This is a genomic window from Streptomyces sp. NPDC001880 (assembly GCF_053594575.1).
The window spans coordinates 1-57,671 of sequence record NZ_JBSFET010000017.1; the positions used below are offsets into that span (position 1 = coordinate 1).

The window sequence follows — 57,671 nt, forward strand, 5'->3', positions numbered from 1 at the left end:
CACGCCGGGCGGTTACCTCTGGGGGGTGGTTGTGGTTTTGCAGAAGGGGGCAAAGGTCGCCCTAGTCCCCGTCGCGTCGGGCAGGCCCCGGGGCCTGCCCGACGGATCAGGGAGAGCCCTAGACGAGGCCCAGCTTCTGGGCGGCGGTGGCCGCGTCGACGGGGACCGTGACCGGCTGCGGGGCACCCGCGACGGCCCAGTCGGGGTCCTTGAGGCCGTTTCCGGTGACCGTGCAGACGATCTTCTGGCCGGGGTCGACCTTGCCCTCTTCGGCGGCCTTCAGCAGGCCTGCGACCGAGGCGGCCGAGGCGGGCTCGACGAAGACACCCTCCTGGGAGGCCAACAGCCGGTAAGCGGCCAGGATCTGGCGGTCCGTCACCTCATCGATGAAACCGCCCGATTCGTCCCGGGCGTCCAGCGCGTACTGCCAGGAGGCCGGGTTGCCGATCCGGATCGCGGTGGCGATCGTCGAGGGGTCCTTGACGATCTCGCCGCGCACGATGGGCGCGGAGCCGGAGGCCTGGAAGCCCCACATGCGCGGGGTGTGCGTGGAGACGGCATCCCCCGCGTACTCCTTGTAACCCTTCCAGTACGCGGTGATGTTACCCGCGTTGCCGACCGGGAGGACGTGGATGTCCGGGGCGTCGCCGAGCGCGTCGACGATCTCGAACGCGGCGGTCTTCTGGCCCTCGATACGGACCGGGTTGACCGAATTGACCAGTGCCACCGGGTAGTTGTCCGAGAGCGAGCGGGCCAGCGTCAGGCAGTCGTCGAAGTTGCCGTCGACCTGGAGGATCTTGGCGCCGTGCACCAGCGCCTGGCCCATCTTGCCGAGCGCGATCTTGCCCTGCGGCACGAGGACGGCGCAGACCATGCCGGCCCGCACCGCGTACGCGGCGGCGGAGGCGGAGGTGTTGCCGGTGGAGGCGCAGATGACGGCCTTCGCACCCTCCTCCTTGGCCCGGGTGATGGCCATCGTCATGCCGCGGTCCTTGAAGGAACCGGTGGGGTTGGCGCCCTCGACCTTGAGGTGCACCTCGCAGCCCGTGCGCTCCGAGAGGACCTGAGCGGGGACGAGCGGCGTACCGCCCTCACGAAGCGTGACGACCGGCGTCGTGCTCGTGACCGGAAGGCGGTCCCGGTACTCCTCGATGATGCCGCGCCACTGGTGGGTGCCCTTGCTGGTCATGGGTCCTTACTCCCCTTCAACACGCATGATGCTGGCGACACCGCGCACGGTGTCGAGCTTGCGCAGCGCCTCGACGGTCGCCGAGAGGTCGGCGTCGGACGCGCGGTGGGTGACGACGACGAGAGATGCCTCGCCGCCTCCGTCCGGTCGGCCTTGCTGGCGGACCGTATCGATGGATACGCCTTTCTCGGCGAAGACCGTCGCGACCTGGGCGAGCACGCCGGGCTTGTCGGCCACGTCGAGACTGATGTGATACCGCGTGACCACGTCGCCCATGGGGCTGACCGGCAGGCGCGTGTACGCGGACTCACCCGGGCCGGTGGCCTCGTTGAGCTTGTTGCGGCAGACCGCGACCAGGTCGCCCAGGACCGCGGACGCGGTCGGCGAGCCACCGGCGCCGGGGCCGTAGAACATGAGCTGCCCGGCCGCCTCCGCCTCGACGAAGACCGCGTTGTACGCCTCGCGGACGGAGGCCAGCGGATGGCTCAGCGGGATCATCGCCGGGTGCACCCGTGCGGTGACCGACTGCCCGTCGGCGGCGCGCTCGCAGATGGCGAGGAGCTTGACGGTGCAGCCCATGCGGCGGGCGGAGGCGATGTCGGCGGCGGTGACCTCGGTGATGCCCTCGCGGTGCACGTCGCCGATCCTCACCCGGGTGTGGAAGGCGATGCCGGCGAGGATCGCGGCCTTGGCGGCGGCGTCGAAGCCCTCGACGTCGGCGGTCGGGTCGGCCTCGGCGTATCCGAGTGCGGTGGCCTCGTCGAGCGCCTCGGAGTACCCGGCTCCGCTGGTGTCCATCCTGTCGAGGATGAAGTTGGTCGTGCCGTTCACGATGCCGAGGACCCGGTTGACCTTGTCGCCGGCGAGCGACTCGCGCAGCGGCCGTACGAGCGGGATGGCACCGGCCACCGCGGCCTCGTAGTAGAGGTCCCGGCCGTGCTGCTCGGCGGTGGCGTGCAACGCGGCGCCGTCCTCGGCCAGCAGCGCCTTGTTGGCGGAGACGACGCTCGCGCCGTGCTCGAAGGCGGTGGTGATCAGCTTGCGGGCGGGCTCGATGCCCCCGATGACCTCGATGACGACGTCGATGTCGCCCCGTTTGACCAGGGCCGTCGCGTCGGTGGTGATCAGCGCGGGGTCGATGCCCTCGCGCACCTTGGAGGGCCGGCGCACGGCGACACCGGCGAGCTCGACCGGCGCGCCGATGCGCGCGGCGAGGTCGTCGGCGTGCGTCGTCATGATGCGCGCCACCTCTGAGCCGACCACTCCACAGCCCAGCAGCGCCACCTTCAGCGGACGCGTACGCATCATCCGACCTCGTTTCCTTTACATCTGATGTGTGGACCAGTCTCACTCACCGGACGGGAGTTTCTGTCACTCGTCCGGATCCTGAGACATCTATTTCATCAACCGACATCGAGACGCAGGAGATCTTCCTCCGTCTCGCGCCTGACGATGACACGTGCCCGACCGTCGCGCACGGCGACGACCGGCGGACGCAGGGCGTGGTTGTAGTTGCTCGCCATGGAACGGCAGTACGCGCCGGTGGCGGGCACGGCGATCAGGTCGCCGGGGGCGAGGTCGGACGGCAGGAACGCGTCCTTGACCACGATGTCGCCGCTCTCGCAGTGCTTGCCGACGACCCGGGCGAGCATCGGCTCGGCGTCGGAGGTGCGCGAGGCGAGCGCGACGGTGTACTCGGCGTCGTACAGCGCGGTGCGGATGTTGTCCGACATGCCGCCGTCGACGCTGACGTAGGTACGCAGCCCTTCCAGGGGCTTGATGGTGCCGACCTCGTACAGCGTGAAGGCGGTCGGGCCGACAACGGCGCGCCCCGGCTCGACGGAGATCCGCGGGGTGGCGAGCCCGGCCGCCTCGCACTCGCGGGTCACGATGTCGCCGAGTGCCTTGGCGATCTCGTGCGGCTCGCGCGGGTCGTCCTCGGAGGTGTACGCGATACCGAGCCCGCCGCCGAGGTCGATCTCGGGCAGCTCCACCCCGTGCTCGTCGCGCACCTCGGCGAGCAGCTGCACCACGCGCCGGGCGGAGACCTCGAAGCCGGCCATGTCGAAGATCTGCGAGCCGATGTGCGAGTGGATGCCGATGAGCTCCAGACCGTCGAGGGTGAGCGCCCGGCGCACCGCTTCGGCGGCCTGTCCCCCGGCCAGCGCGATTCCGAACTTCTGGTCCTCGTGCGCGGTGGCGATGAACTCGTGGGTGTGCGCCTCGACGCCGACGGTCACCCGGATCTGTACGCGCTGCCGCTTGCCGAGCCGCTGCGCGATGTGCGCGACGCGGGCGATCTCCTGGAAGGAGTCGAGCACGATGCGCCCGACGCCGACCTCGACGGCCCGCTCGATCTCCGCGACGGTCTTGTTGTTGCCGTGGAAGGCGATGCGCTCGGCGGGCATCCCGGCGTCCAGCGCGCAGGTCAGCTCGCCGCCGGAGCAGACGTCGAGGTTGAGCCCTTCCTCCTGGAGCCAGCGCACGACGGCGCGCGAAAGGAAGGCCTTTCCGGCGTAGAACACGTCGGCGCCCGGTCCGAAGGCGTCGGCCCAGGCACGGCAGCGGGCCCGGAAGTCGCTCTCGTCGAGGAAGTAGGCGGGGGTGCCGAACTCCTCGGCCAGCCGTGCCACTCCGATCCCGCCGACGGTGATCGCCCCGTCCTCGTCGCGGGTGACGGTACGGGCCCAGACCTTCTCGTCCAGGGCGTTGAGATCGGCGGGCGGGGCGGTGTAGTGCCCCTCGGTCATGACATCGGCGTGACGGGGCCCGGCGGGGTGTGCGGATCGGCTCATGGTGTTGCTCTGCTCTCTCGGATCTCTCAGAGGACTTCGGGTGCGCTGATGCCGAGCAGGGACAGGCCGCCTGCCAGCACCGTCCCGGTGGCTTCGGCAAGAGCCAGCCGGGAGCGGTGGGCGGCCGAGGGTTTCTCGTCACCGACGGGGAGCGGCGAAGCGCTGTCGTGGAGGTCGAAGAAGGCCAGCGCGAGGGCTTCCAGCTGCCGGGCGATCCGGTCCGGCTCGCGGTGCCGGGCGGCGGCGGCGAGCACTCCGGGGTGATCGGCGAGCAGCGCGCCGAGCGCGGGCGCGTCCACGCTCTCCTCGTACACCGCGCCGAACCCGAGCTGCCGGGCGCCACGGCCCAGCGCCCGGATCCGGGCGTGTGCGTACCGCACCCGGAACAACGGATTGCTCTCCTGCTGCACGAGGAGCTCGCCGCTCCCCGTGCTCCGGGGCCGGTCGTGCGGGGCGGCCCGCAGCAGGGCCCAGCGCGCGGCGTCGCTCCCGAGCCGCTCGAAGAGATCCCGGTCGGCGGCCGGCACCGGCATCACGTGCAGCGCCTCCCTGCCCGCCGTCCGCTCTCCGACCTCGGCGCCCTGGGCCCGGAGCAGCCGCTCGACGGTCTCGGTGACGACCCGGGCGCGCAGCTCCCCGACGGGCGCGAACGAGACCGCCGCCCCGGCGAGGGCGTCGCCGTGTCCGTACGCCGTGCCCTGCTCGGCGACGGTCCGCACCAGCGTGTCGAGGCCGCGCGCTCCGGCCTGCAGCGTGAAGTTCAGAAATCCCGGCCCGGTGACCTCGACGTCCTCGATGCCCGGCGCGCCCAGCATCCGTGCCCGGAGGATCTGCGCCACGTCCCTGGCGGGCAGCGCGGCGGGCCCGGCCAGCTGGAGGGCGACGGCGCAGGCGTACTCCCCGCGCCCGCCGGGGCGCGTCCGCTCCACCCGCACGCGTGCGGGCACGGGCGCGCGCAGGGCGTCCTCGTCGACCGCGCGGCGCACGGCGTGCAGCACGGTCCTGGAGAGATCGGCGGGGGTCACAGGACAAGCGTATGGGAGGAAAGGGGGCACCCCGCGACCCGGTTTCGCCATGCGGTCACCCCGCAGCACGCTCCGCAGTCCCGGCTCCCTGCCTGCCGTCGAGCGACGGCGGGTCGTCCCGTTCCATCAACTGCCGTACGAGCCGCACCATCTCGGTCGGCTCGAAGGGCTTCGCGAGGAAGGCGTCGACCCCTGCGGCCAGCCCGCTCTCCACCTCGTACGCCGTGCAGGCGCTGATGATCGCCACGGGCAGATGTCTGGTCCGTGGATCGGAGCGCAGTCTGGCGGCGGTCTGCAGACCGTCCAGCCTGGGCATGACGACATCGAGCGTGATCACATCGGGACGGACCCGATGCACCAGATCCAGACACTCGACACCATCGGCCGCGGTCACGACCTCGAAGCCCTCAAGCTCGAGGTTGACCCTGATCAACTGCCGGATGACCTTGTTGTCGTCGACAACAAGCACGCGGCCACACGCCCCTGACACACTCCGAGGGTAGGACTGACTCCGTGGCTGCGTCCGGGTTTTACCCACTTCCGCCCCCGGACGAGTGGCGCGAGGGGTGGCCGAATGCATCCGGAACGCACCGCACGCCCCCTCCACCCGGCCCGCGCAGCCGCTCCGCCCGACCCGGAAATACCTGTTCACGGACACCCCTCGGAAGCTGGTAGTGTTTCACCCGTCGCCGAGCAACACAGCGATACGCCCTCGTAGCTCAGGGGATAGAGCATCGGCCTCCGGAGCCGTGTGCGCAGGTTCGAATCCTGCCGAGGGCACTTCCGAGAGATTCTCCGAACAGCGGAAACGCTGATCGGAGGGTCTCTTTCGTCATGGGCGCGGGCACGGCCGGTCTGCGGCGGTCCGTACTGGCTACGGCCCCACGTCGTCCGGCCCGTCGGAGCCGATCTGTTCGGCCCGCAGTGCCAGGTCCTGGAGCACATCGGCGGAGGAGACATCCGTCTGCCCGGAGTCGTGCACCTGGGCCAGCATCGCGAAGGCCAGGGTGAACGCACCGACGAGCTGCTCCACCGCTCCGCCGACCTCCCGGCCGACGAGCGTCGCGACCTCTTCGATCGAGGCGTCCTCGGGGATGGAGATCCGGGGCATCGTCTCGTTGAGGAGTACGGTCACCACGCTGGAATCGGTGTCCAGATCGTCGCGGTCCACGTTCTCTTCGAGCAGCCGACGGATCTCGCCCGCCTCCGTGAGGATGCCCACCACCCGCTTCACCACTTCGCTCTGCTCCATCCAGCGAGCATAGGCGCGCAGCGGTGCGGGTGGTGATCAATCGGCGTCCCTGCCGCCGTCGTGATGTGCCGGCATCGGCCTCTCGACCGGTTCGGGCCCGCCATGTACTCAGCACGGGAACGCCTGCCCCTGGTGCGTCGTCGCCCCGGCGGGCCGGGGCACAGGGGCGGCTCCCGGGGCCGACAGCTCCGCCCAGACCGTCTTTCCGATGCCGGCCTGCCGCCCGTCCACGCCCCACTGGTCGGCCAGCGCGTCGACGGGCTGGAGACCGCGGCCGGTCGCTTCGAACGCGCCGGGGCGCTGCATCCGTGGGCGCCCCGCCTCACGGCCTCAGGGCGTCAGGCCGAAGCGCGCTTGCGGGAGGCCGTCTTCTTCGCCGTCGGCTTCGGGTCCGAGGCCGCTGCGGCCTTCTTCGCCGATGTCCCCGCACCGGTCCTGGCCGCCTGCTTCTTCGTCGACCGTGCGGAGGTCTTCTTGGCGGGCGCCCGGCTCGACGCAGACTTCTTCGTGGCCGCGGCCGTCTTCTTGGCGGCCGTGGCGGCCTTCTTCTTCGCCCCGGTTCCGCCGGACTTCTTGCGGCCGGTGAGGGAGGTGACCTCGGCCACCGGGGCATTCGCCGACTCCTCCCCGGCCTCAGGCTCCTCGCCCCGTGCCTCCTTCGCCGCCCGGACGCTGCTCTCCAGGGCCGCGATCAGGTCGATGACCTTGCCGCCGGAGTCGGCCGGGCCGGCCGGCTCCGGCGTCCGGCCCTCCGCCTTCGCGGCGATGAGCTCCTCGACCGCCTCGCGGTAGTCGTCGTGGAGCGAATCCATGTCGACCTCGCCGAGGGTGTCCATCAGCGCGTCGGCCAGGTCGAGTTCGGCGTCGCGGACCTTGACCTCGGCCTGAGGGGCGACGCCCTCGGGGCTGCGGATCTCGTCCGGCCAGAGCAGTCCGTGCATGGCGATCACGTCGTCGACCACCCGCAGCATGCCGAGCCGTTCGCGGCCGCGCAGCGCGTACTTCGCCACGGCGACCTTCTGGCTCCGCTTCAGCGCCTCACGGAGCAGGGTGTACGGCTTGGCCGCCGGGACCCCGTCGGCGGAGAGGTAGTACGCCGCATCCATCTGGAGCGGGTCGATCGAGGCGGCCGGCACGAAGGCCACGATCTCGATCGTCTTGGCCGTGGGCAGTGGAAGCGAGCCGAGGTCCTCGTCGGTGATCGGGATCATCGAGCCGTCGGGCTCCTCGTACGCCTTCCCGATCTCGGCGGCGGTGACCTCCTGCTCGTCGATCTCGCAGACCTTGCGGTAGCGGATCCGTCCGCCGTCGGCGAGGTGGATCTGGCGGAAGGAGACCGAGTGGTTCTCGGTGGCGTTGACCAGCTTGATCGGGATGCTGACCAGCCCGAAGGAGATGGCGCCGTTCCATATGGACCTCACCGTTCACCCCTTGTGTCCGTGTGGATACCTATAGGTCCGTGAATCGTGTGATTCTTATCGTATGACGCCGATCACAGAGGTGGAGGGGCGGCGGCTGGCGCTCAGCAATCTCGACAAGGTGCTGTATCCGGCCACCGGAACCACCAAGGGCGAGGTGCTGCACTACTACGCGGCCACCGCCGCGGGGCCTCTGCTCACCCATCTCGACGACCGGCCCGTCTCCTTCCTGCGCTATCCGGACGGGCCCGACGGACAGCGCTTCTTCACCAAGAATCCTCCGCCGGGTACGCCGTCCTGGGTACGGACCACCCCGGTGCCGCACCACGAGGACAAGAAGGCCAGGCAGGTGGTCGTGGCGGATCTGGCCTCGCTGATGTGGGCGGCCAATCTGGTGGTGGAGTTCCACACCCCGCAGTGGCGGGCCGGTGCTCCCGGGCTCGCCGACCGGATGGTCTTCGACCTGGACCCGGGCGCGCCCGCGACCGTGGTGGAGTGCTGCGCGGTGGCGCTGTGGCTGCGCGAGCGGCTGGCGGCGGACGGGCTGCGCGCGTACGGGAAGACGTCCGGGTCGAAGGGGCTGCATCTGCTCGTACCGCTGGAGCCGACCCCCGCCGATCGGGTGTCGGCCTATGCGAAGGGACTGGCCGTCCAGGCGGAGCACGAGCTCGGGGACCTGGTCGTGCACCGGATGAAGCGGGCGCTGCGGCCGGGGAAGGTGTTCGTCGATTTCAGCCAGAACGCGGCGTCGAAGACCACCGCCACCCCGTACACGCTGCGGGCCCGGCCCGAACCGACCGTCTCCGCGCCCGTCACCTGGGCGGAGATCGAGGGGTGCCGGACGCCCGGGGAGCTGGTCTTCCTGGCGGGCGGGATGGGGGCGCGGCTGGAGCGGTACGGGGATCTGCTCGGGCCGCTGGCCGATCCGGACGGGGCCGGACGCCTGCCGGACGCGCGGTAGTACCCCAAAGTCCGCCAACGGGGCATCGGCCGACCATTTCTGACGCCTTGACACCCAAAGGGGACCGTTTCGCGTCGGTCCACCGATAGCGCATGGCATGGGCGTTTGTCATGCTCGCCAGGAAAAGACCGCACGTGGAGGGCGGATCGTCCGACCCTGGTGCACACTCCTCGCAGACACTGCTTCGTTGAAATGCGTGGGGAGGCGATGGGGTGTTCGCTGGGATCGACGAGGTCGACTGGGCCTCGATGGAGCATGCCTACGGACCGGCCGGTGATGTGCCCGCGATGCTGCGGGGGCTGGCGTCCGCCGATCCGGCGGAACGCGAGCAGGCACTGGACGGGATGTACGGGGCGGTTCACCACCAGGGTGATGTGTACGCCTGCACGCTGGCCAGCATTCCTTTCCTCTTCGAGCTCGTCGTGAATCCGGGGATCCAGGACCGGGGCAGCATCGTCGAGCTGCTCACCAGCATCGGCGGCATCGATCTGGACGAGGACGACGAGGACGAGATCGACGAGGACGAGATCGAGGGTGCGGCCAACTACGCGATGGCGGCGACCGCCGTCACCGCGGGCGCCGGGGTGTTCTTCGAGCTGATGGCCGACGAGGACCCGGGGGTACGGCTCTGCGCGCCACTGGCGCTCGCCGCGCTCCACGGCCATCCGGACAGGGTTCTCGCACTGCTGCGCGAGCGGCTGCCGATCGAGCCGGACGAGGAGGTGCGGCTCGCCCTGGTCGAGGCCGCGGGGCGGGTCGCCCTGCGCCACCGGCTGCTGGCCGGGGAGGCGGCGGCCTGGCTGAGCCGGCTGGGCGGCGAGGGCTTCCCGCCGGGGCTGCGGCTGGCCGCGCTGGCCCAGCTGGCGCGGTGCGCGCCGGACGCGCTGCCCGGCGATGTGGTGCGGGTGGTGACGGGCCTGCTGCGGCAACTGCGCTCGGCGCCCGCGCGCCGGTCCGGGACGGCCCCGGCGGTGGACGCCCAGGCCGAGGCGGTCGCGGCTGTCGAGGCGTGCCCGGACGCGGCCGCGGAGCCGTCGGCCGAGGAGCGGGTCGCGCCTGTGACCCGGGTGGGCCAGTTGCGGGCGCCGGCCGGCGAGGAGGCCCCGGCGTCCGCCGCCCCCTGGACGGCGGATCTGCTGCGCACGCTGCACGTCGGGCTCGACGACCGGGTCGCCGAGCGGACGGCGCTGCTGACGGACCAGCTGCGCAGCCCGGACCGCCGGCAGCGGATCGACGCGCTCCGGATGAGCGGCGGGCTCATACGTGCCTGGCGGGGCTCGTACGAGGAGCTCGTCCGACTGGTCGGCGAGCAGCTCGCCACCCCCGATCCGCTGCCGGCCGAGGCGGCCTCGCACGTCCTGGAGGAGCTCTTCGGGCTGGCCGCGCCCGCCGCCGACGCGCTGGCGGCGCGGGTGGCGGCGGATCCCGGGGCCTGGGTGCGGGACTGGCCGAGCGGGCCGCCGGCGCTGGGCAGTGCGGTGAAGGCGCTGGCCAGGCTGGGCGACGCCCGTGCCGTGCCCGCGCTGGCCGCCGCGCTGGAGCGGCCCGAGGTGCCGCACGACGTGGGGTTCGCCATCGACTGCCTCGGGGCGGCGGCGGCCCCGCTGGCCGAGGCGCTGCGCCGCAGGCTCGGCGAGGTCCCGCTCGACGAGCGGGCGCACGACCGGGCGGGCCCGCTGCTCACCGGCCTGGCCGCGCTGCGGGCCGACGAGGCGATGCCGGAGGTGCTGCGGGTGCTGCGCGGTGTTCCGGAGTACCGGGGCGAGTGGGTGCGTACCGCGGCGCTGCGGGCGCTCGGTGCGTTCGGGCCCGCCGCGCGCGGTGCCGTGCCGGAGCTGCGGGCGCTGCTGCAAAGGCCCGGGGCCACTCCGGCGACCGAGGCCGCGAAGGCCCTGTGGGCGGTCGAGGGGGATGCCGGCGCGGTGCTGCCGGTGCTGATAGAGGGTCTGGGGGCGGAGCGCGTCCATGAGGTGCGGTGCGCGGTGAACGCGCTGGGCGGGCTCGGGCCACGGGCCGAGGTGGTCGCGCCGAGGCTGCGGGCGCTGCTGGGGCACGAGGAGCTGTGGCTGCGGGTGGACGCGGCGGTCGCGCTGTGGGAGGTGTCCGGGCGGTCCGACGAGTCCGTGCCGGTGCTGCTGGCGGCCTGGGAGGAGAATCGTCATGCGCGCGTCCGGGTGGCGGAAGGCCTGGCGCGGATGGGTGCCGCTGGTGCAGGGTCGGATGCGGCACGCGTGCTGCGCGCCGAACTCGCCTCCGTACGCCGTCACAACGCGATGGACGGCGGGTACGGCAGCCACGACACCTACGAGGACGAAAAGCTGCTGGCGCTCTGCCGGCAGGCGCTTTTGCGGAATACGGGGAAGGGGCCCACAACATGATCATTTTCGGTACGCGAGGTTATCTGTACCAACTGGCCGTACTCACGCTGGTCTGCGGCTGGTGCGGCAACCCGGCCGCGCACACGCTGCGCAAGAGGGTCACGAAGTTCACGCTGTTCTTCGTGCCGCTCTTCCCCTTCTCGACGAAGTTCGCGACCCAGTGCACCTTCTGCGGCGGGGAGCAGCAGATCCCGAAGGAGCAGGCCGAGCAGCTGCTGGCACAGCACACGGCTCCGCAGCAGGGCAATCCGTACGGGCAGCCGCAGGGTCAGCCGGGGTACGCGCCGAACGCGCAGGGCCAGAATCCCTACCAGAGCTGATACGCAGCTGCGTCATTACCGGAATGAACGCTCACGCTCGCACTGAACCGGAATGAACGCTCACGTTCGTACTGAATAGGCGTTACAAGCTTCCTTCCGAACAGGGTCATGAGATCTGGACCCCGGGAAGGGAGAGAGCCATGCGTCCGCTCAGCCGGGTGCGGTGCCGTACGGCGGCGGCCCTCGGGAGGCGCCGTCGGCATGGCGCCGCTGACCGGCCGCTGCCACGGTCCCGGGCTGACCATCGCCGCCGGGCAGGCCGCGATGACCGGCACCGGCCCGGTCTTCCGCAACGCCCCGGACGGCGGGGCGGTGACCCGGGTGACGCTGCCCGAGTACTCGGCACCGGACGGCGGGCCACCGGAGCCCATGGCGAACCGAAGTCCGCCCCTCATCACGGGGAGCAACGGAGCAGCGAGTGGCGGGCAGACGCTCACCGCCATGCCGTCGGAACCATGCCGTCGGACATACTTGCTACGACATAAGGGAAATACACACCCGCTCTTGCTACGTTGCCTGGCATGACCGCAACGACGGCGGACGCACCCCCGCCCGATCTACGGCTGCCCAAGCGGCGCGGAGTCGAGCTGCTGCTCCTCGTCGGAGCCGTCCTCATCCCCGTCTACGGCTACGCCGCCGTCGGTCTGGCCAAGAACGACGCGGTCCCGCCCGATGTGGCCGGCTACGGCGCGGGCCTGGGGCTGCTCGCCCTCCTCGCCCATCTCGCGGTCCGCTTCCGCGCCCCGTACGCCGATCCGCTGCTGCTGCCCATCGCCGTACTGCTCAACGGGCTCGGCCTGGTGCTGATCTACCGGCTCGACCTGGAGACGCCGAAGGATCAGGCGGCCCCCACCCAGCTGGTCTGGTCCACGCTCGGTGTGGCGCTGTTCATCGCGGTGGTCGTCTTCCTGCGCGACCACCGGGTGCTCCAGCGGTACGCGTATCTCTCGGTCGCCACCGCGCTGGTCCTGATGATCGTGCCGATCTTCTTCCCCGCGGTGAACGGCGCCAAGATCTGGATCCGGGTCGGCGGACTCTCCTTCCAGCCGGGCGAGTTCGCCAAGATCCTGCTCGCCGTCTTCTTCGCCGCCTACCTCGCCGCGAACCGCCACGCGCTCGCCTACACCGGCCGCCGGATCTGGAAGCTCCAACTGCCCACCGGACGGGTGCTCGGCCCGATCGTGGCGATCTGGCTGCTCAGCGTCGGCGTGCTGGTCCTGGAGCGCGACCTGGGCACCTCACTGCTCTTCTTCGGCCTGTTCGTGATCATGCTGTACGTGGCCACCGGCCGGACCGGGTGGATCGCGGTGGGGCTGGTGCTCGCCGCGGTCGGCGCGTTCGTCGTCGGCTCCCTCGAACCGCACGTGCACAGCCGGGTCCAGGACTGGCTCGACCCGTTCGCCTCCATCGAAGCCGGTCAGGGCCCCAGCCAGCTGGCCCAGTCGCTGTTCGCGTTCGCCGCGGGCGGGATGCTCGGTACGGGGCTCGGCCTCGGCCACTCCATCCTCATCGGCTTCGCCGCCAAGTCGGACTTCATCCTGGCGACGGCGGGCGAGGAGCTCGGGCTGACCGGGCTGACCGCGATCTTCCTGCTGTACACGCTGCTGGTGGCCCGCGGCTACCGGGCCGGCCTCGCCCTGCGCGATCCCTTCGGGCGCCTGCTCGCGATCGGTCTCGCCTCGATCCTGGCGCTCCAGGTGTTCGTGATCGCGGGCGGGGTGATGGGGCTGATCCCGCTGACCGGCATGGCGATGCCGTTCCTCGCCCAGGGCGGTTCGTCCGTCGTCACCAACTGGATCATCGTGGCGCTGCTGATCCGGATCAGCGACCAGGCCCGCAGACCGCAGCCCGGTCACACGGAGACCGGAATCATCGCACCGGTCACGGAGGACGAGCGGTGATCCGCTACATCCGCCGGGCCGCCGCGCTCCTTCTGCTGCTGCTCGTGGCACTGCTGCTGAACGCCGCCCGCATCCAGGTCTTCGACGCCGACAGCCTCAACAACAATCCCGCCAACCGCCGCCTGACGATCGCCCGTTACGACCAGCCGCGCGGCAACATCCTGGTCGGCGGCAGGTCCGTGACCGGTTCGAAGGACACCGGCGAGCAGCTCGCGTACGAGCGCACGTACGTCAACGGCCCGCTGTACGCGCCGGTGACCGGCTACGCCTCGCAGACGTACGGCACGACCCTGATCGAGAACGCCGAGGACTCCATCCTCTCCGGCACCGACTCGATGCTCGCTCCGTTCCCGCTGTGGAACGAGATCACCCGCACTCAGCAGCCGGGCGGCAATGTCGTCACGACCATCAAGGACTCGATGCAGCGCGCAGCCTTCGAGGGGCTCGGCGGACGGCGGGGCGCGGTCGCCGCCGTCGAACCGTCCACCGGGAAGATCCTGGCGCTGGTCTCGACCCCCTCGTACGATCCCGGCCTGCTCTCGGGCACCGGTTCGTCCGTCACCGACGCCTGGGCGCTGCTGAACGCCTCGCAGAGCCAGCCGATGCTCAACCGGGCGATCCGGCAGACCTATCCGCCCGGCTCCACCTTCAAGATCGTGACGGCGGCGGCGGCGCTCGACTCGGATGTCGTCACCGATCCCGACGCGGAGACCGACACCCCGTCCCCGTATGTGCTGCCGGGTACGTCGACCACGCTGCCCAACGAGGCGAGCGGCTGCGAGAACGCCTCGCTCGCCGAGGCGATCCGGGTCTCCTGCAACACGGTGATGGCGGATCTGGGGGTACGGGTCGGGCTCGACGGCATGGTGGACGCGGTACGGAAGTTCGGCTTCAACGACACCGGGCTGAAGATCCCCTCGGGGGTGGCGAGGAGCAACTTCGACACCGAGATGACCGAGGACCAGCTGGCGCTGTCGTCGATCGGGCAGTACGACACGACGGCGACACCGCTCCAGATGGCGATGGTGGCGTCCGCCGTGGCCAACGGGGGCGACCTCAAGTACCCGTATCTGGTGGACCGTACGACCACGCACAGCGGCACGACCGTCCACCGGAACGGCTCGCGCACCTACCACGAGGCGATGAACCCGCGGACGGCGATGGAGCTGCGGAAGATGATGGTCGACGTCGTGGAGAACGGCACCGGGTCCAACGCCGCGATCGACGGGGTGACGGTCGGCGGCAAGACCGGCACCGCGCAGCACGGCATCGACAACTCGGGCAGCCCGTACGCCTGGTTCATCTCCTGGGCCCAGTCGCCCGGTTCGGGACAGCCGGCCGTCGCGGTCGCGGTGGTCGTGGAGGACGCCGCGGCGAACCGGGCGGACATCAGCGGCGGCGGCAGCGCGGCCCCGATCGCCCGTTCCGTCATGGCGGCGGCCCTGCGAGACTGACCGGATGACTGAGGCCGGGACTGTGCGGTGGATGAAGGGCGGTCAGGGCGCGGCGTCCGGTGCGGTGCGTCGCAAGGCGCCGGAGCGTCCTGGCAGCGGAGCTGTTCGGACGCTCCGGCAACGCCGCGAGGTGCCCTGCCGGACGCCGCGGCCCCGGCCGTGATCCGCCGCACAGTCCCGAGCGGCGTGGGCCGGGCGCTGGAGCGCATCGGACGGGAGGATCCCCGGCTGTGCGCGTTCATCGAGGTGTGGCCCGAGCAGGCGCTCGCCGAGGCTGAGCGGGCCCGCGGGCTCCCGTTGGCCGGGATGCCGTTCGCGGTCAAGGGGCGTACCGGCATCCGTTCGTATGCGGCCCGGCGGCTGATCGAGGCCGGCGGGGTGCCGGTCGGCGCGACCTCGGTGCCCGGCCCCGGCACGCACTGGCAGACCTGGGGGCTGGGCGCCCACGGCCGCACGGTCAACCCGTGGCGCTCCGACCGCACCCCGGGCGGCTCCTCGGCGGGCTCGGCGGTCGCCGTGGCGGCGGACCTCGTGGGGCTGGCGACCGGCAGCGACGGGGCGGGGTCGGTACGGATCCCGGCGGCGTGGTGCGGGGTGTTCGGCCTGAAGACGACGAACGGTCTGCTGCCCTCCCCCGACCGCACCGGGCTGGCCTCCGCCGGGGTGTTGACCCGGTCGGCCGCCGGGGCCCGCACGTATCTGGCCGCCGTCCTGGGCGACTGCGAGCCGGTTCCGCCCGCCCTGCCCGTACCGGCGGTCCTCAGCCCCGATCTGGGGTTCGCCGATGTCGACCCGGAGGTCGCGGCGGTCGTCCGGCGGGCGGTGGGGCGGCTCGTGGCGGCCGGGGTGGTGCGGCTCGTGGACCGTACGTGCGAGCTGCTCGACCCGCGAGAGGCGTGGCAGGCGGTCCGGGGCGGGTCGCCGTCCCCGCACGCTGCGGAGATCCGGCACGCCAACGACATGGCGCTGGACGCATTGTTCGCCCGTACCCCGCTGCTGCTCACACCGACCACGCCCAACCGCCCGCACGGCCACGACGGTCCGGGCGAGCTCTTCTCGACCGCGCTGACCTGGGCGTTCAATCTGAGCGGCCATCCCGCGGCCAGTGTCCCCGCCGGATTCACGGCGGACGGCTGCCCGGTCGGGCTCCAGCTGGTCGCACAGCGCAGGGCCGATGTCCCGCTGCTCGCCATGGCCTGTGCGGTGGAGGAGGCGCTGACCACGGTGCGGCCGTGAGGCACAACCCCGCGCAGCGGCTCTGTGGTGGGTACCCACGGGCGAACGGCCGACGGCGCGGAACGCCGAGGAACACCCTGCTGCGTCCGCGCGAACACGGGCCCACTCCGAGGGCGTTCACCCCGCGTCGGCCGTTCCCGGCGCCGGCCGCGACCGACTGACCGACCGGTTCGGCCGTCCGCCCGGTCAGTCTCGCGGTGCGCCCTGCGCTATCGCCTCCTCGACCTCGGCGACCCTGGCCCGTTCCTCCGCCTCGAACCGGTCCCGGTCCAGCTGTTCGGCCATCTCCTCGTCCTGGGCCATCAGCAGGTCCAGGTTGGAGTCGCCCAGTTCGAAGACGCCCATGTCGATGTAGGCCTTCTGGAGCCGTTCGCCCCACAGGCCGATGTCCTTGACGCACGGCACTATCCGGCTGAACAGCAGCTTGCGGAAGAGCTGGAGGTACTCCGAGTGCTCGGAGAGCTCCTTGGCCTCCTGCTTGCCGATGCCGAAGTTCTCCAGTACCTCGACGCCACTGAGCCGGTCCCGCATCAGGTAGCAGCCCTCGATGACGAACTCCTCGCGCTCGCGCAGTTCGGCGTCGCTCAGCTGCTTGTAGTAGTCGCGCAGCGCCATCCGCCCGAACGCGACGTGCCGGGCCTCGTCCTGCATGACGTACGCGAGGATCTGCTTGGGCAGCGGCTTGGTCGTCGTGTCGCGGATCATGCCGAAAGCGGCCAGGGCGAGCCCTTCGATCAGGACCTGCATGCCGAGGTAGGGCATGTCCCAGCGGGAGTCGCGCAGGGTGTCGCCGAGCAGCCCCTGGAGGTTGTCGTTGACCGGGTAGAGCATCCCGAGCTTCTCGTGCAGGAACCGGCCGTAGATCTCCGCGTGCCGGGCCTCGTCCATGGTCTGGGTCGCGGAGTAGAACTTCGCATCCAGGTCGGGGACGGACTCCACGATCCTGGCCGCGCAGACCATGGCGCCCTGCTCACCGTGGAGGAACTGGCTGAACTGCCAGGAGGTGTAGTGCTTGCGCAGCTCTCCCCGGTCCTTCTCGGTCATCTTCGCCCAGTGCGGGGTGCCGTGGAGAGTGAGGGCCTCGTCGGGGGTGCCGAGCGGGTCGGCGGGGTCGACCTCCAGGGACCAGTCGATGCGCTTGTTGCCGTCCCACTGCTTGTCCTTGCCCTTCTGGTAGAGGGCGAGCAGGCGTTCGCGGCCGTCGTCGTAGTCCCAGCTGAAGCGGGCGGCGCCGGAGGCGGGTACCTGCCACAGCGATGCTTCGGGGGCGGTGGTGTAGAGGTCGTGTGTCGACACGGACGGCTCCTTAGCCTGGCACGCTTCGGCAATTCCCTTGGCAGTTGCGTCAGTTGGCAGGTTCACACGCTGGTAGACACCGGGTCAACAAGTCGTGCGCAAGGGATTGACGGCCTTACTGACGTGGAGTCTCATAAGAAGTGACCGCCGGTAACCCATGTGCGAGGTGCCCCCAGCATGACCCCAGTGAGCGAACGCGACGTCCAACTGCTTCGCGACGCACTCGGCCCGCTCCGGGACCGCGAACAGATCGCCGAGCGGCTGCTCGACTCCTCAGCCAAGCACTCCTTCGACCCGGACAAGGAACTCGACTGGGACGCGCCGGTCGAGGACGGCAAGTGGTTCTGGCCGCCCGAGCTGGTCTCGCTCTACGACACCCCGCTGTGGCGGAGGATGTCCGAGGAGCAGCGCATGGAGCTGTCCCGGCACGAGGCCGCCTCGCTCGCCTCGCTGGGGATCTGGTTCGAGATCATCCTCATGCAGCTGCTGGTCCGGCACATCTACGACCGGCCGGTGACCAGCAATCACGTCCGCTACGCACTCACCGAGATCGCCGACGAGTGCCGGCACTCGATGATGTTCGGCCGCATGATCAAGTGGGGCGGCTCGCCCGACTACCCCGTGCCGCGCGTCTATCACAACCTCGCGCGGGTGCTGAAGACCATCTCCACCACCCCCGGTTCGTTCGCCGCGACCCTGCTCGGCGAGGAGATCCTGGACTGGATGCAGCGGCTGACCTTCCCGGACGAGCGCGTCCAGACGCTGGTGCGGGGCGTGACCCGCATCCATGTGGTCGAGGAGGCGAGGCACGTCCGCTACGCCCGCGAGGAACTGCGCCGCCAGATGGTGACCGCCCCGCGCTGGGAGCGCGAACTGACCCGGCTGAGCTGCGGCGAGGCGGCCCGCGTCTTCTCCGTCTGCTTCATCAACCCGCGGGTGTACGAGAACGTCGGCCTGGACCGCCACGAGGCCGTCGCCCAGGTGAAGGCGAGCGGCCACCGGGCGGAGGTCATGCAGTCGGGCGCGAAGCGGCTGACGGACTTCTTCGACGACATCGGGGTGCTGAACGGAGTGGGACGCAGGCTGTGGAAGCGCTCCGGCCTGCTGGCCTGAACCGGCCCGGTGCGAGCGACAGCCCTCAGGGCCTGTCCGACGGATCAAGGCCGGGGTCACGGCGTCCGGCACGGCGCCTCGCTGCGTCGCCGAAACGTCCGAACAGCTCCGCCATTGAGACGCTCCGGCGCCTTGCGATGGACCGCGCCCCGGACGCCTCACCCTGTCCGACCCTGATCCGCCGGACAGGCCCTAGGCTTCGGCCATGACCCCTGCTGCCGCCTCCGCGCCGCCGGCCCGCGCGTACCGAAGGCTCGGTGTCGAGGAGCGCCGGGCCCAGCTCCTCGGTGCCGCCCTCACCCTCTTCGCCCACCGGGCCCCCGACGAGGTCTCGCTCGACGAGGTCGCGACGGTCGCCGGGGTGTCCCGCCCGCTCGTCTACCGCTACTTCCCGGGCGGGCGGCAGCAGTTGTACGAGGCCGCACTGAGGTCCGCCGCCGAGCAGTTGATCCTGTGCTTCGGCGAGCCGTCGGTGGGACCACCCACCGAGCGGGTGACCCGAGTGCTCGACCGCTATCTCGCCTTCGTCGACGAGCACGACACCGGGTTCAGCGCGCTGCTGCGCGGCGGCTCCGTCGTCGAGACCTCCCGGACATCGGCGATCGTCGACGAGGTGCGGCGGGCGGCGGCCGAGCAGATCCTGCTGCATCTGGGCAGTGGCGCGGCAGCCGGCCCGAGGCTGCGGATGATGGTGCGCACCTGGATCGCGGCCGTCGAGGCGGCCTCCCTGATCTGGCTGGACGAGGGGAAGCAGCCGGCCGCGTCCGAGCTGCGCGACTGGCTGGTCGACCACTTGATGGTGCTGCTGGCCGCCACGGCGGCGACGGACCCGGACACCGCCTCTGCGATGGCGGCGCTGCTGCCGCTGGAGACCGCCGCAGGCCCGGCCGGACGACTGGCACAGCGGCTGGTCCCGGTGCTCGGCGAGGCGGCCCATCTGCTGCCCGAGGACGGCTGATCGGTCAGACTGGGGCGGTGAGAAGCGAGAACACCGCCTTCACCGGCGGGCCCCTGGACGGGCGGGTACTGCCCGTCCTCGTCGGCCCGACCGGCCATCCGCCCAAGTGGTACGAGGTCCCCGTGCCGGCCGCCGACGGCGGCCCCCCGACCGTGTACGCGTACCGCAGGGTGCCGGCCGGCCACTCCAGACGACTGGGGCTCCCGCGCGGCTGGGTGTACGAGTACGCTCCCGGGGGTCGCGAGCGGCACAGCCCCAAGTGGCCCTGGTCGAAGCCGGATTGAGGGTACGGGGCGCGTTGGGGTGAACGCAGGTCGGTCTAAGATCGACGCTCTGGTGCCCAGGCACGGTCAGCGAGGGGGTGCGCCATGGAGGCGCTGCGTCAGGACGATCCACGCCGCTTCGGCCCGTACACCGTGCTGGCGCGATTGCGCGGGACCGCGAGCAGCGTGCAGTACCTCGCGCGCGACACGGCCTCCGAGGACGCGGTGGTGATCACCGCCGCCCGCCCCGAACTCGCCGCACTGCCCGCCTTCCGGCGCCGTTTCCAGGCGGAGGCCCGCACCGCGGACCGGCTGGCCGGCGGCTGGGTCCAGCGCCGGCTGGGCGGCCCGGACGACGCCCCGGACGACGAGCTGCTGTGGACGGCGAGCCCGTACGTACCGGCGCTGACGCTCGCCGAGGCGATCGAGCTCACCGGGCCGCTTCCCGAGCCGGCGGTGCGGATACTGGGCGCGGGCCTCGCCGAGACCCTCTCCCGGATGCACGCCACCGGAGCCGTGCTCCAGGGCCTGGCTCCCCGGACGGTGCTGCTGGCCGAGGACGGGCCGCGGCTCACCGCCTTCGGCCCGCTGGGCGCCGCGGCCGACGCGGAGGCCCGGCCCGGCGGGCAGTTGTCCGTCCGGCTCGGCTATCTCACCCCGGAGCAGGTCGAGGGCGAGGAGCCCGGTCCGGCTTCCGATCTCTTCGTGCTGGGCCTGCTGCTGGCGTACGCGGCGACCGGCACCACCCCGCTCGCCGACGGCCCGGCCGCCGAGGGTGCCGAGCGGATCGCCCGCACCGCCCCCGAACTCGGCGCCGTTCCCGAGGAATTGCGCGACCTGATCGCCCGCTGCCTGGAGAAGGACCCGGCCGACCGGCCGAGCGCCGGGGCGGTGGCGGCCGAGCTGGCCCTGGAGGGAGCGGCGGGCCTGGCGAAGGGCGGCTGGCTGCCGGAGCGGCTGGCCGCCGCGGTGGCGGAGCAGGGGGCGCGCGTACGGGAGACGGTCGCGGCCGGTGGGCCGGCCGACGCGGTGGTGCCCGCCCCGGCCGTGGTGCTGGACACCCGGACGGCTCAGCTCGGGGACATCGGGCGCCAGGTCCCGGGGACCGACCGGCCGACGACTCAGCTGTCCGTACCGCCCGAGCTCACCGGGCGCCCCGCCGCCGCTCCGGCTCTGCCCGGCGGGGTGCCCGCCGTGCCCCCGCCCATGGTCCCGGTGACCCCCCGCCCACTGCCGGTCCCCACGCATCGCACCGCCGCTTCCTCCCCCGCCGTGGACCGGCGCGGTCTGCTGATCGGCCTCGCCGCCGGCGCCGCGGGGCTGGTCGTCGGCGGGGGCAGTGCGCTGGCACTGGGCGGCGACGGAGGGGACACGGACGACCCCAAGCCCGCGCCGAGCCACAGCGGCCCCACCGTCGCGGGACTGCCGCCGCAACCCCGCTGGGTCTACACGCACCCCGCGGCTCAGCCGGCGCCGCTCACCGCCGCCGTCTGGAACGAGCGACTGCTGGTGCTCACCGGCAAGAACGGCGCGACCGCCGTGGACCTGCGCACCGGGCTCCGGGCCTGGCAGAACCCGGACGCCGCCGACGGAGAGGCCGCCCTCCCCGCCGGCAAGGACCTCTGCTTCGTCGCCGCCCCCTCCGGGTTCCTCTGGCTCTCGCCCAAGGACGGGAAGACCGTGCACCGGGCGGAACACGCGACACTGTCCCCCGGGATGCCGAAGCTCTCGGCGCCGGAGTTCGTCGGCGCGTCCGGGCCGGTGATCTGGTTCACCGGCTCCGAGACGGTCACCGTCAAGGCCCCGCCGCCGAAGAAGGGCAAGAAGCGCGGCAAGGACAAGCAGGTGGTCAGGGCGTACCTCTTCGCGTACGACATCGTGCGGCGCGAGCAGTTGTGGCGGGCCCCGGTACCCGCCGGACGCGCCCCCGGCACCCCCGTCCACCGGCTGATCGCAGTCCGCCGGAACGACCTGGTGGTACGCCAGAGCCCGGCCACTCTCGCCCCCGGCGACGTCAAGGCCGCCAAGGGCAGGGCCGTCTTCCGGAGCTTCGACCGCAAGACCGGCAAGGCGCTGTGGACCAAGCAGTTCGGCACGGTCGCCCCGGACGCGGCGGCCATGGGCGACGACCGGGGCCTGCTGTACGCGGCGGTGGGCGACGATCTCCAGGCCTTCGAAACCCCGTCCGGAAAGCCGAAGTGGACACTGAACGGCACCGGCGGCACCCCGTACGGCACCCCCGTGGTCACCGGAACCGTGCTGCACACCACCAACCGCAACCAGGAAGTGGGCGCGGTCGAGCGGGAGACCGGGCGGCTGCGCTGGCGCCGCTCGACGGAGGCCGCGATCACCACCGCCGCCCCCGCCGTCACCCTCAGCACGACCGGCCGCACCCTGCTGGCCGCGGACAGGTCCCAGGTCACCGCGTTCGCCGCCGAGGACGGGCGGCGGCTGTGGAAGTTCCAGGACATCGGCGCCCAGGACCCGAAGGGCCCCACGGTCACCGCTCCGTACCGGGTACTGGCAGCCGGACGTACGGCCGTCGTGCAACGCGACCGGATCTTCTACGCGTTCCCGGTCGCCTGAACCCCGGGCCGCTGGGCCGGGGGAGGCTGGGCAGCGGAGGGCCCATATCCGGAACACCGAGGGATCCGGACGCCACTTACGCGTGACGTGAACGGCTGAGGCTCGGCTTCGGAACAGCGCGTCGATCCAGGCGTCCCCGGGGGCGGCACGAAGAAGTACCCGCCGCCGGTGGTGAGGATGTACTTGGCCATGGCCTTGCCTTCCAGGCGTTTCTGCACGGCCTCGAACCCCTTGGCCAGGTCCCGCTGGAACCAGGAGAAGATCAGCCCGCGGTCGCCGTTACCCCGGTCGTAGCTGTAGCTGCGGCGCACCAGGGCGGCCGGTTGCGCCGATCGGGGCGGCGAGTCGCACATGAGAATCCGATCGAGCCACGGGTCTCGGCCTCTCGAACACTCCGACCGGCACGGGCGGACCTCGAAGGCCCGGTGACTTGCAGCGCCTCCTGCGCAAGAAGACGCGACGACCGGAGCCCCCACAGCCTTCCGGGCGAACCCGCCCGCCGCCACACCGCGCGGTTCTTGCATCTCCTGACACAGAGTGACCGTATTGTCCCGTTACGCTCGCTTGTGGGGTAGTCCCATGATCGCCCCGTCGTCGGAGGTGATGTCGTGTCAGGCGGATTCTTGCGTCCGGTCTGCGCCGCCGCCCTGGCCACGCTCGCCGTGACCTCGCCGGCGGCCGCCGCGCCCGTGGCCCCGGACCCCGCGGCAGGCGGTGCGGCGAAGGCGCCCGCCTCGCCCAAGGGTGCGAACAGGAGTGTCACCCAGCTCCTGTCCGAGCTGCGGCAGCTGTACCAGCAGGCCGAGGAGGCCACCGAGTCGTACAACGGGACCACCGCGGAGCTGAAGAAGCGCGCGGCGCAGGCGAAGAAGCTCGACGTCGAGCTCGTCGCCGCCCGGACCGCACTGACCGACAGCCGCGACGAGGCCGGGCGGCTGGCCCGGGAGCAGTACCAGGGCCGGTCCGACTTCTCCGCGTACATGCGGATGCTGCTGTCCCGGGATCCCGAACACCTTCTGGACCAGGAGCATGTGATCCGGCGTACGGCATCCGCTCGGGCGGCGACCGTGAAGCGGCTCTCCGGCGCCGAGAAGCACGCCGACGAACTGGCCGCCGAGTCCCGCAAGGTGCTCGACCGGCAGCAGGTGCTGGCCGCGAAGCAGAAGAAGCAGCGGGACACGGTCCGGTCGCGGCTGAAGGCCGTCGAGACGAAGCTGGCCACGCTCTCCGCTCAACGGCTCGCCGAGCTGTCCCGCCTCGAACAGCGGAACACGGAGAAGGCGCAGGGCGCACTCGCCGCCTCGGGGGCGCTGTCCTCGACGAGGTCGCCGTCCGAGGCGGGCGGGGAGGCGGTGAAGTACGCGATCGCCCAGGTCGGCAAGCCGTACGTGTGGGGCGCGGAGGGGCCGGACTCCTTCGACTGCTCGGGGCTCACCTCGCAGTCCTGGGCGAAGGCGGGCCTGGTCATTCCGCGTACGTCGCAGGAGCAGTGGCGACAGCTGCGGAAGGTGCCGCTGAACGCGCTGCGCCCGGGTGACCTGGTGATCTACTTCCCGAAGGCCACGCATGTGGCGCTGTACATCGGCAACGGCCAGGTGGTGCAGGCGCCCCGGCCGGGCTCGCGGGTGAAGGTCTCGCCGGTGGCGTCGAATCCGCTGCTCGGCGCCGTACGGCCCGACCCGCGGAGTGCGCCGCTGTCCGCGTACAAGGCGCCACAGCTCCCGCAGGGGGCCTCCTCCGGCTCGGACGCGGGGTACAGCTCGTCGTCGGCCCCCTCGGGCTCCGGGCAGTAGACGGCGGGCACGGGGACGGCAGCGGGGCCGAGTCCGGTCGGATGTCCGACGGTCCCGGCCCCGCTGTCGTCGTTCAGGCGGTCTGCGCCGCCCCGGACACCTCGGCGAGGTACGCGTTGGTCTTCTCCGGGTCGAAGAAGAAGTTGTCGAAGTCCGCCGGGTTGTCGAAGCCGTTGGCGAAGCGGTCGGCGACCGGCTGGAACCGGCCGGCGGCGCCGATCAGGTTCAGGACGTGCTCCGGCGGTACGCCGAGCATCGCGTTGGTCCACTTCACGACGTGCTGTGCGGTGTCCCAGTAACGGTCGAACGTGGCCTGCATCCACTCCGCGTCGAACTCCCGGTCGCCGTGCTCGACGATCGAGTCCAGGTAGGAGTTGGCACACTTGGAGGCCGAGTTGGAGCCCTGGCCGGTGATCGGGTCGTTGGCGACGACGACGTCCGCGACGCCGAGCACCAGACCACCGCTGGGCAGCCGGCCGATCGGCTTGCGGACGGTCGGCGCGTAACGGCCCGCCAGAGTGCCGTTGGCGTCGGTCAGTTCGACCTTGGTGGCGCGGGCGTACTCCCACGGCGTGAACCGCTCCATCAGCTCCAGCGTCTTCGCCAGGTGCTCGGAGGGGTCCTTGATGCCCCGGAACACGTCGAGCGGGCCGCCCGGGACGCCTTCCCAGAACAGGATGTCGGCGCGGCCGGACGTGGTCAGCGTCGGCATCACGAAGAGCTCGCCGACGCCGGGGACCAGGTTGCAGCGGACCGCGTCGAACTCGGGGTGCTCCGGGCGCGGGCCCATGCCGTGGACGTACGCGACGGCCAGGGCGCGCTGCGGGGCGTCGAACGGCGAACGGGAGGCGTCCCGGCCGAACATGGAGACCAGCTCGCCCTTGCCCGCGGAGACCATCACCAGGTCGTAGGTGCGGGAGAAGTAGTCCAGGTCGGAGACGGCCGCGCCGTGGATGACGAGCTGTCCGCCGCGCTGGGCGAAGGTCTCCATCCAGCCGGCCATCTTCACGCGCTGGTCGACGGACTGGGCGAAGCCGTCCAGCTTGCCGACCCAGTCGACGGCCCGCGAGGAGTCCGGTGCCGCGACGGAGATGCCGAGGCCCTCGATGCGCGGGGCCTGGGACTCCCAGAAGTTGAGCTGGTAGTCGCGCTCGTGCTGGAGCGCCGTGTGGAACATGCACTGCGTCGACATGACCCGGCCGGAGCGGATCTCGTCGGCCGTGCGGTTGGACATCAGGGTGACTTCGTAACCCCGGGACTGCAGTCCGAGGGCCAGCTGGAGCCCGGACTGGCCGGCTCCGACTATGAGTATCTTCCGCATCGCGGTTCTCCGTTGTGTGTGATCTGGTGTCTTTCGTTTGGATCAGGCCGGATCAAGGAGCGGGGCCCGGTGCGTGCGACCGCAAGGCGGAGGAGGGAGCCGGATGGGGTCTCCCCTGCTCAAGCGGGGCCGAGAGCTCGGGGAAGGGGCCCCGGCGACCGACGACAACGCGGCAAGCGTGCGCACCGGACCCCGCGAGCCCGGCCTGATCCGGACGAGGGGCCCTAGGGCGTGTTTCGAAAGTCCCGCCTGGTCGGGGGCGCCGGCACGCACGCTCGCGGCGTTGCCGAAATGGCCCAGTGGCTCGGCACAAGACCATTCCGGCGCCATCGATCGCACGCACCGGACGCCGCGCGCCCGCCGGGGATTACGGGACAGCCCTTAGGCGGGGCCGGCGTCGAGGGCGTGGCCGACCAGGGCCAGCAGCGACTCGATGACGGCGATCCTGTTACGCGCGTCCATGATCATGACAGGCACGTGCGACGGGACGGTCAGGGCCTCCCGGACATCATCGGCATCGAACCCGGGGGTTCCCTCGAAGTGGTTGACGGCGACGATGTACGGCAGCCCGCAGCTCTCGAAGTAGTCGAGGGCGGGGAAGCAGTCGGCGAGCCGGCGGGTGTCGGCCATCACGACCGCGCCGATAGCACCGCGCACCAGGTCGTCCCACATGAACCAGAAGCGCTGCTGGCCCGGTGTGCCGAAGACGTACAGCACGAGGTCGTCGTCGAGCGTGATCCGGCCGAAGTCCATCGCGACGGTCGTGGTGACCTTGTCGGGCGTCGCGGAGAGATCGTCGGTCTCCTCACTGGCCTGGGTCATCACCGCTTCGGTCCTCAGCGGGGTGATCTCGGAGACCGACCCGACGAAGGTCGTCTTGCCCACGCCGAAGCCTCCCGCGACCACGATCTTCGTGGCGATGGGGGCCCTGGTGTGGTCCAACTGCCACGCCTGGACCGATTCCTCGGCCTGGTCCACGGCGCCCGGCTGACGCGGGGCGAAGAGCGGCGACTCAGAGACGGCGGAGTCCATTGAGCACCCTTTCGAGCAGTGCGCGGTCGGGCTGGCCGGTGCCGTGACCGGTCCCGTACACGCGGATCTTTCCCTGGTCGGCCAAGTCGCTGAGCAGCACCCGGACCACGCCGAGCGGCATCTTCAACAGGGCCGAGATCTCCGCGACCGTACGCATCCGGCGGCAGATTTCGACGATGGCCTGGAGCTCCGGCATGATGCGGCCGGCCGGATTGCCATTGGTCAGCTCGCGCCGCTCCTCGGGCGCTTCGAGCGCGGCGACGAACGTCTCGACGAGCAGGACGTGGCCGAAGCGGGTGCGTCCGCCGGTGAGCGAGTACGGACGGACCCGTGCTGGCCTTCGGTCGGACCCGCGGACGGGGAGCCTGCGGGCGGGTTCATCAGCGGGCTTCACTGGGTGCTCTCCATCGATTTGCGCAGCTCACTGCGGAGTTCGGGGGTGAGTACGTGTCCGGCCCGGCCGACGAAGAGCGCCATGTGGTAGGCGATGACGCTCATGTCGCAGTCCGGGGTGGCGTGCACACCGAGCAGCGAGCCGTCGCTGATCGACATGACGAAGACGCTGCCTTCGTCCATCGCGACCATCGTCTGTTTGACGCCGCCGCCGTCCATCAGCTTGGCAGCGCCGATGGTGAGGCTGCCGATGCCGGAAACGATGGTGGCCAGGTCGGCGCTGGAGCCCCTGGGCCCGTCCTGCCCGCCGGTGCTCCGGGCGACCAGATGACCGGGGTCGGAGGAGAGCAGCATCAGCCCGTCCGACGAGACGACGGTGACCGAGTGGACCCCTGGCACCTCCTCCACCAGATTGCTCAGCAACCAGTGAAGGTTACGGGCCTCGGTACTCAGCCCGAACGTGCTGGGCGCAGTCAACTGCGTGCCTCCTCGACTGTGTCCCCCGTCTCATCCGTCCGGTCGGTCCGTGCCGGGTGTCCATCGGGGGCGGTGGCTCCCGGGCGGGACCGGTTGGCCGTGATCTCGGCGATCTCTGCTTCCACGTCCCGCCGGCCGTCCTTCGCGCCCTGGTGGAAGCCGCCGAGCCTGCGGCGCAGCGCCTCCTTGTCCAGGCTGCCCTTGCGCTCGGTGGTGGGGGCCGTGGCGGGCTTGACGACCTTTGGGGTGCGCTTGGGCAGCCCCTTGTCCGTGGTGCGTTCGGTCTGCTGCGGCTGCTGGTCCGGCTGCCGGGGGCCGGGCAGCGCGTCGGCCACGGGCGTGGGGGCCGGGGGTTGCGGCTCCGGGGTCCGGTCCGCGGCGCGTTCGTGGCGGTCGGGGCCGATGGCGAACGGATCGGGCGCCTCGTTCTCGGCAGCGTCCGCGGACCGCGGAGCCACCGGGAGCCGGACCTGCATCGTGACCTCGGACTCCGCCTCGACCGGAGCCTTCGCCGGTGTCTCCACCTGGGCCGGGGGCTCCGTGTGGGCCTCGGCCGGTGCGGGGGCTGCGGGTGCCGGCTCGGCGCCCGCCTCGCGGATCGTCCGCTCGGCGGCGGCGATCAGCGGGTCTTCGGACAGCGCGGGCGTACGGGCCTGCAGTGCGTTGGAGTTGGCCTCGGCGACCGACCCCGGCAGGTTCAGCGCGGGGGCGTCTCCGGGGATCTGCGCCGGCGGCGCAGTGGCGGCCGGGGGCGCCTTCGGCAGCAGGGCCTGGGGCAGGACGACGACCGCCGTGACCCCGCTGCCCTTGTGGTCGCGCAGCTGGACCCGTACGCCGTGGCGCGCGGCCAGCAGGGCGGTGACCTGGAGGCCGAGCCCGGCTCCGGACGCCCCGTTGTCGTCCCGCTCGCCCGGATCGAACAGGGTGGGGTCGGCGAGCCGGGTGTTGAGCTCGCCGATCCGTTCGGCCGACATCCCGATGCCCGTGTCCTCGACGGAGAGCATCACCTCGCCGCTCTCCAGCAGCCAGCCGGAGAGCTGGACCTGGGAGTCCGGAGGCGAGAAGGAGGTGGCGTTCTCCAGGAGCTCGGCCACGAGGTGGCTGAGGTCGTCGGCGGCGAAGCCGGCGATCTGGGCGTGCGGCGGCAGGGACTGGATGGTGACCCGCTCGTACCGCTCGATCTCCGACACGGCCGCGCGCAACACGTCGACCAGCGGGATCGGTCCCGCGTGCCCGTGGCCGTGCTCGGCGCCCGCGAGGACCAGCATGTTCTCGCTATGCCTGCGCATGACGGTGGCCATGTGGTCGAGCTTGAAGAGGGTGGCGAGGCGCTCGGGGTCCTGCTCCCGATCCTCCAGGCTCTCGATGACCCCGAGCTGGCGCTCGACGAGGCCGAGGGTGCGCAGCGAGAGGTTGACGAAGGTGTGGTGGACCGTGTTCTTCAGCCGCTCCAGCTGGGCGGTGAGGTCGGTGGTCAGGACCTGGAGCTCGGCGCGCTGAGCGGTGAGGGCCTCGCGCCCGGCGGTCAGCTCGCCGTGCTCGGCCTGCAGGCTCTCGTAGCGGCCGTTGAACTCGGTCAGGAGTCCCTGGAGCCTGCCGTGCAGGCTGTTGAGGGACCGTACGACCTGGGCGAACTCGTCGTTGCGGCCGGTGTAGCGGACCGGTTCGGCGGTGTCGGGTTCCGCGGCGAGGCGGGCGGCGCCGATCCGCAGGACGGCGAGCGGCTGGGTGAGGGTGCGGGCCACGGCGGTGGAGACGCCGACGGCGACCAGCAGGCAGCCGCCGAGCAGCGCGATGCGCAGTTCGAGCGCGGTGACGTCGTCGTCGCGCAACTGCTCCAGGCGCTGGATCTGTTCGGTGCCGAGGGCGGATTCGACGCTCCGCATCCGGTCGATCCGGGCGGAGAGCGCCGCCTCGGCCTTCTCGGGGTCGGTGCTCTGGTCGGAGTCCGACAGCTCGGGGCGGTCGGTGAGGGTGTTGAGGTACTTCTCCGCGCTGTTGACCTCGGCCCCGGTCACGGTGGAGGACAGCTTCTCGCGGGCGGTGGCGCCGGCGGCCTGGTCGAAGTCGGCGAGCGAGGCGAGTTCACGGACCCGGGCCTGCTGGGCCGCGGCGCTCAGCTCGTCGCGGGTGCGGTCGTCCTTGTCGCTGCCACCGTCCGTGGTCTGCAGCGGCAGTCCGGTCACCGGGTCGAGCTGGGGGGCCGTCACCTCGCGGGGCACCGAAAGCGCGGCGATCAGCAGCCCGCGGGTGGCGGAGGCCTGCTCGGTGGCCTGCCCGAGGGCGAGCGGGGCGCGAGTGGCCTCGGCGGCGCGCGGCGGGGTCTTCTCGGCGAGGTCGTCGGCGAGATCGTGGAGCTTGGCGATGACCTCGGAGTAGGCCTGGTGGGCCTCCAGTGCCGTGCCCTTGCCGCTGAGCGCGTCGCGGCGCAGGGAGGGAATGGTGGAGAGGTCGCGGCGCAGTGCGGCCGGGGCAGCGGCCCTGATCTCGTCGACCTTCTGGTCGACGCGGGCGCTCCGGCTGCCGGAGTCGTCCTTGCCGTCCGTCGCGCCGGGCTTCCCGTCACTCCCGGCGGCGATCCGGGCGGTGACCTCGTCGCGCTCGTCCGCGAGGGCGTGGGCGAGGGCGATGGCCTGCTGGTTCAGCTCGGCGAGGGTGACCAGCCGCTGCGATTCGTTCAGTTCCGAGGAGGCGGCGAGGATCGCGGGCGTGCCCGCGGCGATGACGGTGATACCGACGACCGCGACACCGGCGACCAGCCGGCTCCTCACGCGCACGGTGCGCCGGGCGCTCCCGCTCTCGGCAGGTGCCGGTGGCGTCACCCCGGAACCGTGCTGCTTGCCGCCCTTGCTCCGAGGCCGCTTCTTCTGCACCGGTGCTCGCAATCTTGACTCGTCCGCCCTTGAAGCAGAGGTGACGCACGGTCACATGTAATGAGCGCCCCGACCCCTGGTATGGCTTCTGACCATTCCAGTGCTTTTGTGAGGGGGGCGCGCATCAACCACTCCGCCACCTGAACGAGTGAACATCACTCCAGAGTTGGCGAACAAGTTTGCCCCAGGGGCCCTTCGGTCACACCTGGTCCGTCGGCTGGAACTTCCGCGCAGGCTTTGGCAGGATGCCCGCCCGCACGCCCACGGAGTCGTTCCTTCCGCTCCGACCCCTTGCCTGACCTGCCGGTGCAGGCCAATCCGCTTCGGGTGCAGGGCTCGTGAAGGCGTCGTGCAGACTGGCCGTATGCGCATCGAACTGGCCACCGCCGCCGGCAGCCCGGAACGCCCGAACGAGGACTGGGCCGCCACCGCGCTACCCGCATCCGAGCAGGGTGGGGCACTGGTCCTGCTCGACGGGGTGACCCCACCACGGGGCGACGACGGTTGTGTGCACTCGGTCCCCTGGTTCACCGCCCGACTGGGCGGCGCACTGGCCGAACTGTCCGGATCGCGGCCGGATCTGACCCTTCAGGAGATCCTGGCAGTCTCCATCCGGCGCACCGCCGACACGCACCGTTCCCTGTGTGACCTTTCTCACGTACGCACTCCTCAGGCGACGGTCGTCATGGCCCGCTGGGACGAGCGCGAGGTCGAGCATCTAGTGCTCTCCGACTCCGTACTGCTGTTCGAGGCGCACGACGGAAGCGTGCGCCCCCTGCTCGACGACCGGCTCGACCGGCTGCCGCCCGGCTCGCTGAGCAGTGAGGCGATCACCGACGCCCGGGTGCGGAACAAGGAGGGCGGCTTCTTCACCGCCGCCGCCGATCCGTCCGTGGCGGCCCGCGCGGTCACCGGGCGCACCCCGCTCGGCCAGGTGCGGGCGATCGCCGCACTGACCGACGGGGCGGCCCGCTGGACCGAGATGTTCCACGAGGGCGACTGGGCGGACTGCCTCGGCGTACTCCACAAGGAGGGGACGCAGGGGCTGATCGACCGGGTCAGGGCCCTGGAGGACGCGGACACCGAACGCAGGCGGCTGCGCCGCAGCAAGACCCACGACGACGCGACGGCGGTCTACGCGGTGCTGTGACCGCACACACGGGCGGGCCCGCCCGGCACGCGCGGCGCTGTGACCGCACACACCGGCGGGCCCGCCCGGCGCGTGTCAGTCCTCGGACCGCGCGTTCAAGTGGTGGAGCAGCCGGGCCAGTTCGGCCACCTCGGCCCGGTCCCAGTCGTCGAGCTTTCGGACATAGCGCTCGCGGCGGGCGTCGCGCACACTGCGGTAGCGGTCCAGCCCCTCGGCGGTGAGGTGGACGAGAAAGGCCCGGCCGTCGGCCGGATCGGGTTCACGAGCCACCAGTCCGAGGTCTTCCAGGGCACGCAGTTGACGGCTCATGGTCGCCTTGCCCACCCCGAAGTAGGCCGCGAGATCGGTGGCCCGCTGCCGCCCGGCCGACTCCAGCCGGACGAGAAGTCCGTACGCGGCGGCCTCCAGCTCCGGGTGGACCTCGCGCGCCATCTCTCCCGAATTCGCCCTCGCGCGGCGCAGAAAGACGGCCAACTCCCGTTCCAGGGCGAGGAATGCGTGGTCCACACCACTCTCCCCGGCCGCGCCGGGTTCACTACCGCTTTCGCTCCCGTGCACGTCAACACCCCTCGTGAGCTTTCCTGTCGCTGAAAATTTCTTTCGCCGCCGGCCATTGCCGCAGCTCCGCCAGTATTTCGCAGGCGTAGACCAACGGCAGCGACCAGGCCCCCTTCCGCACCACGGGTCTACGTGCGTAGCGTCATGCCTGGCATGTCCACACCATTACATGTCCACAGGGGTGCATCCGCATCCCTGGGATCAGCACGCCCCCCACCACGTCCTCGGAGGCACTCCCCATGCCTGTGCTCAGATCCACTTCCAAGACGTCCCGCCGCTCGCGCTTCGCGGCGGCCGGAACCCTGCTCGCGGCGCTCTCCCTCCTGCTCACCCTGCCCGGCGCGGCCGTCGCCGCCGACACCCATGACGCGGCCGCCAAGAAGCCCGCCCGCGGCACGGCCACGATGGGCATGGGTGTCATCGCCCATGACGGCCAGGACGGACTGCCGCGGGACACCCGCGCCGTCCAGACCGAAGGCGTCGACGTCTCCGGCCACCAGGGCAACGTCGCCTGGTCGACACTCTGGAACAGCGGTGTGAAGTGGGCCTACGTCAAGGCCACCGAGGGCACGTACTTCAAGAACAACTACTTCACGCAGCAGTACAACGGCTCGTACAACATCGGCATGATCCGGGGCTCGTACCACTTCGCCACCCCGAACACCACGAGCGGCGCCACCCAGGCCAACTACTTCGTGAACAACGGGGGCGGCTGGTCGCGCGACGGCAAGACCCTGCCCGGCGTGCTCGACATCGAGTGGAACCCGTACGGCGACCAATGCTACGGCCTGAGCCAGGCCGGCATGGTCTCGTGGATCCGCGACTTCGTGAACACGTACAAGTCGCGCACCGGACGCGACGCGGTCATCTACACCGCGACCAGCTGGTGGAAGACCTGCACCGGGAACAACGCGAGCTTCGGCGCCACCAACCCGCTGTGGGTGGCGCGTTACGCCTCCACGGTCGGTGAGCTCCCGGCCGGCTGGGGCTTCTACACGATGTGGCAGTACACCTCGTCCGGCCCCACGGTCGGCGACCACGACCGCTTCAACGGCGCGCTCGACCGCGTGCAGGCCCTCGCCAACGGCTGAGCCCGCCCGCCGCACTCTCGTGACCCGTCGCTTCCCGCAGCAGAGCCCCGGTGATCCACCGGGGCTCTGCCCGTTTCACGCCACGACCAGGGATCTTCACCCTCCGGGCCAGCGGCGGACCCTCTATGCACTCGGGGTATACACGATGTGTATAGTCCTTCTTCGTCGCACGCCGCATGCCCTGTTCAGCTACGGAGGAGTGATCCGCCTTGCCCACGAAGATGAAGTCGATCGGCACGGGGTTGGCCGCCGCCCTTGTGACGGCGCTCACCCTGACGCTGAGCGGCTGCTCCATGCAGACCACCGCGCCCGCCTCGGCGCGCGGTGACGCGGGATCCGACGCCAAGGGCTCCTTCGGTCCGGTGGACTGCCGCAAGGCCAAGTGCATAGCGCTGACCTTCGACGCGGGACCGGGCGAGGACACCCCGCACCTGCTGGACGTCCTCAAGGAGAAGAAGGTGCACGCGACCTTCTTCCTGCTGGGCAAGAACCACGTCAAGAAGCACCCCGACACCGTGCGCAGGATCGCCGCCGAGGGGCACGAGGTGGCCAACCACACCTGGACGCACCAGGTCCTGACGGACCGCGAGCCGGCCGAGATACGCGCCGAGCTGGAGAAGACGCAGGAGGCCATAGCGGAGGTGACGGGCAAGAAGCCGCGCCTCATGCGCCCGCCGCAGGGCCGCACCGACGACACCGTCTCGGACATCAGCCGCGACCTGGGGCTCTCCCAGGTCCTGTGGAGCGCCACCGCGAAGGACTACTCCACGACCGACTCGGCACTGATCAAGAAGCGCATCCTGGACCAGGCGAGCAAGGACGGCGTCATCCTGCTGCACGACATCTACAAGGGCACGGTGCCCGCGGTGCCGGGCATCATCGACGAACTGAAGAAGCAGGGCTACACCTTCGTCACCGTCCCGCAGCTGATGGCGCCCGCCGAGCCGGTCCCGGGGACCATCTACCGTCCCTGAGCCGGTCACGGGAGGGCCCTTGGGCACGGAAAGTCCCGCCCACCCGTTGCCGGGCAGGCGGGACTTCACGGACACGGCTCAGGCCGCGGCCGGGATCCTCTCCCCGGGCCTTGCCGCGGCGGCCGGGGCCAGGGCGATCTCCAGGACCTGGCGGACATCGGTCACCGGGTGGACCTCCAGCGTGTCCAGAACCTCGGCGGGGACGTCGTCCAGGTCGGCCTCGTTCCGCTTCGGGATCACCACGGTGGTGGTTCCGGCGCGGTGCGCGGCCAGCAGCTTCTGCTTCAGGCCACCGATCGGCAGCACCCGTCCGGTCAGCGAGACCTCACCGGTCATCGCCACGTCCGTACGGACCAGCCGTCCGGAGAGCAGCGAGGCCAGCGCCGTCGTCATGGTGATACCGGCGCTCGGGCCGTCCTTCGGGACCGCGCCCGCCGGGAAGTGGATGTGCACGCCGCGGTCCTTCAGATCCGCGACCGGCAGCTCCAGCTCAGCGCCGTGCGACCGCAGGAAGCTCAGCGCGATCTGCGCGGACTCCTTCATGACGTCGCCGAGCTGGCCGGTGAGGGTCAGTCCGGACGCCCCGGTCTCCGGGTCGGCCAGCGACGCCTCGACGAACAGCACGTCGCCGCCCGCGCCGGTCACCGCGAGTCCGGTGGCCACACCGGGCACCGACGTACGGCGCTCGGCCGGGTCCTGGGCGGACTCGGGGACGTGGTGCGGACGGCCGATCAGGCCGCGCAGATCCGCCTCGGTGACCGTGAACGGAAGCTCCCGGTCGCCCAGTTCGTGCTGGGCCGCGACCTTGCGGAGCAGTCGGGCGACGGCCCGCTCCAGATTCCGTACGCCCGCTTCACGGGTGTACTCGCCGGCCAGCTTGCGCAGCGCGGACTCGTCGAGTGTCAGCTCGTCCTTCTCCAGACCGGCCCGCTCCAGCTGGCGCGGGAGCAGGTGGTCCCGGGCGATGACGACCTTCTCGTCCTCGGTGTAGCCGTCGAGCCTGACCAGCTCCATGCGGTCGAGCAGGGCCTCCGGGACGGCTTCGAGCACATTGGCCGTGGCCAGGAAGACGACGTCGCTGAGGTCGAGTTCGACCTCCAGGTAGTGGTCGCGGAAGGTGTGGTTCTGCGCCGGGTCGAGGACTTCGAGGAGGGCGGCGGCCGGGTCTCCCCGGAAGTCGGAGCCGACCTTGTCGATCTCGTCGAGCAGGACGACCGGGTTCATCGAACCGGCCTCCTTGATGGCCCGCACGATACGTCCCGGCAGGGCGCCGACGTACGTACGCCGGTGGCCCCGGATCTCCGCCTCGTCCCGCACGCCGCCGAGCGCGACGCGGACGAACTTGCGGCCCATGGCGTGCGCGACGGACTCACCGAGCGAGGTCTTGCCCACACCCGGAGGCCCCACCAGCGCCAGCACGGCACCGCCGCGCCGCCCGCCGACGACACCCAGGCCGCGGTCCGAGCGCCGCTTGCGGACGGCGAGGTACTCGGTGATGCGCTCCTTCACGTCCTGGAGCCCCGCGTGCTCGGCGTCGAGGATCTCCTGCGCGCCCCGGATGTCGTAGGCGTCCTCGGTCCGCTCGGTCCACGGCAGTTCGAGGACGGTGTCGAGCCAGGTCCTGATCCAGGAGCCCTCGGGGCTCTGGTCAGAGGAGCGCTCCAGCTTGTCGACCTCCTTGAGCGCGGCCTCGCGGACGTGCTCGGGAAGGTCGGCGGCCTCGACGCGGGCCCGGTAGTCGTCGGACTCGTCCTCCGGATCGCCGTTCAGCTCGGAGAGCTCCTTGCGCACGGCTTCGAGCTGGCGCCGCAGCAGGAATTCGCGCTGCTGCTTGTCGACGCCCTCCTGGACGTCCTTGGCGATGGACTCGGCGACGTCCTGCTCGGCGAGGTGTTCACCGAGCCACTGGATGGCGAGCTTCAGCCGGGCGACCGGGTCCGTGGTCTCCAGGAGCCGCACCTTCTGGGCGGTGGTGAGGAAGGGCGAGTAACCGGAATTGTCGGCGAGCGCGGAGATGTCCTCGATCTGCTGGACCCGGTCCACGACCTGCCAGGCGCCGCGCTTCTTCAGCCAGCTGGTGGCGAGCGCCTTGTACTCCTTGACCAGCTCGGCGGCGGCTCCGGGGAGGGGATCGGGGACGACCATGTCGACCCGGGTCCCCTCCACCCAGAGCGCTCCGCCCGGCCCGCTCGTCCCGGCCCCGATCCGCACCCGGCCCCGGCCGCGGATCAGCGCGCCCGGATCCCCGTCCGAAAGCCGTCCGACCTGCTCGACGGTGCCGATGACACCGGTCCCGGTGTACGTCCCGTCGATCCGCGGCACCAGAAGCACCTCGGGCTTGCCGCCGCCGTCCCGGGCGGCGGCCTGTGCGGCCTCCACGGCGGCACGTACATCGGTGTCGGACAGGTCCAGAGGCACCACCATCCCGGGCAGCACGACCTCGTCGTCGAGCGGCAGCACGGGCAGGGCGAGCGGAGTGACCGCATTGGAATCGGTAGCCATGATCTCCCTTTCGGCAGTCAAGTTGAGCTATGCAGACTCAATGCTTCTGAGCCGGTCATTGTTCCCCAGGGAGTGTTCGCTGTGAGCGATCGTCAGGTCGCTTGTCCGACGACCACGAAGAGCGCGACCGGGATCTCCGTCGCGAGCGTGGCCACGACATGACCGAGCACGAACACCGCGGCGGTCCACCACCCCCCGATGCGGCGTTCCAGCGCGGTCAGTACGAGGGCGAAGGCGAGGACGTACGGGGAGGTGAGCCCGCCGACGACCCACAGGGCGCCGGCGACCAGGCCGAGCAGCGGGGTCTCGCCGAGGTGTGCGACGTCCGTGCTCGACTCGCGCAGCACGGCGGCGACGGTGCCGGGATCGGCGTATTCCATGAACAGGGAGGTGGCGACCAGCACCAGCAGGTACCCGAAGGTGAAGGGGGTTGCGGTGGGCGTCGGCAGCAGCCGCAGCCATCGGCGGGCCCTGCGGACCGGAGGCGGTGGGGTCGCGGGGTCACCCGCGCGGTTCTGGCACGGGACGGCGTCGAGCAGCGAAGCCGCCAGGGGTTCTTCGTGGACCACCCTGTCCGTACGCTGATGCACCGCGCGAGGCCCCTTTCCCCGACAAGCCCCCGAAGCAACGTTCTGCCTTCTGTGATCCTCCCTCGGACCGTCTGTGGCGTGAGCCGCACACGCCGCCCGTGAACCGGCTCGGGTCCGTGGCCCGATAGAGGGGTGTGAAGCTGTTGCGCCCCTCGGGGGAGGACCCGGACGACGACCAGGCCCTGCTGCGTGCCGTCGCGCAGGGGGACACGGAGGCCCTGGCGGCGCTCTACGACCGTCATTCCGGCTGGCTGCTGGCCCGGCTGGGCAGACGGTGCGCGGATGCCGAGACCGTACGGGAGGTGCTTCAGGACACCTTTGTCACGGTCTGGCGCTCCGCCGGTTCGCACCGGGGTGCCCGGGTCGGCGGCTGGCTGTGGGTGATCGCCTCGCGCCGGCTGGTGGACGCGCAGCGGGCCCATGCCCGCACCGATCTCGCCGCCCGGGCCGAGCGGACCGGGAGCAACGAGTGGGCCGCCACCGCCCCGTCCGCCGAGGAACGGGTACTCGCCGGGCTGGAGTACGGGGATGCGGGCGCCGCGCTCGACCGGATCTCGCCCGAGCTGCGGGAGGTCCTGCGCGCCACGGTCGTCGACGGACTGACGACCCGCGAGACGGCCCGGCTCCTCGGCATCCCCGAAGGCACGGTCAAGACCCGGGCGATGCGGGCCAGACGCGAACTGCGCGCCGCACTTGAGCTGTCGGCCCCGGAGCCCGGACCGCTGGGAGGAACGGCATGACCACGGCGGAAGGCGACGGCATGCCCCGGTGGCATCTGAGCGAGGAGCTGGCCGGGCGGTACGCCGCCGGTTCGGTGCCGGAGACGGACGCGTGGTCCGTGGAGAAGCACGTGGAGGTGTGCGGGGGATGCGCGGCGCGGCTCTCGGCTGCGGTACGGGCGCGGCCGGAGGCGAAGGCGGCGCTGGACGCGGTACGCGCGCAGGTGCTGAGCGCGGTGGCGGCGCAGGGGGCGCCCGCGAGGAGACCCGCCCGCAGCGCCCGGCGCCGCTTCCCGGGGACCGCGACCCGCTCCCCCGGGGCCGCGACCCGCACCGGGCGGTTGCTGTGGGCGGCCGGGCCCGCGCTGCGCGCTCCGTGGCTGCTGGCGCTGGTGCTGGTGGCCGTCGGGGCCCTCGCGCTGGCGTACGGGGCCGGGGCCGGCGACGCCGTCCGCCCGCTGCTCCTCGTCGTCGCGCCGGTGCTGCCGCTGGCCGGGGTCGCCCTCTCCTACGGCCGGCACGCGGACCCGATGCACGAGATCACCGCCGCCACCCCGTCCGGCGGGCTGCAGCTGCTGCTGACCAGGACCGCCGCGGTGCTCGCCGTGAGCATCCCGGCGCTCACCCTCGCCGGGGCGGCGCTGCCCCCGTCCGCCGGGTGGCCCGGCGCGGCGGCCTGGCTGCTGCCCGGACTCGCGATGACGCTGGCGGCGCTAGCCCTCGGTTCGTACGTCGGCTGCCGCACCGGGGCCACGTCCATCGCCGTGACCTGGGCGGCCGCGGTCGTCCTGCCCGCCTTCGCCACGTCGCGCCCGGTGACCGCCGGGGCGGCGGCCGAGGCCGCGCGGTACTTCGCCGGGCCTTCCGCACAGGCCGGCTGGGCGGCGGGCGCACTGGTGTGCGCCGCGCTGCTCGCCGTACGCCGTAGATCCTTCGACCACCTGGAGAAGTTGTGAGCGTGAACGCATGAGTGGCACCGGAGCCGTGAACACGGTCGAGGTCGGGGCGCTGACCGTCCGGCATCGCAGGACGACCGCGCTGGACGCCATCGACCTGGACTTCGCGCCCGGCGTGCACGGGCTGCTCGGACCGAACGGCGCGGGCAAGACCTCACTGATCCGGGTGCTCGCCACCGTCGCGGCGCCCTCAGGCGGCCGGGTGGAACTGCTGGGCAGGGAGGTCGGCGCCGGGGCGGACCACCGCGGCCGGGCGGCGGTCCGGCGCAGGCTCGGCTATCTGCCGCAGGAGTTCGGCTACTACCCGGGCTTCACGGTCCGCGAGTTCGTCTGCTACGTGGCCTGGCTCAAGGAGATGGACGCGGCGGCGGTCCCGGCGGCCGTGGAACGCGCGGTGGACCGGGTGGGTCTGGCGGACCGGATCGACGCCCGGGTGAAGACCCTGTCGGGAGGCATGGTGCGGCGCGTCGGCATCGCCCAGGCGATCGTCAACGATCCGGACCTGCTGCTGCTCGACGAGCCGACCGCCGGCCTGGACCCGGAGCAACGGGTCGAGTTCCGGGCGCTGATACGGGAGCTGGGCCGCACCACCACCGTGATCGTCTCGACCCACCTGGTCGAGGACGTCGCCGCGGCCTGCGCCGATGTCACGCTGCTCGATGCGGGCCGGATCGCGTACCGCGGCACGACGCGGGAGCTGACGGACCTCGGCGGCGCGGACGGCACGGCGGGCGGCGGAACGGACCTTCCGGACGGCAACCCGATCGAGCGCGGTTACACCTCCGCGCTGCGGGCGCACCGGGCGGCGGTGGCGAACCGATGACGACCTTCGCCACGTCCGGGGAAACCTCGCCCGGGAAGACCTCTTCCAGAAATGCCTCGTCCGGGAATGCCTCGTCCGGGAAGTCCCCGGCCCGCACCGCCCTGCGGACCGAGCTCCGGCGCGGGATCGCCCCCTGGACGGGCCTCGCCGTCGCCCTCACCCTCCTCGTTCCGATGTGGAGCAAGGCGGCCCAGTGGCAGGGGAGCTGGGGTGAGACGCAGACCCTGCTGCACACGGTGGCGGCGCTGTTCGGCGGCCCGCTCGTCGCCGCGGCCGCCTGCTGGCAGGGCGGCCGGGAGCACCGCCGGCGCACCGCCGAACTGCTGCTCTCGGTCCCGCGGAGCCGCCTGGCGCAGGTGACGACGGCCGCGACGCCGATCGCGCTGTGGGCGGCGGCCGGATATCTGCTCGCGCTGGCCATGGTGTTCGCGGCGACGGCTCCGTACACCGGGGCGGGCGGTCCGTCCCTCTCGGTCGCCGTCACGGATCTCGGTCTCCTGCTGTCCATCGGCTTCGTCGGCTTCGTGGTCGGGCGGCTGGTGCGGTGGCGGTTGACCGCCCCGGTGCTGGCGGCCTTTCTCTACGTGCTCCTGGGGGCCCCGAGCTATGTGGAATCGGATGCCCGGTTCCTGAGCCCCGCCGAGCAGTACGCGCTGCAAGGGCAGGTCCCGGTGTGGTGGTTCGCACCGGTCCTGCTGGCCTGGACGGGCGGCATCGCCGCTACCGTGCTGCTCGCGTACGCGGCCCGGCGGCGTCTGCCGGCCTTCGTGCCGTTCGCGCTGGCGGTCGCGGCCGGGGCGGTGATCGCGCCGACGGGCGCCGACCTGTTCCGGGACGACCCGGCCGCGACACGCCGGGTCTGCTCGGCACCGGCACCCGGCACACCGCGGCTCTGCGTGAAGGCGCCCGATGCCCCGGTGCTGCCCAGCATGTCGGATGCCCTGGCCGGAATGTTCTCGCGCCTGGAGGGGGTCCCGGGCGCACCGGTCACATACGTGGACTCCGCATTCGACCCGAAGGACGGCGAAGCCGCCCTGGCCCATGTCATGCGCGGCTGGGGCGTCACGCGGAACAAGCTGACCGATCCTCGGGCGTACGCCGGGGAAACCGCCCTGGGCCTGGTGAACCGCGACTGTCCGGACGGCTCGGGGAGGAGCGACGGCAAGGGGGTGAAGCGGGTGGCTCTCACGGACGACGCGGTACGCACCTGGCTGGCCGGCACGGACTCCACATGGGACCCGGAAGCCCGCCACCTCGTCACCCGTCTCAAGGTCATGCCGGACGCCGACCGCAGGGCCTGGCTCGGCCGCTACCTGGCCACCCGGAAGAGCTGCACGCCCGCGGAGGTACCGGCCCTGTGAGCGCTCAGCCGGCCCACGCGGCTCCCCCTCTCCTCTACATCCGCTCCCGCGCCCTCCCCCTCACCGCCGCCACGCTGCTCTGCATCACGCTCGTCGCCGCCTGGGCCGCCCACTGGCTCCAGAGCCGGCCGTACTTCGACCACACCGCCCGCGTCCCGGTCGTCGTACTGGCCCCGCTGCTCGCCTCCGCCGCGATCGGCACCAGCCTGCACTCGCACAGCGACGAGCTGGACCGGACCGCCGTGGGCCGCTGGTGGCCTCGCCGGCTGCTGCATCTGCTGGCGCTGACCGCGTCGGTGGCCGGGGCGCTCGCGGCGGCGGTCCCGGGGCACCCGGAGGCGTTCGGCGTACCGGCCATGGTGCGCAACGTGCTCGGTGCGACGGGGGTGGCCGCTGCCTCCGTCGCGCTGCTCGGTGCCCGGCTGAGCTGGTTGCCGATGACGGTCTACGGCGGCGCCGTCTATCTGGCGGCGCCCCGCGTCCCGGGCGGCGCGGCGGCGGTGTGGGCCTGGCCGATGCAGCCGGGCCCACAGGGGGCCGCGTGGGCGGTGGCCGTGACGGCGTACGCGGCGGGGGCGGCGCTCCTCACGGTGCGCGGCGCGCGCCCGGAGCGCGGGTAGGGCGTGTTTCGAAAGTGGCGGTCGTCCGCCCGGAGGGCGGGGGCGTCCGGTGCGTGCGATCGCAAGGCGGAGGGAGGAGAGCGCAGTGAGCTGCGCCGACGACCGACAACGCGGCGAGCGACGGGGTCTCCCCTGCCCGAGTGAAGCCGAGAGCTTGGGGAAGCACCAGGCGCCCCCGGCCAGGCGGGACAAACCCGCCCTGGCCCGACTGCGGACGGATCGCGCAATCGGCTGGCCCCGCCCACGCCGACGGGACAGGATGGCGGGGACCGTGTCCGCCATCCGCCGGAGACCCGCACCATGCCCGACATCCACCATTCCGATGCCCCCGCCCCCGTCACGCTCGACCGCCGCGAAGGCCCGTACGGCGAGGTCGTCCTGCGGGAGCGGGGTGACGACTTCGAGATCATCGCCAATGGGTGCTTCCTGATGGACACCTCGGACGGGCGCTCCGAGCGGCTGCTGATCGACGCGGCGCTGGCCGCCCTGCCCGCCGGCCGCCCCGCCCCGTCGGTGCTCATCGGGGGGCTCGGCGTCGGTTTCTCGCTCGCACGGGCCGCCGCCGAGCCGCGGTGGGGGCGGATCGTCGTGGCCGAGCGGGAGCAGGCGATCGTGGACTGGCATCTGGAGGGGCCGCTGGCCGCGATCTCCGGTGCGGCGCTCGCCGATCCTCGGACCGGGATCCTGACGACGGATCTGGTCGAGTACCTGAGCACAACTACGGACCGTTACGACGCCCTGTGTCTGGACATCGACAACGGGCCGGACTGGACCGTCACCGAGGGCAACACGAGCCTCTACTCCCCCGCCGGTCTGGCGGACTGCCGGGAGCGGTTGACGCCGGGCGGCGTTCTCGCAGTGTGGTCTGCACAGCCGTCCGCAGACTTCGAACAGGCCCTGCGGAATGCCGGATTCGATGGGGTAAGAACCGAAGAGATCACTGTTGCCCGAGGTGTGCCCGACGTGGTGCATCTCGCACTTCGGACGGACTGAGATTCCCCCGCCGGGTATCACCGGCCCCCGGAAGCCCGGGGGCCAAGTGCCACAAGCCCGACACTCCGCCACTTCCTCCCGCCCGAGGCGTTACACCCTGCGTAGCCGAGAGCGGTCCGCTGCCTCTACGCTGCTGACCGGTAACGGGATCACCCACGAAATCCACAAGCGAAGACCGTGCGTCCGGGGGAATGGCCCCCGTGAGAACGGGGCAGGGGCGGGGCGATGGAACAGACAAACACCACCCAGACCGGCGCCGCGGCCACTCCTGGCGCGCAGCGCCGGGTGCTGGTGGTCGAGGACGACGCCACGATCGTCGATGCCATTTCCGCCCGGCTGCGGGCCGAGGGCTTTCTGGTGCAGACCGCACTCGACGGTCCGGCGGCGGTGGACGCGGCCGAGGCGTGGCAGCCGGATCTGATGGTGCTCGACATCATGCTTCCCGGCTTCGACGGCCTGGAGGTCTGCCGCCGCGTGCAGGCCCAGCGGCCGGTGCCGGTACTGATGCTGACCGCCCGGGACGACGAGACGGACATGCTGGTCGGCCTCGGCGTCGGCGCCGACGACTACATGACCAAGCCGTTCTCGATGCGCGAGCTGGCGGCCCGGGTCCATGTCCTGCTGCGCCGGGTCGAGCGCGCGGCGCTGGCCGCGGTGACGCCGCGCAGCGGGATCCTGCGCCTGGGCGAGCTGGAGATCGATCACGCGCAGCGCCGGGTCAGGGTGCGCGCCGACGACGTCCACCTCACCCCGACCGAGTTCGACCTGCTGGTCTGTCTGGCCAATACGCCGCGTGCGGTGCTCTCCCGGGAGCAGCTGCTGGCCGAGGTCTGGGACTGGGCGGACGCCTCCGGCACCCGTACCGTCGACAGCCACATCAAGGCGCTGCGCCGGAAGATCGGCGCGGAGCGGATCCGTACCGTGCACGGCGTGGGTTACGCCCTGGAGACCCCGGCTCCATGACCCGGCCCGGCTCCGGACTGCGTCCCTTCTCGGTCAAGGCCAAGATGAGCACGCTCGTCGTGGTCTCGGTGTTCATCACGACCGGGCTGCTGATGGTGGCCGTGCGCACCAGGACCGAGCTGCGGTTCATCACGGTGTTCTCGGTGATAGCGACCCTGCTGATCACCCAGTTCGTGGCGCACGGTCTGACCGCGCCGCTGGACGAGATGACCAAGGTGGCCCGCTCGATCTCGCACGGTGACTACACCAGGCGGGTGAGCGGCGCCGACCGCCGGGACGAGCTCGGCGACCTGGCCCAGACGATCAACCGCATGGCGGACGATCTGGAGGCCGTGGACCGGCATCGCAAGGAGCTGGTCGCCAACGTCTCGCACGAGCTGCGAACACCCATCGCGGCGCTGAGAGCCGTGCTGGAGAACGTCGTGGACGGGGTGTCCTCGGCCGATCCCGAGACGATGCGCACCGCGCTGAAGCAGACCGAGCGGCTCGGCAGGCTGGTCGAGACGCTGCTCGACCTGTCCCGCCTGGACAACGGAGTGGTCACGCTCAAGGCCCGCCGGTTCGAGGTGTGGCCGTATCTGTCGGGCGTGCTGAAGGAGGCGAACCTCGCCGTCTCGCACCGCCGGCTGCCGTCCGGCTCCGGGAACCACACGCGCAAGGACGTCCATCTGCATCTCGACGTGTCGCCGCCGGAACTGACCGCGTACGCGGACGCGGAACGCCTGCACCAGGTGGTGGCCAATCTGATCGACAACGCCGTCAAGCACAGCCCGCCGCACGGCCGGGTCACCGTACTGGCGCGGCGCGGGCCCGGACCGGAGTCCCTGACACTGGAGGTGCTGGACGAGGGGCCGGGCATTCCGGAGTCCGAGCGGCACCGGGTCTTCGAGCGTTTCAACCGCGGCGAGGTGCCTTCCCCGCACGGTCCGGGCAGCGACGGCGGTACGGGCCTCGGCCTGGCGATCGCCCGCTGGGCGGTGGATCTGCACGGCGGACGCATCGGTGTGGCCGAATCCGTTCGCGGATGCCGCATTCAGGTCACTCTTCCGGGGGTACCGCAGCCGCGAGGTTGACATAGGGTTCGAATCGGAAGGTCGCGTTCTACGTGTTCCGTTCAGGGGGGTACGACCCAGGGGGCCGTAGCCACGGTCCCGCATACCCAAAGTGAAGCGGAACCGTGCATGTTTCCCGCCAATTCCTGCACCGAAACCCGCCTTCCAGTGTGACTTGCGCGACGAAGAGCGGCCCGGCCTGCGTGGAACGGCTGGGGAGGCGTAGCCTTGATTTCCGCTGTCCATCACCTTGTGAAGCGGAAGAGGGCGGTTGCCGCCGTGTCGTCTCAGTCCCCCAGTAACTCGAGCATCTCGACCGAACAAGCCGGCCCGGGTACGAACCCGGCCGCGGCTTTCGGACCCAATGAGTGGCTCGTCGACGAGATCTACCAGCAGTACCTCCAGGATCCCAATTCGGTCGATCGCGCCTGGTGGGACTTCTTCGCCGACTACAAGCCGGGTACCTCCGGCACGGCGGACAAGCCCGTTCCCGGCGCCCCGGCAACAGGAGCTGCGGTGACCCCGACCCCGGCCGCCCCCGCACAGGCCGCCCCGGCGCAGGCCCCGGCCGCACCCGCCCCGGCTCCGGCCCCCGCACAGGCCGCTCCGGCGAAGGCAGCCCCGGCCGCCCCGGCTCCGGCCACGAAGGCTGCCGCGCCTGCGCCGGCCAAGGCCGCGGCAGCGCCGGCGACCGAGGCCCCGGAGGGCCCCGAGTACGTGACGCTGCGTGGCCCTTCGGCCGCCGTCGCGAAGAACATGAACGCCTCGCTGGAGCTGCCGACGGCCACGTCCGTCCGCGCCGTCCCGGTGAAGCTGCTCTTCGACAACCGCATCGTCATCAACAACCACCTCAAGCGCGCCCGGGGCGGGAAGATCTCCTTCACGCACCTCATCGGGTACGCGATGGTGCAGGCCCTCAAGGCCATGCCGGCGATGAACCACTCCTTCGCGCTGAAGGACGGCAAGCCGACCCTGGTCAAGCCGGAGCACGTCAACCTCGGCCTCGCCATCGACCTGGTGAAGCCGAACGGCGACCGCCAGCTGGTCGTCGCGGCCATCAAGAAGGCCGAGACGCTCAACTTCTTCGAGTTCTGGCAGGCCTACGAGGACATCGTCCGCCGCGCCCGCAACGGCAAGCTCGGCATGGACGACTTCACCGGGGTCACCGCCTCGCTGACCAACCCCGGCGGCATCGGCACCGTCCACTCGGTGCCCCGCCTGATGCCCGGACAGGGCCTCATCATGGGCGTCGGCGCGATGGACTACCCGGCCGAGTTCCAGGGCACCTCGCAGGACACCCTGAACAAGCTGGGCATCTCCAAGGTCATGACGCTGACCTCGACGTACGACCACCGGGTCATCCAGGGCGCCGCCTCCGGCGAGTTCCTGCGGATCGTCGCCCAACTCCTGCTCGGCGAGAACGAGTTCTACGACGAGATCTTCAAGTCGCTGCGCATCCCGTACGAGCCGGTCCGCTGGCTCACGGACATCGACGCCTCGCACGACAACGACGTGACCAAGGCCGCGCGGGTCTTCGAGCTGATCCACTCCTACCGGGTCCGCGGCCACGTCATGGCCGACACCGACCCGCTGGAGTACCGCCAGCGCAAGCACCCCGACCTGGACATCACCGAGCACGGCCTCACCCTGTGGGACCTGGAGCGGGACTTCGCGGTCGGCGGTTTCGCCGGCAAGTCGATGATGAAGCTCCGTGACATCCTCGGTGTGCTGCGCGAGTCGTACTGCCGCACCACCGGCATCGAGTTCATGCACATCCAGGACCCGAAGCAGCGCAAGTGGCTCCAGGACCGGGTGGAGCGCCCGCGCGCCCAGCAGCCCGAGCGCGAGGAGCAGCTGCGCATCCTGCGCCGGCTGAACGCCGCCGAGGCGTTCGAGACGTTCCTGCAGACCAAGTACGTCGGCCAGAAGCGGTTCTCGCTGGAGGGCGGCGAGTCCGTCATCCCGCTGCTCGACGCGGTCATCGACTCCGCCGCCGAGGCCCGCCTCGACGAGGTCGTCATCGGCATGGCCCACCGCGGCCGGCTGAACGTGCTGGCCAACATCGTCGGCAAGTCGTACGCGCAGATCTTCCGCGAGTTCGAGGGCAACCTCGACCCCCGGTCGATGCACGGCTCCGGTGACGTCAAGTACCACCTGGGCGCCGAGGGCACCTTCACCGGTCTGGACGGCGAGCAGATCAAGGTCTCGCTGGCCGCCAACCCCTCGCACCTGGAGGCGGTCGACCCGGTCCTGGAGGGCATCGCCCGCGCCAAGCAGGACATCATCAACAAGGGCGGCACGGACTTCACGGTCCTGCCCGTCGCGCTCCACGGCGACGCGGCCTTCGCGGGCCAGGGCGTCGTCGCCGAGACGCTCAACATGTCGCAGCTGCGCGGCTACCGCACCGGCGGCACCGTGCACGTGGTGATCAACAACCAGGTCGGCTTCACCGCCGCCCCGGAGTCCTCGCGCTCCTCGATGTACGCCACCGACGTGGCGCGCATGATCGAGGCGCCGATCATCCACGTCAACGGCGACGACCCCGAGGCCGTCGTCCGTGTCGCGCGGCTCGCCTTCGAGTTCCGCCAGGCGTTCAACAAGGACGTCGTGATCGACCTCATCTGCTACCGCCGCCGCGGTCACAACGAGGGCGACAACCCGGAGTTCACCAACCCGCAGATGTACACCCTGATCGACAAGAAGCGCTCGGTGCGCAAGCTGTACACCGAGTCCCTCATCGGTCGCGGCGACATCACCCTGGAAGAGGCGGAGCAGGCGCTCCAGGACTTCCAGGGCCAGCTGGAGAAGGTCTTCGCGGAGGTCCGCGAGGCCACCTCGCTGCCGGCCCCGGCGCACACCCCCGAGGTCCAGCCCGAGTTCCCGGTCGCCGTGACCACCGCGATCTCCCCGGAGGTCGTCAAGGTCATCGCGGAGTCCCAGGTCAACGTCCCCGACCGGATCACCGTCCACCCGCGCCTGATGCCGCAGATGCAGCGCCGCGCGGCCTCGGTGGAGAACGGCACGATCGACTGGGGCATGGGCGAGACCCTGGCCATCGGCTCGCTGCTGATGGAGGGCACCCCGGTCCGCCTCGCCGGCCAGGACAGCCGCCGCGGCACCTTCGGCCAGCGCCACGCGGTCCTCGTCGACCAGGTGACCGGCGAGGACTACACCCCGCTGCTCTACCTCTCCGACGAACAGGCCCGTTACAACGTCTACGACTCGCTGCTCAGCGAGTACGCGGCGATGGGCTTCGAGTACGGCTACTCGCTGGCCCGTCCGGAGTCGCTGGTCGTCTGGGAGGCCCAGTTCGGCGACTTCGTCAACGGCGCGCAGACCGTCGTCGACGAGTTCATCTCCTCGGCCGAGCAGAAGTGGGGCCAGACCTCCGGCGTCACGCTGCTGCTGCCGCACGGCTACGAGGGCCAGGGCCCGGACCACTCGTCCGCCCGCCCGGAGCGCTTCCTCACACTGTGCGCGCAGAACAACATGACGGTCGCCATGCCGACCCTGCCGTCGAACTACTTCCACCTCCTGCGGTGGCAGGTGCACAACCCGCACCACAAGCCGCTGATCGTCTTCACCCCGAAGTCGATGCTCCGCCTCAAGGCGGCCGCGTCGAAGGTGGAGGAGTTCACCACCGGCGGCTTCCGCCCGGTGATCGGCGACGACTCGGTGAACCCGGCCGACGTCCGCAAGGTCGTCTTCTGCGCCGGAAAGGTCTTCTACGACCTGGAGGCCGAGCGCACCAAGCGCGGCGTCACGGACACCGCGATCATCCGTCTGGAGCGCCTGTACCCGCTGCCGGGTGCCGAGCTCCAGGCCGAGATCGCCAAGTACCCGAACGCCGAGAAGTACCTCTGGGCCCAGGAGGAGCCGGCCAACCAGGGTGCATGGCCGTTCATCGCCCTGAACCTGATCGACCACCTGGACCTGGCCGTCGGCGCCGACATCCCGCACGGTGAGCGCCTGCGCCGCATCTCGCGCCCGCACAGCTCGTCCCCGGCAGTCGGCTCGGCCAAGCGCCACCAGGCCGAGCAGGCCCAGCTGGTCGCCGAGGTCTTCGAGGCCTGACCGGTCGTAGTACGCAACACCGAAGGGCCCGGCCCCGCGAGACGATCGCGGAGCCGGGCCCTTCGGCGTACGGGCGGGGCGGGCCGCCTCAGACGATGGGGGGTTCGAAGTCCCAGTACGGACGGTTGCGGGAACGGGCCGAGACCGTGTGGACGTGCTGGGCCCCGAGCGTCGAGACCAGATCTCCCAGTGCCTCGTTCTCGATCTTCTCGGCCCGTTGCCGCTCCCGGATGCCGCGCAGGTCGGCGGCGTGCGCGATCCGGGCGGAGAGGGTCAGCGGGTGGGTCCGGCCCAGGGTCTCGGTGGCCCGGCCGATGACCGACTCCGTCAGCTCGGCCGCCGACTCCGGGTCCCCCACCAGATTGCGCAACGCCGAGGCGTTGATCGCGCAGCCCAGGGTCCAGGGGTGGTGCTCGCCGACGGCCCGCGTCAGCGCGGCAAGAGATTCTTCCAGGAGCGCGTGGGCCTGGTCCCGCTCCCCCACGTTGCGCAGGATCAGGGCATGGTTGGCCCGGGTTCCGGCTACGAAGGGGTGCCCTTCGCCGAGCATCGCCTCATAGCCCGTGACGACCTGTTCGCTTATGTCCCTGGCCCGGTCGATGTCGCCGTGCTCACGGGCGAAGAAACTCTGGCTGACCGCGAACATCATCGTCAGCGGATCGCTCTCGCCCAGGACCCGCTCCGCCCGTTCGAGGACCCGGGTGAAGAGGGCCGCGGACCTGTCCCGCTCGCCCGTCCGGTACTGGCACAGCGCAAGGTTGTGCTCGGCGCGCAGGGTCTGCGGGTTGTCGGGCCCCATGACCAGCCGGTGCACCCGGACGCTCTGGTTCTGGAGCGACAGGGCGTCGCCGTACCGGCCGAGCAGGCGCAGGTCGGTGGCGTAGTTGATCTCGGAGAACAGGGTCCAGGTGTGGCGTGAGCGCAGCAGTTGCCGCCGGGCGTCCAGCGTGCTCCGGTTGAGCTCCAGGGACTCCTCGTACCTGCCCAGCAGCCGGAGCGAGACCGCCAGGTTGTTCTGTGCGTTGAGGGTGCGCGAGTCCAGGTCGCCCAGCAGTTCGCGGTACGCGGCGAGGATCCAGCTGGAGATCTGGAACGCCTCGTCGTACCGGCCGAGGCCCCGGAGGTCGGCGGCGAGGCCGCCGGCGGCGCGGAGATGTTCCAGGTCCTGGGCGCCGCGCTCGGCGCGCAGGCGATCGACGGCAGCCCGTTCGATGGCTTCCGTGCCCGCGTAGTCGCCAACGGCCCGCAGAACGTTGGCGTAGTTGTAGCTGAGGTCCCAGATCCTGGGGTGGTCGTCGCCGAGGAGTTCGCGCCAGGCCGTCATGGCGCGTTCGCCGAGTTTGATCCCGGCACGGTACTCCCCGGAGAGGTACATGTAGCGCAGGCAGTTGAGCACGAGGGTCTGCACCGCCGGCTCGGTGCTCCTGAGTACGTCGGCCCATTTCAGGTGCGGAGTGATCTCGGCGTAGGCGGGCCACAGCCGGGTGTCGGTGGGACGACCGGGGTCCGCGGCAGCGAGGGCCCTGCGGACCACGTCGATGAACTCGCGGCGGTCGCGTTCCGGCATGTCCTTGCCGACGATCTGATGAACCATGCGGTGCATGTAGAGCGACTCGCCGGACGACGACTCCTCACCGACCGTTTCGTGGGACTCCAGCCGGACCACGGAGTATTGGCGGAGCTGGCCGATCGCCTTGTTCCACAGCAGCGGGTCGTTCATCAGACCGGACAGCTGCTCGGGCAGTTCACCGGGGGGCATCTCCCGCAGCAGCCGAACGGGGACGGAGCCGGGTGCGAAGAAGCTGCACAGCCGCAGCAGGTCGACGGATTCCGGAACGGTCTCCTTGAGCTTGTTCAGCAGTATCGACCAGGCGGTCTGGAAGGCGAGCGGGAAGTCGGCCGAGACCTTGACGACGTCCTGATCGATGCCGCCTTCGAGGAGTTCGATGTACTCCTCGACGGACATGTCGGAGTCGTTGAGCCAGCCGGCCGTCTGGTCCAGGAGGAGCGGGAGGTCTTCGAGGGCCTCGGCCAGCTGGTCGGCGTCGTTCGGGGTCAGGCGGGATGCGCGTCGGCGGATGAAGGCGACCGACTCGTCGCGTGTATAGACCGGGACCTCGACGAGGTTGCTGTTGTGCTCGCTCCACTCCGGGTTGCGGGAGGTGATCAGGACATGTCCGGGGCCGGTCGGCACCAGGTCCCAGATGTGTTCGGGCTCGTCGGCGCCGTCCAGGACGAGGAGCCAGCGGGAGTGCGGTTCACCGCGGCGCAGCGCGTCGCGGACCGCGCGCAGCCGTTCGCCGTACTCGGCGCCCGTGGACAGGCCCAGTTCGGGGGCGAGTTCGGCGAGCTTCTGGCGGTAGAGGGCACGGCGGTCTGCGGGCACCCACCACACGACGTCGTACTCGGAGCCGAACCGGTAGACGTACTCCGCGGCCAGCTGGGTCTTGCCCACACCGGACATACCGTGCAGGGTCACGACCCCGGCACCGGTTCCCGCGTCCTGGAGTGCTTCGTACGCCTTGCTGAGCAGCTCCTCGCGGCCGGTGAACCGGGTGTTGCGGCGCGGCACCCCGCCCCACACCTCGGGGGTGTCGGCCGGATACCGGGGCCCCTGTCTGGCCCCGGCGGGCTCCGGCAGCGGGTCGGTGGGGAGGCCCAGGCGGACCAGCAACCGTCGTTCGGCCTCCTCGGCGCCGACGTTGGTCAGGTCCGCCGCGCCGAACACGGAGGTGGCGCCCGGCAGTGCCGAGGTGGTGATGGAGACCGCGGCGAAGCGGTCGGCGTCGGGGGCGACGGCCTCGCGCAGCGCCCTGTTCCACTCGTTGTGGCTGCGCGGGCCGAGCTGGAAGTACCAGTCGCTGAGGATCACCAGGACGCGGCCCCGGGAGAGCGTCAGGTCACGCAGCGACTCCTCCAGCGGAACCTCTACCGGGGGATCCCAGCGCTGCGTGGCGACCGATACTCCGCGCCGCTCCAGCCGGTCACCGATCCAGGTCGCCCAGGCCCGGTTGAAGCCGGCGAAACTGATGGTGACGGCCTGCACCCCGGTTGCTCCAACTTGCTTACGCGTTGCGGGCATTCAACCGTCTCCCTGGGTCGATCCGAGCCTTGTCAACATACACCTGAGCACGGTCGCCCCGACGGACGATCCGTGGACGATCGCGGGTCCGTCACCGGCTTCGCGAGCCGTTCCTCTGCTGCCATATCACCTTGGCCGTGGCCACGTACGCCTCCGCGCGGGCGAGATGCCCCGAGGGGGGCGGACAATCGTCCAGACGGTGGTAGAGCGTGATCATCTCGTTGACCAGCACGCGGCCCCCTCGGGTCAGGGCCGCCGATCCTGCCAGTACGGGCAGTACGGCGCCGACCTGTTCGCGGCAGCGGGCATGCTCGACCCAGGCGAGGTCGCGGTGGGTGGCCCGCCGCGCTGCGAGCGCCAGCCGCTGCCAGAAGTCGGCGAGCGCGAGGTGCGAGTAGGCGCCCTGGAGGAGGCCGTCGAAGGGGCGGGGGTCGGAGCGCCAGGGTGCGAAATGACGGGGTTCCGGGTCCTCGTGGTGCAGCAGTACGAGGGCGGCGAGCGCGGCCAGTTTGGTGTGTTGGAGTTCGTGGACGAGGGTGGCGGCGAAGTGGGCGGAGGTGGCCGGTTTGCTGCTGAGGACGGCACCGAACGCCTCGCGCCTGGTCCCGCTGCACTGGGCCGCGCCCTCGCCGGTGGGGCCGGAGCCGGGCGGGTGACCGAGGGGTATGAGGCAGCGCAGCAGCAAGGCCGCCTCGGCGAGGCGGTGTTCGCCGCCGATGCGGAGCAGTGGCTCCACTCCGGTCCAGGAGTCGGCCCAGGCCTTGCGTTCCTGGTCGTCGACGCGGACGGCCGAGCTCAGTCCGTGGCGCGGGAGTCCGCCGCCCTCGGTGCGGTACGGGTCGACGTCGTCCAGCCGCACGGCCCCGGTGCCGGGCGGTACGGCGGGCAGGGTGAGCAGCGGCAGCCAGCGCGGGTCGGCCGAGTCTGCTGCGCCGTCGCCTCGCGCGTGGACGGTGAGCGGGGGCAGGCAGTTGAACTCACGCACGGTCATTTCTTCGCCCGCGAAGGCGAGTTCGACGGATGGCGAGGATGTGCACAGCGCACCGAGGGTGGGCAGCGGCACGAACCCGTCAGATGTGCTGAGGCGGGTCAGAAACGGGACTCCGGCTCGGATCGCCGCCGCGGCGGCGAGCGCGTTCAGATGACGGAGATCCGCACGAAGTCCGGGGCCGGGACCGGGGCGGGTGCCGGTACCGGAGAGCCCGCGCAGGCAGCGCTGCGCCCAGGGGCCCACGAGCGGGTGGAACAGGACGGTGCGCACAGCGGCCCGGTCGGCGCGCTCGGCCGTCTCCAGCAGCGCCCAGTCCTGGCGCAGGCGGTCGAGCGCCCGGGGCGGGCAGATGGCCGTGGGGGCCGCCTCGGCAGCGTCGAGCAGCGCCCGCAGCAGGAGGAGCCGGCGGGTGTCCTGATCGCGCACGAGGACGCGGAGGGTCTCCACGTCGCCCTCGGTGCGGCCCAGTTGGCGCAGCATGTGGTCCGGGAGTGGGGGGATCATCGGCGTTCTCCTGCGGTTGCGTCGGACAGCCGGGCGGCGATGTGGCGTACCAGCCGTTCGAGGTCCGCGCAGTAGACGGACGGGTTGGCGAAGCCGTTTTCCGCGCGGTAGCGGTGTGCGTAGTGGCCGCCCCCGCAGACGGTCAGCAGCGGGCAGGCCCGGCAGGCCGCGGCGAGTGCGTCGGCGCCTGCCCGGCGGGCGGCGACGCCGGGGTGGCGCAGGGCGTCGTCGAAGGTGTGGTGGAAGACGTCGAGGCCGGTGGCGGCGGCCGTGTCGTAGGCGGACTTGAGGGAGTCGACCTGCTCGATCGTCCCGTCCGTCTCGATCACGATCGCGTCGACCGGGTCGAGGCCGAGGGACTCGGTGGCGCCGGGCAGACCCAGCAGCAGGGCGATGCATTCCTCGAAGAGCCGGATCCGGGTCTCCCGCCGTCCGGTGCGCCACCAGCGGTCGAAGACGGTGGTGAGCCAGTCGCCGTACGGGGTCGGACGGCCGGGCCCGGTGAGTGGCAGGCCCGGTGGAGGGGTCGTCCAGTTGCCGTGCGGGAGCAGCAGGTCCAGGGCCGGGGGACGCAGTTCGAGCAGCGACTCGTACATCTCGACGGGGTCGGTGTCCGGGTCGACGACGGTGAGGATGCCCGCGTAGGCATCGGGGTGCCGGTCGGCGAGGAGCCGGGTGCCGCGCGAGGCGGCGCGCCAGGAGGGGCGTCCGGCGTGATCGGTGCGCCGGAGGTTGTGGGCGGGGCGGCCGCCGTCGAGGCTGACGCCGATGCGTATGCCGTGCCGGGCGAGGGTGGCGACGCGGGCCTCGGTGAGGAGGGTGGCGTTGGTCTGGACGGTGGTGTGGACGGTGCAGCCGTCGGGCGTCAGGGCGCGTACCCGGACGGCGAAGGCGGCGAGCCGGTCGGCGCCCGCCAGGAGGGGTTCGCCGCCGTGCAGGACGAGCGCGACGTCCCGCAGTCCGTGGGCCGCCGCGTGTTCGGCGATGCGGTGCGCAGTGCGGTCGAGGACGGCGGGTGCGGCGGCGGCCGGCCGGTCGCGCCAGGTCCGGTCGGGTCCCTCGTAGAGGTAGCAGTAGCGGCAGGCGAGATTGCAGCGGCCGTGTACCTTGACGATGAACTGCCCGAAGGGGAACGGAAGTCGGCCGCCCTCGGCACCCGGGTGCGGTTTCGGCGTCGCCTGTCGAGACACTCCCGCACCCCCGCGCCGTTCACATCCTCCGGCACGGCCCCCGTCGCCGTCCCGAGGCGAGTATCCCTGGCCTGTCATCCGGGCAAACGTGTACCTCACGACGATGTCCTGTTCAGCCGGGCCCCGGACCGAAATCGTGTGCACCCAAAGGCCGTTGACTCCCGGGGTGGGGCACCGGGAGTCAACGGCCTCTTCAGAAGGCGTTGGTGAACCCCCACAGCATCTCCCGCGGCTGCTCGGCGCGCCCGCGCAGGTCAGCGACCACCTCGGCGAGGACCGGGTGGTCCAGCGTGCGCAGAGACTCCAGGTCGAGCCCCAGCAGATCCGGCAGCGCGTCGGGTCCATCGGACGGTCCGCCCGGCGTTACGCCCTGGTGTTTCGTCTCGTTCACCGTTTCTCCCCGTGACCTCGTGGCCCCTGCCGTCCACCGATGCTCCGCTTCGAGCGGCTCAGCGTTCCAGTTCCGCCAGCCGTTCGGCGGTCACCTCGCCCGCCGCGCCGCCGCCGTCCGGCAGTTTGCGCCATTCCCGGTGGGCCGCCCGGTACGCCTCGCGAGCGGCCCTGGGGCGTCCCGCCCTCTCGTACGTCATACCCCGCCAGTGGTTGGCTGTAGCACTCAACTCGACTGCTTGTGCGGACTGTTGAGGGCCGTCCAGCTCCGCCTCCGCCACACCGGCCGCCTCGGCCGCACCCCGGAACGCCTCGGCCGCCTCGTCGAGCCTGGCCGGACGTTGCAGCACCCGGGAGGCGTCGAGGTGGGAGCGGCCCAGCTCCAGCCAGCAGCGCGCCCCGGTCAGCGGGTCGGTCGCCTCCTGGGCGGCGAGGCCGAAGAGGTGCTCGGCCTCCCTGAGGTCGACCCGGTCCTCGGTGGCCCGGTGGCGCAGCATCAGCGCCCGGCCCAGCATCAGCAGCCGCTCGGCCTGGCGCGTGCTCCCCGATGCCGTCTCCGTACGGCAGTCGCGCAGCACCCGGATCGCCGCCCCGATGTGCGGGCGCCCGTCGGGCAGTTGGGCCCGGCGCAGCAGGGTGCGGCCCCATTCGGCGAGCAGGTCGGCGTGGGATCGCGAGTCGCGCGGTACACCGCGTGCGGCGCGGGCGAACCAGTCGGCGGCGTTGACGAGTTCGTCCGGCTCGCCGGTGTGCTCGTACCGCGCGACTCCGACCCGGCCCGCCCTGATCTGGAGCGAGGCGCGCAGCCGCTGGTCGCGTACGGTTGCCAGGGCCTGCTGGATCAGGGTCGCGGCCTCGTCGGGTTCCTGGCCGGAGCCGAGCAGGGCGTCCACCAGGTCCAGCAGGATGCGCACCTCGGTGCCCATGGTGTGCCGGCCGCCGCCCTGTTCGAACGCGGTGCGCAGGGAGCGTGCCGCCTGGCCCGCGTACACCCGGGACTGTTCGGTGTCGGCGGTGGCGCCGGCCAGCTTCAGCAGGGTCCGGCCGTGCGCCAGGGGCAGGGTGGTGGGGCGGTTCTCCTGGTCGGGCCAGACGTCGGCGAAGGCCTCCAGCATGCCGCACGCGGCCTGGAGCAGCGCGGTGTCGCCGTCGAGCCGCCACTGCGCCTCCAGGGCCCGGACCCGTTCCAGTGTCAGCCGCAGGGCCTCGGTGGGTTCCAGGCCGGCGGCCGAGCAGGCGGCCGTGTACTCGCGGTCGGCGCGGCGCAGCAGCTCCAGCGCCCCGCGCCGGTCGCCGCGCCGCCGCCGGTCGTCGGCCGCGGCGTGCAACACCTTGGCCAGTACGGCCCGTTCGCGTACCGCGGTGGGGTGTGCGGCGGCCTGCTCGGCGGCGTACTCGGCCTCGCGGAGCAGTTCGGCGTCGCCCTGGACCTCCCACAGCCGCAGCACGCAGCGGGAGTACTCCGCCCACAGGCCGGGGTCGGTGCCCGGCTGCTCCTCGCGTTCGGTGGCGCCGCGCAGCAGCTGCACGGCGTCGATGAGGTACTGCACCATGCTGTCCGACTCGAACTGCCGCAGGAGGGCGCGGGCGCTCTCCACCGCGGCGTTCCGGGTCTGGGCGGTGCCTCGGTGGCCGCCCCGTCCGGTCTTCGTCACGAACTGCTCGGGCAGGGGCATGAAACGCTCCAGTACGCGGACCGCGACCTCGGCGAAGGGGTGAGGGACGCGCGACCTGCCGCTTGCGTCGCCCTCCCCGTTCTCGGCACCCTCTTCGATCTCGTCGTCGGGTGCGCCGTTCGCCATGGGATTCGTGCCGGCGGACAGCATCGCGGATCTGCCTTCGCCGAGCTGGGCGAAGGCCAGGGCCGGGAAGTTCGGTCCGCCCTTGCCGAACCGCTGCTCGATGTACTGCGAACAGTGCTTGAGCACCAGCAGCGCCTCGTCGCGGCTCAGCGGGCCGAGCAGTGCCTCCCGTACGCCGGGCACGAATTCGTACCACTGACCGTCGTACTGGCCGCCGTCCTCGCCCCTGCTCCGGGACAGCAGCCCGCTCAGCAGCACCTCGGCGAGCTCGGAGGGGCCCGAGTGGGGCAGCATCGTGCGCTGCACCAGTTGCATCACCGGCAGGTGCAGCGGGGCCGCCGCGAGGTAGACCGCGAGCTGCCCGGCGGCCGGTGAGGCGGCCGCCCGGAAGCGGCTGACCAGCTGGAGCGAGGAGAGTCCGCCACCCGGACGCTGTGCGGCGGCGGCCGGCTGATCGGCCCGCACCCAGCCGACCGCGCCGGAGATCTGTCCCGAGCCGGTGCCGGAGAGCAGCTTCGCCCAGGCCGCCAACGCCCCGTCGACCGGAGGGAGTACGGGCACGGCGAGGGCCCCCGGATGCACGGCGGGGCCCGTGCCCGGCTGCTCCACGACCTTCAGCACGGCGGCCCCGCCGGGCCCGTCGCCCCGGGACAGCGAGCCGTAGGTGACCGGGAGTCTGGTCCGGTTCCACATCCGCTGCGGCAGCGGCTGGAGCACGGCGGCCGGGGCCTGTGCGGCCAGGTGGTGCAGCAGCCGGTGGGCTCGTCCGCTGTGCCAGAGCGGACCGGCGCAGTCGCTGACCAGGACGGTGACGCGGCGGCCGGTCGGATCGCTCAGCCGGTCCGCGGAGTGCAGTGGTGCCGCGCCCGGGTCGGGGCTGCGGCTCACCGCGGCGGCGCCGTCCGGCCCCTGGTGCAGATAGCGCATCCGGACATCCCGGAAGGCTCCCAACTGGGCGAAGATCTGCTGGAGTTCACCGAACATCCGGTCCCACACCCGCATCGAGGACGAGGCGTCCATGACGCACTGCAGGACCGCCTCGCGCCGGGACACGCCCCGGAACACCGGCATGATCAACCCACCTGCGCGGGCGCTGAGTTCGGCGGTCGCAGCCTCGTCGAGGGTGGTACGCAGGGGTGGGGCGGCGGGGTGATAGCGCTGCAAGGGTCTCAGGGCTCGCTGAAGTTCGAGGGGGGCGGGGAGTGCCGGGGCGGCGGGCACACCGAAGGTGAGGGCGGTCGTCCGCCCCGGC

General features: G+C 71.6%; 46 protein-coding genes and 1 tRNA gene (1 of these 47 running past the window's edge). 24 read left to right on the plus strand and 23 right to left on the minus strand.

From position 1 onward, the window contains the following. Window positions 1-118: 118 nt before the first annotated feature. The 5 genes from thrC to ACWCQ6_RS13035 all read right to left on the minus strand — a co-directional run bounded on the left by thrC (window position 119) and on the right by ACWCQ6_RS13035 (window position 5,478). Window positions 119-1,189: a threonine synthase gene (gene thrC, locus ACWCQ6_RS13015; protein WP_451088432.1), complete on the minus strand. Its 1,071-nt coding sequence runs from the start codon at window positions 1,187-1,189 to the stop codon at window positions 119-121. A 6-nt stretch (window positions 1,190-1,195) separates the two neighbouring features. Further along, window positions 1,196-2,497 (minus strand): homoserine dehydrogenase, encoded by a 1,302-nt coding sequence (locus tag ACWCQ6_RS13020; protein ID WP_451088434.1) that lies wholly within the window; start codon window positions 2,495-2,497, stop codon window positions 1,196-1,198. Between the two features lie 95 nt (window positions 2,498-2,592). Continuing rightward, on the minus strand, window positions 2,593-3,984 hold the full coding sequence (gene lysA, locus ACWCQ6_RS13025; RefSeq protein ID WP_451088436.1) for a diaminopimelate decarboxylase: 1,392 nt from the start codon (window positions 3,982-3,984) through the stop codon (window positions 2,593-2,595). A gap of 26 nt (window positions 3,985-4,010) precedes the next feature. After that, window positions 4,011-5,009 (minus strand): ArgS-related anticodon-binding protein NrtL, encoded by a 999-nt coding sequence (nrtL, locus tag ACWCQ6_RS13030; protein ID WP_451088438.1) that lies wholly within the window; start codon window positions 5,007-5,009, stop codon window positions 4,011-4,013. A 55-nt stretch (window positions 5,010-5,064) separates the two neighbouring features. Continuing rightward, the gene (locus ACWCQ6_RS13035; RefSeq protein ID WP_451088440.1) at window positions 5,065-5,478 is read right to left on the minus strand and encodes a response regulator; all 414 of its coding nucleotides are present in this window, start codon (window positions 5,476-5,478) and stop codon (window positions 5,065-5,067) included. Window positions 5,479-5,717: 239 nt separating this feature from the next. Here ACWCQ6_RS13035 and ACWCQ6_RS13040 point away from each other — a divergent pair. Then, a tRNA-Arg gene (locus ACWCQ6_RS13040) sits at window positions 5,718-5,789 on the plus strand. 94 nt (window positions 5,790-5,883) lie between these two features. Here ACWCQ6_RS13040 and ACWCQ6_RS13045 read toward each other — a convergent pair. The 3 genes from ACWCQ6_RS13045 to ku form a co-directional block, all read right to left on the minus strand. Beyond that, entirely contained in the window at window positions 5,884-6,261 is a 378-nt protein-coding gene (locus ACWCQ6_RS13045; RefSeq protein WP_451088442.1) for a hypothetical protein, read from the minus strand. A 108-nt stretch (window positions 6,262-6,369) separates the two neighbouring features. After that, window positions 6,370-6,567: a hypothetical protein gene (locus ACWCQ6_RS13050; protein WP_451088444.1), complete on the minus strand. Its 198-nt coding sequence runs from the start codon at window positions 6,565-6,567 to the stop codon at window positions 6,370-6,372. Window positions 6,568-6,599: 32 nt separating this feature from the next. Beyond that, window positions 6,600-7,682, minus strand: coding sequence for a non-homologous end joining protein Ku (ku, locus tag ACWCQ6_RS13055; RefSeq protein ID WP_451088446.1), 1,083 nt, complete (start codon window positions 7,680-7,682; stop codon window positions 6,600-6,602). 61 nt (window positions 7,683-7,743) lie between these two features. Between ku and ligD the strand changes: the two genes are divergently transcribed. The 6 genes from ligD (at window position 7,744) to ACWCQ6_RS13085 (ending at window position 15,929) form a co-directional block, all read left to right on the plus strand. Continuing rightward, a complete protein-coding gene (gene ligD, locus ACWCQ6_RS13060; protein WP_451088448.1) occupies window positions 7,744-8,640 on the plus strand; it encodes a non-homologous end-joining DNA ligase in 897 nt (298 codons plus the stop codon). A 212-nt stretch (window positions 8,641-8,852) separates the two neighbouring features. Continuing rightward, the gene (locus tag ACWCQ6_RS13065) at window positions 8,853-11,018 is read left to right on the plus strand and encodes a HEAT repeat domain-containing protein (RefSeq protein ID WP_451088450.1); all 2,166 of its coding nucleotides are present in this window, start codon (window positions 8,853-8,855) and stop codon (window positions 11,016-11,018) included. Further along, a complete protein-coding gene (locus ACWCQ6_RS13070; RefSeq protein WP_451088452.1) occupies window positions 11,015-11,338 on the plus strand; it encodes a zinc-ribbon domain-containing protein in 324 nt (107 codons plus the stop codon). The genes ACWCQ6_RS13065 and ACWCQ6_RS13070 overlap by 4 nt, the downstream gene beginning before the upstream one ends. A 521-nt stretch (window positions 11,339-11,859) precedes the next feature. Further along, complete coding sequence (locus ACWCQ6_RS13075; protein WP_451088454.1) at window positions 11,860-13,239, plus strand: FtsW/RodA/SpoVE family cell cycle protein; 1,380 nt, start codon at window positions 11,860-11,862, stop codon at window positions 13,237-13,239. Beyond that, window positions 13,236-14,693 (plus strand): peptidoglycan D,D-transpeptidase FtsI family protein, encoded by a 1,458-nt coding sequence (locus ACWCQ6_RS13080; protein ID WP_451088456.1) that lies wholly within the window; start codon window positions 13,236-13,238, stop codon window positions 14,691-14,693. The genes ACWCQ6_RS13075 and ACWCQ6_RS13080 overlap by 4 nt, the downstream gene beginning before the upstream one ends. Window positions 14,694-14,855: 162 nt before the next feature. Next, a complete protein-coding gene (locus ACWCQ6_RS13085; protein WP_451088613.1) occupies window positions 14,856-15,929 on the plus strand; it encodes an amidase family protein in 1,074 nt (357 codons plus the stop codon). A gap of 186 nt (window positions 15,930-16,115) precedes the next feature. On the opposite strand, the gene ACWCQ6_RS13090 is transcribed toward ACWCQ6_RS13085, so the two are convergent. Then, a complete protein-coding gene (locus tag ACWCQ6_RS13090; protein ID WP_451088458.1) occupies window positions 16,116-17,225 on the minus strand; it encodes a ferritin-like domain-containing protein in 1,110 nt (369 codons plus the stop codon). Window positions 17,226-17,402: 177 nt separating this feature from the next. On the opposite strand from ACWCQ6_RS13090, the gene ACWCQ6_RS13095 reads away from it, so the two are divergent. The 4 genes from ACWCQ6_RS13095 to ACWCQ6_RS13110 all read left to right on the plus strand — a co-directional run bounded on the left by ACWCQ6_RS13095 (window position 17,403) and on the right by ACWCQ6_RS13110 (window position 22,145). Beyond that, window positions 17,403-18,338, plus strand: coding sequence for an AurF N-oxygenase family protein (locus tag ACWCQ6_RS13095; protein ID WP_451088460.1), 936 nt, complete (start codon window positions 17,403-17,405; stop codon window positions 18,336-18,338). A 205-nt stretch (window positions 18,339-18,543) separates the two neighbouring features. Beyond that, a complete protein-coding gene (locus tag ACWCQ6_RS13100) occupies window positions 18,544-19,296 on the plus strand; it encodes a TetR/AcrR family transcriptional regulator (protein ID WP_451088462.1) in 753 nt (250 codons plus the stop codon). Between the two features lie 17 nt (window positions 19,297-19,313). Beyond that, complete coding sequence (locus tag ACWCQ6_RS13105) at window positions 19,314-19,580, plus strand: hypothetical protein (protein WP_451088464.1); 267 nt, start codon at window positions 19,314-19,316, stop codon at window positions 19,578-19,580. A gap of 84 nt (window positions 19,581-19,664) precedes the next feature. Continuing rightward, window positions 19,665-22,145, plus strand: coding sequence for an outer membrane protein assembly factor BamB family protein (locus ACWCQ6_RS13110; RefSeq protein ID WP_451088466.1), 2,481 nt, complete (start codon window positions 19,665-19,667; stop codon window positions 22,143-22,145). On the opposite strand, the gene ACWCQ6_RS13115 is transcribed toward ACWCQ6_RS13110, so the two are convergent. After that, a complete protein-coding gene (locus ACWCQ6_RS13115) occupies window positions 22,124-22,669 on the minus strand; it encodes a hypothetical protein (RefSeq protein WP_451088468.1) in 546 nt (181 codons plus the stop codon). The genes ACWCQ6_RS13110 and ACWCQ6_RS13115 overlap by 22 nt on opposite strands. An 84-nt stretch (window positions 22,670-22,753) precedes the next feature. Between ACWCQ6_RS13115 and ACWCQ6_RS13120 the strand changes: the two genes are divergently transcribed. Beyond that, window positions 22,754-23,938 (plus strand): NlpC/P60 family protein, encoded by a 1,185-nt coding sequence (locus tag ACWCQ6_RS13120; RefSeq protein ID WP_451088470.1) that lies wholly within the window; start codon window positions 22,754-22,756, stop codon window positions 23,936-23,938. Window positions 23,939-24,011: 73 nt separating this feature from the next. Here ACWCQ6_RS13120 and ACWCQ6_RS13125 read toward each other — a convergent pair whose 3' ends face one another. The 5 genes from ACWCQ6_RS13125 to ACWCQ6_RS13145 all read right to left on the minus strand — a co-directional run bounded on the left by ACWCQ6_RS13125 (window position 24,012) and on the right by ACWCQ6_RS13145 (window position 30,034). Beyond that, window positions 24,012-25,259 carry a styrene monooxygenase/indole monooxygenase family protein gene (locus ACWCQ6_RS13125; protein WP_451088472.1) on the minus strand — a complete coding sequence of 416 codons (1,248 nt, stop codon included), beginning with the start codon at window positions 25,257-25,259 and terminating at the stop codon, window positions 24,012-24,014. 381 nt (window positions 25,260-25,640) lie between these two features. Beyond that, window positions 25,641-26,291: a GTP-binding protein gene (locus ACWCQ6_RS13130; RefSeq protein WP_451088474.1), complete on the minus strand. Its 651-nt coding sequence runs from the start codon at window positions 26,289-26,291 to the stop codon at window positions 25,641-25,643. Further along, complete coding sequence (locus ACWCQ6_RS13135; protein WP_451088476.1) at window positions 26,272-26,685, minus strand: DUF742 domain-containing protein; 414 nt, start codon at window positions 26,683-26,685, stop codon at window positions 26,272-26,274. Before ACWCQ6_RS13135 ends, ACWCQ6_RS13130 begins: the two co-directional genes overlap by 20 nt. Further along, a complete protein-coding gene (locus ACWCQ6_RS13140) occupies window positions 26,682-27,161 on the minus strand; it encodes a roadblock/LC7 domain-containing protein (RefSeq protein ID WP_451088478.1) in 480 nt (159 codons plus the stop codon). The genes ACWCQ6_RS13135 and ACWCQ6_RS13140 overlap by 4 nt, the downstream gene beginning before the upstream one ends. After that, complete coding sequence (locus ACWCQ6_RS13145; protein WP_451088480.1) at window positions 27,158-30,034, minus strand: sensor histidine kinase; 2,877 nt, start codon at window positions 30,032-30,034, stop codon at window positions 27,158-27,160. The genes ACWCQ6_RS13140 and ACWCQ6_RS13145 overlap by 4 nt, the downstream gene beginning before the upstream one ends. A 364-nt stretch (window positions 30,035-30,398) precedes the next feature. Here ACWCQ6_RS13145 and ACWCQ6_RS13150 point away from each other — a divergent pair, with 364 nt between their 5' ends. Continuing rightward, entirely contained in the window at window positions 30,399-31,184 is a 786-nt protein-coding gene (locus ACWCQ6_RS13150; RefSeq protein ID WP_451088482.1) for a protein phosphatase 2C domain-containing protein, read from the plus strand. A gap of 75 nt (window positions 31,185-31,259) precedes the next feature. On the opposite strand, the gene ACWCQ6_RS13155 is transcribed toward ACWCQ6_RS13150, so the two are convergent. Next, complete coding sequence (locus tag ACWCQ6_RS13155; protein WP_451088484.1) at window positions 31,260-31,742, minus strand: MarR family winged helix-turn-helix transcriptional regulator; 483 nt, start codon at window positions 31,740-31,742, stop codon at window positions 31,260-31,262. A gap of 239 nt (window positions 31,743-31,981) precedes the next feature. Here ACWCQ6_RS13155 and ACWCQ6_RS13160 point away from each other — a divergent pair, with 239 nt between their 5' ends. Next, window positions 31,982-32,833 (plus strand): lysozyme, encoded by an 852-nt coding sequence (locus ACWCQ6_RS13160; protein ID WP_451088486.1) that lies wholly within the window; start codon window positions 31,982-31,984, stop codon window positions 32,831-32,833. A gap of 221 nt (window positions 32,834-33,054) precedes the next feature. Further along, complete coding sequence (locus ACWCQ6_RS13165) at window positions 33,055-33,807, plus strand: polysaccharide deacetylase family protein (protein WP_451088615.1); 753 nt, start codon at window positions 33,055-33,057, stop codon at window positions 33,805-33,807. Window positions 33,808-33,885: 78 nt separating this feature from the next. Here the strand turns inward: ACWCQ6_RS13165 and lon are convergent, their stop codons facing one another. Together lon and ACWCQ6_RS13175 are read right to left on the minus strand one after the other, a co-directional pair. Next, window positions 33,886-36,309 carry an endopeptidase La gene (gene lon, locus ACWCQ6_RS13170; RefSeq protein ID WP_451088488.1) on the minus strand — a complete coding sequence of 808 codons (2,424 nt, stop codon included), beginning with the start codon at window positions 36,307-36,309 and terminating at the stop codon, window positions 33,886-33,888. Between the two features lie 92 nt (window positions 36,310-36,401). After that, complete coding sequence (locus ACWCQ6_RS13175; protein WP_451088490.1) at window positions 36,402-36,899, minus strand: rhomboid-like protein; 498 nt, start codon at window positions 36,897-36,899, stop codon at window positions 36,402-36,404. Between the two features lie 134 nt (window positions 36,900-37,033). On the opposite strand from ACWCQ6_RS13175, the gene ACWCQ6_RS13180 reads away from it, so the two are divergent. From ACWCQ6_RS13180 to ACWCQ6_RS13220, 9 genes are all read left to right on the plus strand, one after another. Beyond that, complete coding sequence (locus tag ACWCQ6_RS13180; protein ID WP_451088492.1) at window positions 37,034-37,639, plus strand: RNA polymerase sigma factor; 606 nt, start codon at window positions 37,034-37,036, stop codon at window positions 37,637-37,639. Then, a complete protein-coding gene (locus tag ACWCQ6_RS13185; RefSeq protein WP_451088494.1) occupies window positions 37,636-38,574 on the plus strand; it encodes a zf-HC2 domain-containing protein in 939 nt (312 codons plus the stop codon). Before ACWCQ6_RS13180 ends, ACWCQ6_RS13185 begins: the two co-directional genes overlap by 4 nt. A 10-nt stretch (window positions 38,575-38,584) precedes the next feature. Beyond that, complete coding sequence (locus ACWCQ6_RS13190; protein ID WP_451088496.1) at window positions 38,585-39,397, plus strand: ABC transporter ATP-binding protein; 813 nt, start codon at window positions 38,585-38,587, stop codon at window positions 39,395-39,397. Further along, window positions 39,394-40,758 (plus strand): hypothetical protein, encoded by a 1,365-nt coding sequence (locus ACWCQ6_RS13195; protein ID WP_451088498.1) that lies wholly within the window; start codon window positions 39,394-39,396, stop codon window positions 40,756-40,758. Before ACWCQ6_RS13190 ends, ACWCQ6_RS13195 begins: the two co-directional genes overlap by 4 nt. Continuing rightward, window positions 40,755-41,378 carry a hypothetical protein gene (locus ACWCQ6_RS13200; protein WP_451088500.1) on the plus strand — a complete coding sequence of 208 codons (624 nt, stop codon included), beginning with the start codon at window positions 40,755-40,757 and terminating at the stop codon, window positions 41,376-41,378. The genes ACWCQ6_RS13195 and ACWCQ6_RS13200 overlap by 4 nt, the downstream gene beginning before the upstream one ends. Window positions 41,379-41,678: 300 nt before the next feature. Further along, on the plus strand, window positions 41,679-42,371 hold the full coding sequence (locus ACWCQ6_RS13205; RefSeq protein WP_451088502.1) for a spermidine synthase: 693 nt from the start codon (window positions 41,679-41,681) through the stop codon (window positions 42,369-42,371). 225 nt (window positions 42,372-42,596) lie between these two features. Continuing rightward, complete coding sequence (locus ACWCQ6_RS13210) at window positions 42,597-43,334, plus strand: response regulator transcription factor (RefSeq protein ID WP_451088504.1); 738 nt, start codon at window positions 42,597-42,599, stop codon at window positions 43,332-43,334. Further along, window positions 43,331-44,407 (plus strand): HAMP domain-containing sensor histidine kinase, encoded by a 1,077-nt coding sequence (locus tag ACWCQ6_RS13215; RefSeq protein ID WP_451088506.1) that lies wholly within the window; start codon window positions 43,331-43,333, stop codon window positions 44,405-44,407. The genes ACWCQ6_RS13210 and ACWCQ6_RS13215 overlap by 4 nt, the downstream gene beginning before the upstream one ends. Before the next feature lie 258 nt (window positions 44,408-44,665). Continuing rightward, the gene (locus tag ACWCQ6_RS13220) at window positions 44,666-48,460 is read left to right on the plus strand and encodes a multifunctional oxoglutarate decarboxylase/oxoglutarate dehydrogenase thiamine pyrophosphate-binding subunit/dihydrolipoyllysine-residue succinyltransferase subunit (RefSeq protein ID WP_451088508.1); all 3,795 of its coding nucleotides are present in this window, start codon (window positions 44,666-44,668) and stop codon (window positions 48,458-48,460) included. A gap of 88 nt (window positions 48,461-48,548) precedes the next feature. Here ACWCQ6_RS13220 and fxsT read toward each other — a convergent pair whose 3' ends face one another. The 5 genes from fxsT to ACWCQ6_RS13245 form a co-directional block, all read right to left on the minus strand. After that, complete coding sequence (gene fxsT / locus ACWCQ6_RS13225) at window positions 48,549-51,542, minus strand: FxSxx-COOH system tetratricopeptide repeat protein (RefSeq protein ID WP_451088510.1); 2,994 nt, start codon at window positions 51,540-51,542, stop codon at window positions 48,549-48,551. A gap of 91 nt (window positions 51,543-51,633) precedes the next feature. Next, window positions 51,634-53,037, minus strand: coding sequence for an aKG-HExxH-type peptide beta-hydroxylase (locus ACWCQ6_RS13230; RefSeq protein ID WP_451088512.1), 1,404 nt, complete (start codon window positions 53,035-53,037; stop codon window positions 51,634-51,636). Beyond that, complete coding sequence (locus ACWCQ6_RS13235) at window positions 53,034-54,227, minus strand: FxsB family cyclophane-forming radical SAM/SPASM peptide maturase (RefSeq protein WP_451088514.1); 1,194 nt, start codon at window positions 54,225-54,227, stop codon at window positions 53,034-53,036. Before ACWCQ6_RS13235 ends, ACWCQ6_RS13230 begins: the two co-directional genes overlap by 4 nt. 193 nt (window positions 54,228-54,420) lie before the next feature. Further along, the gene (gene fxsA, locus ACWCQ6_RS13240) at window positions 54,421-54,618 is read right to left on the minus strand and encodes an FxSxx-COOH cyclophane-containing RiPP peptide (protein ID WP_451088516.1); all 198 of its coding nucleotides are present in this window, start codon (window positions 54,616-54,618) and stop codon (window positions 54,421-54,423) included. A gap of 58 nt (window positions 54,619-54,676) precedes the next feature. Then, window positions 54,677-57,671, minus strand: partial view of an SAV_2336 N-terminal domain-related protein gene (locus ACWCQ6_RS13245; protein WP_451088518.1) — the 3' portion only. The gene runs 464 nt beyond the window's last position; 2,995 of the gene's 3,459 nt are visible here — the last part of the coding sequence; its start codon lies off the right edge, out of view; the stop codon is at window positions 54,677-54,679.

Coding starts and splice junctions, on each gene's coding strand:
- thrC (WP_451088432.1), bottom strand. CDS start 1,189: ATGACCAGCAAGGGCACCCACCAGTGGCGCGGCATCATCGAGGAGTAC.
- ACWCQ6_RS13020 (WP_451088434.1), bottom strand. CDS start 2,497: ATGATGCGTACGCGTCCGCTGAAGGTGGCGCTGCTGGGCTGTGGAGTG.
- lysA (WP_451088436.1), bottom strand. CDS start 3,984: ATGAGCCGATCCGCACACCCCGCCGGGCCCCGTCACGCCGATGTCATG.
- ACWCQ6_RS13045 (WP_451088442.1), bottom strand. CDS start 6,261: ATGGAGCAGAGCGAAGTGGTGAAGCGGGTGGTGGGCATCCTCACGGAG.
- ACWCQ6_RS13050 (WP_451088444.1), bottom strand. CDS start 6,567: ATGCAGCGCCCCGGCGCGTTCGAAGCGACCGGCCGCGGTCTCCAGCCC.
- ligD (WP_451088448.1), top strand. CDS start 7,744: ATGACGCCGATCACAGAGGTGGAGGGGCGGCGGCTGGCGCTCAGCAAT.
- ACWCQ6_RS13070 (WP_451088452.1), top strand. CDS start 11,015: ATGATCATTTTCGGTACGCGAGGTTATCTGTACCAACTGGCCGTACTC.
- ACWCQ6_RS13075 (WP_451088454.1), top strand. CDS start 11,860: ATGACCGCAACGACGGCGGACGCACCCCCGCCCGATCTACGGCTGCCC.
- ACWCQ6_RS13095 (WP_451088460.1), top strand. CDS start 17,403: ATGACCCCAGTGAGCGAACGCGACGTCCAACTGCTTCGCGACGCACTC.
- ACWCQ6_RS13100 (WP_451088462.1), top strand. CDS start 18,544: ATGACCCCTGCTGCCGCCTCCGCGCCGCCGGCCCGCGCGTACCGAAGG.
- ACWCQ6_RS13110 (WP_451088466.1), top strand. CDS start 19,665: ATGGAGGCGCTGCGTCAGGACGATCCACGCCGCTTCGGCCCGTACACC.
- ACWCQ6_RS13115 (WP_451088468.1), bottom strand. CDS start 22,669: ATGCAAGAACCGCGCGGTGTGGCGGCGGGCGGGTTCGCCCGGAAGGCT.
- ACWCQ6_RS13125 (WP_451088472.1), bottom strand. CDS start 25,259: ATGCGGAAGATACTCATAGTCGGAGCCGGCCAGTCCGGGCTCCAGCTG.
- ACWCQ6_RS13130 (WP_451088474.1), bottom strand. CDS start 26,291: ATGGACTCCGCCGTCTCTGAGTCGCCGCTCTTCGCCCCGCGTCAGCCG.
- ACWCQ6_RS13150 (WP_451088482.1), top strand. CDS start 30,399: ATGCGCATCGAACTGGCCACCGCCGCCGGCAGCCCGGAACGCCCGAAC.
- ACWCQ6_RS13160 (WP_451088486.1), top strand. CDS start 31,982: ATGCCTGTGCTCAGATCCACTTCCAAGACGTCCCGCCGCTCGCGCTTC.
- ACWCQ6_RS13165 (WP_451088615.1), top strand. CDS start 33,055: ATGAAGTCGATCGGCACGGGGTTGGCCGCCGCCCTTGTGACGGCGCTC.
- lon (WP_451088488.1), bottom strand. CDS start 36,309: ATGGCTACCGATTCCAATGCGGTCACTCCGCTCGCCCTGCCCGTGCTG.
- ACWCQ6_RS13185 (WP_451088494.1), top strand. CDS start 37,636: ATGACCACGGCGGAAGGCGACGGCATGCCCCGGTGGCATCTGAGCGAG.
- ACWCQ6_RS13190 (WP_451088496.1), top strand. CDS start 38,585: ATGAGTGGCACCGGAGCCGTGAACACGGTCGAGGTCGGGGCGCTGACC.
- ACWCQ6_RS13195 (WP_451088498.1), top strand. CDS start 39,394: ATGACGACCTTCGCCACGTCCGGGGAAACCTCGCCCGGGAAGACCTCT.
- ACWCQ6_RS13205 (WP_451088502.1), top strand. CDS start 41,679: ATGCCCGACATCCACCATTCCGATGCCCCCGCCCCCGTCACGCTCGAC.
- ACWCQ6_RS13210 (WP_451088504.1), top strand. CDS start 42,597: ATGGAACAGACAAACACCACCCAGACCGGCGCCGCGGCCACTCCTGGC.
- ACWCQ6_RS13215 (WP_451088506.1), top strand. CDS start 43,331: ATGACCCGGCCCGGCTCCGGACTGCGTCCCTTCTCGGTCAAGGCCAAG.
- fxsT (WP_451088510.1), bottom strand. CDS start 51,542: ATGCCCGCAACGCGTAAGCAAGTTGGAGCAACCGGGGTGCAGGCCGTC.
- ACWCQ6_RS13230 (WP_451088512.1), bottom strand. CDS start 53,037: ATGATCCCCCCACTCCCGGACCACATGCTGCGCCAACTGGGCCGCACC.